54 protein-coding genes (2 of these 54 cut by a window edge) are annotated in these 57,671 nt (G+C 37.3%); 32 read left to right on the top strand and 22 right to left on the bottom strand.

Annotated features, from left to right (window positions below; genetic code table 11):
- The 3 genes in view from FEE95_RS15430 to FEE95_RS15420 are tightly spaced (at most 52 nt apart) and all read left to right on the top strand, a layout consistent with a single transcriptional unit that may run on beyond the window.
- A protein-coding gene (locus FEE95_RS15430) for a PorP/SprF family type IX secretion system membrane protein (protein WP_238474609.1) crosses the window boundary here: on the top strand, positions 1 to 372 show its final stretch. Its footprint begins 519 nt before the window's first position; the window shows 372 of its 891 coding nt (coding positions 520-891); its start codon lies off the left edge, out of view; the stop codon is at positions 370 to 372.
- A gap of 52 nt (positions 373 to 424) precedes the next feature.
- The gene (locus FEE95_RS22170; protein ID WP_171037062.1) at positions 425 to 6,478 is read left to right on the top strand and encodes a T9SS type B sorting domain-containing protein; all 6,054 of its coding nucleotides are present in this window, start codon (positions 425 to 427) and stop codon (positions 6,476 to 6,478) included.
- A gap of 27 nt (positions 6,479 to 6,505) precedes the next feature.
- A complete protein-coding gene (locus FEE95_RS15420) occupies positions 6,506 to 7,558 on the top strand; it encodes a TolB family protein (protein WP_138658895.1) in 1,053 nt (350 codons plus the stop codon).
- 86 nt (positions 7,559 to 7,644) lie between these two features.
- Here the strand turns inward: FEE95_RS15420 and FEE95_RS15415 are convergent, their stop codons facing one another.
- A complete protein-coding gene (locus FEE95_RS15415; RefSeq protein WP_138658894.1) occupies positions 7,645 to 8,142 on the bottom strand; it encodes a hypothetical protein in 498 nt (165 codons plus the stop codon).
- A gap of 234 nt (positions 8,143 to 8,376) precedes the next feature.
- Here FEE95_RS15415 and idi point away from each other — a divergent pair, with 234 nt between their 5' ends.
- The 4 genes from idi to FEE95_RS15395 all read left to right on the top strand — a co-directional run bounded on the left by idi (position 8,377) and on the right by FEE95_RS15395 (position 10,703).
- Positions 8,377 to 8,904 carry an isopentenyl-diphosphate Delta-isomerase gene (gene idi / locus FEE95_RS15410; RefSeq protein WP_138658893.1) on the top strand — a complete coding sequence of 176 codons (528 nt, stop codon included), beginning with the start codon at positions 8,377 to 8,379 and terminating at the stop codon, positions 8,902 to 8,904.
- A gap of 1 nt (position 8,905) precedes the next feature.
- Positions 8,906 to 9,319: a 6-pyruvoyl trahydropterin synthase family protein gene (locus tag FEE95_RS15405; protein WP_138658892.1), complete on the top strand. Its 414-nt coding sequence runs from the start codon at positions 8,906 to 8,908 to the stop codon at positions 9,317 to 9,319.
- Positions 9,320 to 9,400: 81 nt separating this feature from the next.
- A complete protein-coding gene (locus FEE95_RS15400) occupies positions 9,401 to 10,363 on the top strand; it encodes a type I phosphomannose isomerase catalytic subunit (protein WP_138658891.1) in 963 nt (320 codons plus the stop codon).
- A gap of 70 nt (positions 10,364 to 10,433) precedes the next feature.
- Entirely contained in the window at positions 10,434 to 10,703 is a 270-nt protein-coding gene (locus FEE95_RS15395) for a hypothetical protein (protein WP_138658890.1), read from the top strand.
- Between the two features lie 57 nt (positions 10,704 to 10,760).
- Here the strand turns inward: FEE95_RS15395 and FEE95_RS15390 are convergent, their stop codons facing one another.
- From FEE95_RS15390 to FEE95_RS15350, 9 genes are all read right to left on the bottom strand, one after another.
- Positions 10,761 to 11,465: a DUF4369 domain-containing protein gene (locus tag FEE95_RS15390; RefSeq protein WP_138658889.1), complete on the bottom strand. Its 705-nt coding sequence runs from the start codon at positions 11,463 to 11,465 to the stop codon at positions 10,761 to 10,763.
- Between the two features lie 60 nt (positions 11,466 to 11,525).
- Positions 11,526 to 12,848 (bottom strand): DUF819 family protein, encoded by a 1,323-nt coding sequence (locus tag FEE95_RS15385; RefSeq protein WP_138658888.1) that lies wholly within the window; start codon positions 12,846 to 12,848, stop codon positions 11,526 to 11,528.
- A gap of 34 nt (positions 12,849 to 12,882) precedes the next feature.
- The gene (locus FEE95_RS15380; RefSeq protein WP_138658887.1) at positions 12,883 to 13,680 is read right to left on the bottom strand and encodes an HAD family hydrolase; all 798 of its coding nucleotides are present in this window, start codon (positions 13,678 to 13,680) and stop codon (positions 12,883 to 12,885) included.
- 24 nt (positions 13,681 to 13,704) lie between these two features.
- A complete protein-coding gene (locus FEE95_RS15375; RefSeq protein WP_138658886.1) occupies positions 13,705 to 15,906 on the bottom strand; it encodes a DUF5916 domain-containing protein in 2,202 nt (733 codons plus the stop codon).
- A gap of 101 nt (positions 15,907 to 16,007) precedes the next feature.
- Entirely contained in the window at positions 16,008 to 18,209 is a 2,202-nt protein-coding gene (locus tag FEE95_RS15370; RefSeq protein ID WP_138658885.1) for a DUF5916 domain-containing protein, read from the bottom strand.
- Positions 18,210 to 18,309: 100 nt separating this feature from the next.
- A complete protein-coding gene (locus FEE95_RS15365) occupies positions 18,310 to 20,505 on the bottom strand; it encodes a DUF5916 domain-containing protein (protein ID WP_138658884.1) in 2,196 nt (731 codons plus the stop codon).
- Between the two features lie 67 nt (positions 20,506 to 20,572).
- Positions 20,573 to 20,737, bottom strand: a complete 165-nt coding sequence (locus FEE95_RS15360) for a type II toxin-antitoxin system antitoxin (protein ID WP_138658883.1) — start codon at positions 20,735 to 20,737, stop codon at positions 20,573 to 20,575.
- A 22-nt stretch (positions 20,738 to 20,759) separates the two neighbouring features.
- Positions 20,760 to 21,620 carry an SPFH domain-containing protein gene (locus tag FEE95_RS15355; RefSeq protein WP_138658882.1) on the bottom strand — a complete coding sequence of 287 codons (861 nt, stop codon included), beginning with the start codon at positions 21,618 to 21,620 and terminating at the stop codon, positions 20,760 to 20,762.
- Between the two features lie 99 nt (positions 21,621 to 21,719).
- On the bottom strand, positions 21,720 to 23,963 hold the full coding sequence (locus FEE95_RS15350) for a transglycosylase domain-containing protein (RefSeq protein ID WP_238474594.1): 2,244 nt from the start codon (positions 23,961 to 23,963) through the stop codon (positions 21,720 to 21,722).
- A 106-nt stretch (positions 23,964 to 24,069) separates the two neighbouring features.
- Here FEE95_RS15350 and FEE95_RS15345 point away from each other — a divergent pair, with 106 nt between their 5' ends.
- Positions 24,070 to 24,846: a S1/P1 nuclease gene (locus FEE95_RS15345; protein WP_138658881.1), complete on the top strand. Its 777-nt coding sequence runs from the start codon at positions 24,070 to 24,072 to the stop codon at positions 24,844 to 24,846.
- A 246-nt stretch (positions 24,847 to 25,092) separates the two neighbouring features.
- Here FEE95_RS15345 and FEE95_RS15340 read toward each other — a convergent pair whose 3' ends face one another.
- Positions 25,093 to 25,980 (bottom strand): AraC family transcriptional regulator, encoded by an 888-nt coding sequence (locus tag FEE95_RS15340; protein ID WP_138658880.1) that lies wholly within the window; start codon positions 25,978 to 25,980, stop codon positions 25,093 to 25,095.
- Positions 25,981 to 26,179: 199 nt separating this feature from the next.
- On the opposite strand from FEE95_RS15340, the gene FEE95_RS15335 reads away from it, so the two are divergent.
- Positions 26,180 to 26,764 carry a T9SS type A sorting domain-containing protein gene (locus tag FEE95_RS15335; protein ID WP_138658879.1) on the top strand — a complete coding sequence of 195 codons (585 nt, stop codon included), beginning with the start codon at positions 26,180 to 26,182 and terminating at the stop codon, positions 26,762 to 26,764.
- Between the two features lie 59 nt (positions 26,765 to 26,823).
- On the opposite strand, the gene FEE95_RS15330 is transcribed toward FEE95_RS15335, so the two are convergent.
- The 4 genes from FEE95_RS15330 to FEE95_RS15315 form a co-directional block, all read right to left on the bottom strand.
- Positions 26,824 to 27,099 (bottom strand): DoxX family protein, encoded by a 276-nt coding sequence (locus FEE95_RS15330; RefSeq protein ID WP_317129258.1) that lies wholly within the window; start codon positions 27,097 to 27,099, stop codon positions 26,824 to 26,826.
- A gap of 80 nt (positions 27,100 to 27,179) precedes the next feature.
- A complete protein-coding gene (locus tag FEE95_RS15325) occupies positions 27,180 to 27,818 on the bottom strand; it encodes an MOSC domain-containing protein (RefSeq protein ID WP_138658877.1) in 639 nt (212 codons plus the stop codon).
- A gap of 572 nt (positions 27,819 to 28,390) precedes the next feature.
- On the bottom strand, positions 28,391 to 29,227 hold the full coding sequence (locus FEE95_RS15320; RefSeq protein ID WP_171037060.1) for a helix-turn-helix domain-containing protein: 837 nt from the start codon (positions 29,225 to 29,227) through the stop codon (positions 28,391 to 28,393).
- A 421-nt stretch (positions 29,228 to 29,648) separates the two neighbouring features.
- Positions 29,649 to 29,999 (bottom strand): DUF6249 domain-containing protein, encoded by a 351-nt coding sequence (locus FEE95_RS15315; protein ID WP_138658875.1) that lies wholly within the window; start codon positions 29,997 to 29,999, stop codon positions 29,649 to 29,651.
- A gap of 135 nt (positions 30,000 to 30,134) precedes the next feature.
- Here FEE95_RS15315 and FEE95_RS15310 point away from each other — a divergent pair, with 135 nt between their 5' ends.
- Positions 30,135 to 30,719 carry an RNA polymerase sigma factor gene (locus FEE95_RS15310; protein WP_138658874.1) on the top strand — a complete coding sequence of 195 codons (585 nt, stop codon included), beginning with the start codon at positions 30,135 to 30,137 and terminating at the stop codon, positions 30,717 to 30,719.
- Positions 30,706 to 31,119, top strand: a complete 414-nt coding sequence (locus FEE95_RS15305; protein WP_138658873.1) for a hypothetical protein — start codon at positions 30,706 to 30,708, stop codon at positions 31,117 to 31,119. The genes FEE95_RS15310 and FEE95_RS15305 overlap by 14 nt, the downstream gene beginning before the upstream one ends.
- Here FEE95_RS15305 and FEE95_RS15300 read toward each other — a convergent pair.
- Positions 31,116 to 31,943 carry a hypothetical protein gene (locus FEE95_RS15300; protein ID WP_138658872.1) on the bottom strand — a complete coding sequence of 276 codons (828 nt, stop codon included), beginning with the start codon at positions 31,941 to 31,943 and terminating at the stop codon, positions 31,116 to 31,118. The genes FEE95_RS15305 and FEE95_RS15300 overlap by 4 nt on opposite strands.
- A gap of 115 nt (positions 31,944 to 32,058) precedes the next feature.
- On the opposite strand from FEE95_RS15300, the gene FEE95_RS15295 reads away from it, so the two are divergent.
- On the top strand, positions 32,059 to 33,657 hold the full coding sequence (locus tag FEE95_RS15295; RefSeq protein WP_138658871.1) for a solute:sodium symporter family transporter: 1,599 nt from the start codon (positions 32,059 to 32,061) through the stop codon (positions 33,655 to 33,657).
- A 2-nt stretch (positions 33,658 to 33,659) separates the two neighbouring features.
- Positions 33,660 to 34,472, top strand: coding sequence for an inositol oxygenase family protein (locus FEE95_RS15290; RefSeq protein ID WP_138658870.1), 813 nt, complete (start codon positions 33,660 to 33,662; stop codon positions 34,470 to 34,472).
- A gap of 31 nt (positions 34,473 to 34,503) precedes the next feature.
- Here the strand turns inward: FEE95_RS15290 and FEE95_RS15285 are convergent, their stop codons facing one another.
- Positions 34,504 to 34,908 (bottom strand): hypothetical protein, encoded by a 405-nt coding sequence (locus tag FEE95_RS15285; RefSeq protein WP_138658869.1) that lies wholly within the window; start codon positions 34,906 to 34,908, stop codon positions 34,504 to 34,506.
- Positions 34,909 to 35,196: 288 nt separating this feature from the next.
- Positions 35,197 to 37,083, bottom strand: coding sequence for a molecular chaperone HtpG (htpG, locus tag FEE95_RS15280; protein ID WP_138658868.1), 1,887 nt, complete (start codon positions 37,081 to 37,083; stop codon positions 35,197 to 35,199).
- 442 nt (positions 37,084 to 37,525) lie between these two features.
- On the opposite strand from htpG, the gene FEE95_RS15275 reads away from it, so the two are divergent.
- The 4 genes from FEE95_RS15275 (at position 37,526) to FEE95_RS15260 (ending at position 41,225) form a co-directional block, all read left to right on the top strand.
- Positions 37,526 to 38,185: a TetR family transcriptional regulator C-terminal domain-containing protein gene (locus FEE95_RS15275; RefSeq protein ID WP_138658867.1), complete on the top strand. Its 660-nt coding sequence runs from the start codon at positions 37,526 to 37,528 to the stop codon at positions 38,183 to 38,185.
- 18 nt (positions 38,186 to 38,203) lie between these two features.
- Positions 38,204 to 39,514 (top strand): ABC1 kinase family protein, encoded by a 1,311-nt coding sequence (locus tag FEE95_RS15270; RefSeq protein ID WP_138658866.1) that lies wholly within the window; start codon positions 38,204 to 38,206, stop codon positions 39,512 to 39,514.
- A gap of 126 nt (positions 39,515 to 39,640) precedes the next feature.
- On the top strand, positions 39,641 to 40,651 hold the full coding sequence (locus FEE95_RS15265) for a 3-oxoacyl-ACP synthase III family protein (RefSeq protein WP_138658865.1): 1,011 nt from the start codon (positions 39,641 to 39,643) through the stop codon (positions 40,649 to 40,651).
- A 214-nt stretch (positions 40,652 to 40,865) separates the two neighbouring features.
- Positions 40,866 to 41,225, top strand: a complete 360-nt coding sequence (locus FEE95_RS15260; RefSeq protein ID WP_138658864.1) for a CoA-binding protein — start codon at positions 40,866 to 40,868, stop codon at positions 41,223 to 41,225.
- Positions 41,226 to 41,321: 96 nt separating this feature from the next.
- On the opposite strand, the gene FEE95_RS15255 is transcribed toward FEE95_RS15260, so the two are convergent.
- A complete protein-coding gene (locus FEE95_RS15255) occupies positions 41,322 to 42,794 on the bottom strand; it encodes a sodium:solute symporter (RefSeq protein ID WP_138658863.1) in 1,473 nt (490 codons plus the stop codon).
- A gap of 58 nt (positions 42,795 to 42,852) precedes the next feature.
- On the opposite strand from FEE95_RS15255, the gene recR reads away from it, so the two are divergent.
- The 3 genes from recR to FEE95_RS15240 all read left to right on the top strand — a co-directional run bounded on the left by recR (position 42,853) and on the right by FEE95_RS15240 (position 45,659).
- Positions 42,853 to 43,473, top strand: coding sequence for a recombination mediator RecR (gene recR, locus FEE95_RS15250; RefSeq protein ID WP_138658862.1), 621 nt, complete (start codon positions 42,853 to 42,855; stop codon positions 43,471 to 43,473).
- A gap of 94 nt (positions 43,474 to 43,567) precedes the next feature.
- Positions 43,568 to 44,926: a dihydrolipoamide acetyltransferase family protein gene (locus tag FEE95_RS15245; RefSeq protein WP_138658861.1), complete on the top strand. Its 1,359-nt coding sequence runs from the start codon at positions 43,568 to 43,570 to the stop codon at positions 44,924 to 44,926.
- A 13-nt stretch (positions 44,927 to 44,939) separates the two neighbouring features.
- Positions 44,940 to 45,659, top strand: a complete 720-nt coding sequence (locus tag FEE95_RS15240) for a class I SAM-dependent methyltransferase (RefSeq protein WP_138658860.1) — start codon at positions 44,940 to 44,942, stop codon at positions 45,657 to 45,659.
- Here the strand turns inward: FEE95_RS15240 and FEE95_RS15235 are convergent.
- A complete protein-coding gene (locus FEE95_RS15235; RefSeq protein WP_138658859.1) occupies positions 45,637 to 46,482 on the bottom strand; it encodes a tetratricopeptide repeat protein in 846 nt (281 codons plus the stop codon). The genes FEE95_RS15240 and FEE95_RS15235 overlap by 23 nt on opposite strands.
- 88 nt (positions 46,483 to 46,570) lie before the next feature.
- Between FEE95_RS15235 and FEE95_RS15230 the strand changes: the two genes are divergently transcribed.
- The 12 genes from FEE95_RS15230 to FEE95_RS15175 all read left to right on the top strand — a co-directional run bounded on the left by FEE95_RS15230 (position 46,571) and on the right by FEE95_RS15175 (position 55,666).
- The gene (locus FEE95_RS15230) at positions 46,571 to 47,347 is read left to right on the top strand and encodes a 3'-5' exonuclease (RefSeq protein WP_138658858.1); all 777 of its coding nucleotides are present in this window, start codon (positions 46,571 to 46,573) and stop codon (positions 47,345 to 47,347) included.
- Positions 47,348 to 48,262, top strand: coding sequence for a carboxypeptidase-like regulatory domain-containing protein (locus FEE95_RS15225; protein ID WP_138658857.1), 915 nt, complete (start codon positions 47,348 to 47,350; stop codon positions 48,260 to 48,262).
- Position 48,263: 1 nt separating this feature from the next.
- A complete protein-coding gene (locus FEE95_RS15220; protein WP_138658856.1) occupies positions 48,264 to 48,875 on the top strand; it encodes a fumarylacetoacetate hydrolase family protein in 612 nt (203 codons plus the stop codon).
- On the top strand, positions 48,875 to 49,213 hold the full coding sequence (locus FEE95_RS15215; RefSeq protein ID WP_138658855.1) for an Hpt domain-containing protein: 339 nt from the start codon (positions 48,875 to 48,877) through the stop codon (positions 49,211 to 49,213). Before FEE95_RS15220 ends, FEE95_RS15215 begins: the two co-directional genes overlap by 1 nt.
- Positions 49,214 to 49,230: 17 nt before the next feature.
- Positions 49,231 to 50,481: a competence/damage-inducible protein A gene (locus FEE95_RS15210; RefSeq protein WP_138658854.1), complete on the top strand. Its 1,251-nt coding sequence runs from the start codon at positions 49,231 to 49,233 to the stop codon at positions 50,479 to 50,481.
- Between the two features lie 66 nt (positions 50,482 to 50,547).
- Complete coding sequence (rpmB, locus tag FEE95_RS15205) at positions 50,548 to 50,784, top strand: 50S ribosomal protein L28 (protein WP_138658853.1); 237 nt, start codon at positions 50,548 to 50,550, stop codon at positions 50,782 to 50,784.
- A gap of 20 nt (positions 50,785 to 50,804) precedes the next feature.
- Positions 50,805 to 50,987: a 50S ribosomal protein L33 gene (gene rpmG / locus FEE95_RS15200; RefSeq protein WP_099574372.1), complete on the top strand. Its 183-nt coding sequence runs from the start codon at positions 50,805 to 50,807 to the stop codon at positions 50,985 to 50,987.
- A 39-nt stretch (positions 50,988 to 51,026) separates the two neighbouring features.
- Positions 51,027 to 51,179, top strand: coding sequence for a DUF4295 domain-containing protein (locus FEE95_RS15195; protein WP_138658852.1), 153 nt, complete (start codon positions 51,027 to 51,029; stop codon positions 51,177 to 51,179).
- 279 nt (positions 51,180 to 51,458) lie between these two features.
- Positions 51,459 to 52,415 carry a signal recognition particle-docking protein FtsY gene (ftsY, locus tag FEE95_RS15190; RefSeq protein WP_138658851.1) on the top strand — a complete coding sequence of 319 codons (957 nt, stop codon included), beginning with the start codon at positions 51,459 to 51,461 and terminating at the stop codon, positions 52,413 to 52,415.
- Between the two features lie 54 nt (positions 52,416 to 52,469).
- The gene (locus tag FEE95_RS15185; RefSeq protein ID WP_138658850.1) at positions 52,470 to 53,345 is read left to right on the top strand and encodes a DUF2911 domain-containing protein; all 876 of its coding nucleotides are present in this window, start codon (positions 52,470 to 52,472) and stop codon (positions 53,343 to 53,345) included.
- A 13-nt stretch (positions 53,346 to 53,358) separates the two neighbouring features.
- The gene (locus FEE95_RS15180) at positions 53,359 to 55,038 is read left to right on the top strand and encodes an amidase family protein (RefSeq protein WP_138658849.1); all 1,680 of its coding nucleotides are present in this window, start codon (positions 53,359 to 53,361) and stop codon (positions 55,036 to 55,038) included.
- A gap of 79 nt (positions 55,039 to 55,117) precedes the next feature.
- Positions 55,118 to 55,666 carry a hypothetical protein gene (locus tag FEE95_RS15175; RefSeq protein WP_138658848.1) on the top strand — a complete coding sequence of 183 codons (549 nt, stop codon included), beginning with the start codon at positions 55,118 to 55,120 and terminating at the stop codon, positions 55,664 to 55,666.
- Here the strand turns inward: FEE95_RS15175 and FEE95_RS15170 are convergent.
- Together FEE95_RS15170 and FEE95_RS15165 are read right to left on the bottom strand one after the other, a co-directional pair.
- On the bottom strand, positions 55,663 to 56,766 hold the full coding sequence (locus FEE95_RS15170) for a serine hydrolase domain-containing protein (RefSeq protein WP_138658847.1): 1,104 nt from the start codon (positions 56,764 to 56,766) through the stop codon (positions 55,663 to 55,665). The genes FEE95_RS15175 and FEE95_RS15170 overlap by 4 nt on opposite strands.
- Before the next feature lie 12 nt (positions 56,767 to 56,778).
- A protein-coding gene (locus tag FEE95_RS15165; RefSeq protein ID WP_138658846.1) for a serine hydrolase domain-containing protein crosses the window boundary here: on the bottom strand, positions 56,779 to 57,671 show its 3' portion. 232 nt of this gene lie beyond the right edge of the window; the window shows 893 of its 1,125 coding nt (coding positions 233-1,125); the start codon falls outside the window, past its right edge; its stop codon occupies positions 56,779 to 56,781.

The following is a 57,671-nucleotide window of genomic DNA, read 5'->3' as shown; positions in this document are numbered from 1 at the left end:
TCCTTATCGACAGCCAAAGAGCAAATGAACTTTTATTTTATAACCGGATATGTTTGGGATTTAAACACTTCATTGAAATTTAAACCAACAGTATTGGCCAAGGTGGTTCAAGGCGCCCCTTTACAAGTAGATCTTTCCGCTAATTTCATGCTAAGTGATAAATTCATATTAGGAGCTGCGTATCGCTGGGATGCAGCGGTAAGTGGGATGCTAGGTTTTAATATCTCAGAAGGATTCCTGATTGGTTTGGCATATGATAGAGAAGTTACTGAATTAGGTAGTGCGGCCTTTAATGATGGTTCGTTTGAGGTCATATTGCGTTATGATTTTATCAAGACAAAAGGGCAGTTGAAATCGCCAAGATTTTTCTAAATAACAAGATAAACATGTTTGTATGAAATAAAATCAATAATCAACCAATTCCATGCCCCTCAAAAACACTGACCATCTTTTTCTAAATATATTATGGCGCTCAAAAACCTTGATTTTTGTGATTGCTATATTTTCATTTATTCAGAAATCACATAGTCAGGCGAATTCTATCAGAACAGGAGTTACCTTTAACTGGGCCGATAATCAAAGTTCACTCAGCGATCCTGCAAATTTACAGTCAATAAATATTGGAGGAGTAGATTATACAACTTTTGTTGTTCCTTCATCATATGAGATGACCAATCTTGGACCTGGTGGTCATAATCAAAATAATATATGGACAAACGGTACCCAAACCACCAGTGGAAGTGATGATCCCAATTGGGCTTCCGATGCTCTAGACGCTTATCAATCATTGAACCTTAATCATTATTTTCAATCCAATAGTGCTGGGGATAATTTTTGCAATGACTATACGGCCGTTGCTACTACAAATGCACAGATTCAAACAATCCGATATCTACCTGGTATTCCTTCAAATCCGGATGGGGTTATTGCCATTACAGAGCGTGGCGGTAATAACTGTATGTATATTGAATTGCACGGTATTCCTGCAGGAGGTGGGCCGGAACAATTATTGGGTCGCACATTTGTTAGAAACGAATTCAATTTGACTGGTGTAGGGCCTCAGGTGGCACCTTCCGCAAATAGCGATTATTGGAGTAGTGGGAGAAACAATGAAAATAACCAAGTAATCGGTATTGCTCTATATCATCTTTCTGACATGGCGCCAGTTGGTTCTTTGATCACTTCGATTCGTTATCTAGGTGCAACAACCGACCATGGTGATGGCAAGTTCTTTTTGATGCAAACCTATGCAGAGGATGATACCCTTGAAATCAAATTAGATCGTGAAGGCAATGGTGATATCGGCGAAAATGACATGGTACCCGCGGGTAGTACATATACACTTACTACCACCACTTCAAATGGAAATTTGACTTTCAATCCGGATGGGACATTCAATTACGTGCCTAATCCCGGCTATACAGGAAATGATACCTTTGAATATGAAGTATGCCTTCCTCCACCTAATGCAAGCGTTTGTGATACCGGGATAGCTATTATAATTATTAAACTTGAAGCAATATTTGATAATTTGAATGTGGCCATTAATACTACCGATAATGTCGTTAACGTTCTTGACAACGATAATTTCGGAAGTTCAGGTCTGCAAGCAAATGGGGCGATAACAAACTTTACATTACCTGTTAATGGTACAATAGCCCTAAATGATAATGGTACGCCTGTTGACTCCAACGATGATTTTTTCACCTATACGCCGAACAATGGCTTTCTTGGTACGGATACATTTAGTTATGAAATTACCGATGCCGGTGGAGGTACAGATGTGGCCTATGTATATCTTACCGTATCAGATGATATAGATAGCGACGGTGTAGACGATAGAACAGATGAAGATGATGACAATGATGGGATATTGGACACGGCTGAAGGAATGGAGTGCATTAATGACGATTATTTTGCTTGGGAATTTAACACTCCCGTTGGAACTAGGACTAATGATTTTGTTCAGAACCCAGCAATTTCGAATTGGCTTATTTCTAACACTACCGATGTTACGACGGGTGCCGGTTTAACGGGTGGTTCTCCAAATTCAGAGCTACAATTATCCAATATGGACGCCTTGAACTATAGCGAAGCAATAGCTCAAGAAGAATATGTTGAGGTTAGTTTTACAACTGCCGTTGGATTAATCAATCCTTTAATGGAAAGGGTGGGTATGAATTGGTATCAAAATGGAGGTGGTACGATAATAGGAAACTCCTACGATGTTGCCCTGGCTATCTCGAAGGATAATTTTACAACCTCGGTCTTGCTTTACTCTGATATTAGAATTCATTATCCGACAAATGGAGTATCGGAATTTTTTGACTTATTTCCCTCCGGTGTAACCTATAATCTTGAAGAGAATACGAACTATACCATGCGAGTCTATGCTTACAATCAACAAAACGATGGCAATGTTGCCTACTCCGTCTTTGATGATTTTACCATTAGGGTTTCATCTTGTCAGAACCGTAATAGCGATAGCGACATAAATCCTGATCATCAGGACTTAGATAGTGACGGCGACGGTATTCCGGATAATGTTGAAGCGCAGACCACAATTGGTTATATCGCTCCGAATGCTGATGATGCTGCGACTTATTTATTAAACAATGGTGTAAACTCAGCTTATTTGGGTGGAATTGTACCTATAAATACTGACACTTCAGATAACCCGGATTATCTCGATTTAGATTCTGATAATGAAGGAGGCAATGATACCAACGAGGCTGGTATTACTCTGTCGAGCAATGATATTGACAATGACGGTCTTGATGATTCTACAGATGAGGATTTAGGGGGATTTATTGACCCAGCCGGGACTATTGACAATCCATTGACAACACCAGTGAGATTACCCGATTTAGATATGGATGCAGGCATTGGTGGAGATGTTGATTATAGAGATGCTGTCGATGATAGCACGGATACAGATAACGATACTATTCCAGATCGGGTGGATATGGATGACGATAATGACGGTATACCTGATATTGAGGAGTGTCTTGGTGAGAATCCTAGAATGTTAAAATATACAATGGCCAGTGGACAAACAATTACAAATGCAGATTATGGATTGAGTGTAACTTCTACAGGACATCCGATAGTAGGTGCCAATGAGTTCCATATTGCTATGGAAGAGGACGCTCCAGGTCATGAATTTACTTTTGCAGAACCTGTTGGACGTCTTTCTTTAACTTTAGGAAATGTGCATTCAACCAACGAAATTGGAGATTTTCAACTCACCCTGGCTGACGGAACCATAGTTTCAAATGCAGATTTCATCGTAACACAGGACGCATTCGAGGATGTATATGATTTTCAAGCTAGGGAAGACAGCGGTGATCCTAATTACGCCATTGATTTGGTGAAAAGAGTAGGTGCACCGTATCCTGCTGGAATACGATATGTCCGAAACGGACCTGGTACTGGGCAATCTTGGGGTATTCTTGTTTTCGAAGGTTACGAATTAAACCCAATTGTAAGCTTTTCATTTACCCAACTTACGGGTCCAGATCTTGGTATGAGCGGGGCTATAGCTGCACTACGACCAGTCGATTGCGATACGGATGGCGATGGGGTTTTCAACTACCTTGATTTAGATAGCGATAATGATGGAATTCTCGATGCGGTCGAAATAGGCCACGGGGCATCACATACAAATGGTATTGTTAGTGGAACCGTTGGAGTTGATGGAATCCCAAATATAGTTCAATCCACGCCTGATGATAGAGCATATAACTACTCTTTTTCTGAAAGTGCTGATGATACCGATACAATATATGATTTTCTTGATTTAGATTCCGATGGTGACGGTATGCCCGATAATGTCGAAGCACAGACAACTATTGGATATGTCAATCCAAATCCTGATGATGCAGCGACTTATTTAACGAATAATGGTGTGAATTCCGCCTATTTGAGTGGTGTGGTTCCTACCAATACAGATGGCACCGATAATCCGGATTATTTGGATACTGACTCTGATAATGAAGGTGGGGATGACGTGGCAGAGGCACAAATTACACTACTGAATTCTGATGGGGATAGCGATGGTTTGGATGATGCGACAGACGCGACGGCAGATTATTCAGATGTAGGAGGAATCATCGACAATCCACTTGTTACGCCAATTATACTTCCAGATGAAGATGGTGACGCTTCTTCTGGTGGTGATGTCGACTTTAGAGACGCTGATGATAATCGACCTGATAATGATAATGATGGTTTGCCAGATGTATTGGATTTTGATGATGACAACGATGGTATCCTCGATACGGACGAAGGTTGTGGAAACTTGATACTAAATGGGTCTTTCGAACGAGATGATTTTACGGATGTAGCTGTCTATGTCAATGCGGGCGCCAACGGAGCTTACATTGGTGCAGATTTAAATACTGACCAAATATCATCTTGGGTTTATACCCAAAATATGGATGCATGGGTAGAAGGTGGAACTTGGGCTCCAGCTTACCATGGTAGACAATATATGGACATTATCGGGGCGGCCACTAGGTCCGGTGGTATCATGAATGAATTCAGTCAAATTATCAATACGGTTCCAGGTAATACCTATACCATTTCACTATACTGGGGAGAAGACTGGGGGCACGCCACAGGTTCGACTGTAAACTTGCAGATTGCTGTTCTTGACGATGCAAACAACACTATACTAAATGACAATCAGAATACAATGGCGCAAGGAGCTATAGGAGGTGTTCGTGGTCCGAATACTTGGTTATACTACGAAAACACCTTTGTAGCGAACAGTGCACAGTCAACAGTACGTTTTACTTCAAATGCTCCTGGCCCAAATTTTTATTCCGGTGCGAATATTGATTTCGTAAGTGTCACGGTAGCTAATCCGTCTAGTTGTTTGGACACCGACAATGATGGCATCATAGATTCCTTCGACCTCGATAGTGATAATGATGGTATTTTAGATGTTGTGGAGGCTGGCCATGGTCAAGCACATACCAACGGAATACTAAATGGAACTACAGGAGCTGATGGTATACCAGATGTGGTCCAAAATGACCCCGACGGCGAAACAATAAATTATACACTTTCTGAAAGTGTCGACGATGTTGATACTATTTATGATTTCTTGGATCTCGATAGTGATGGAGATGGAATTCCAGATAACGTGGAAGCCCAAACAACAATAGGATATATTGCTCCAAATGGAACTGTTGATGTCAATGGTGTAGATGCTGCATATCCTATCGGACTTTTACCAACAAATACTGATGGTGCTGACTTACCTGATTATTTAGATATAGATTCAGATAATGAAGGAGCGGATGATAGAACGGAAGCCGCTATCTCTTTATCAGGGATTGATGCCGATTCAGATGGTCTAGATGATACTGTTGATTCAACAGCAGATTATTCGGATGTAGGTGGAACTATTGATAATCCCTTGAATGCACCAGTTATTCTGCCGGATGCCGATTCAGATGCTAATAACGGAGGTGACGTTGATTTTAGAGATGCCATTGATGACGCCATTATTGATTTGGATAGTGACAACGATGGAATTCTAGATTCTTTCGAGGATTTAAATGCCGATGGCGATAACGATCCGTCTACGAACCCTACCAATTCCGATAATGATATTTATCCGGATTACTTAGATATTGATAGTGATAATGATGGTATTCCTGATAATGTAGAAGCGCAAACTACTACTGGATATATTCCACCAAGCCTACAAGACACTAATGCCAATGGAGTGGATGACGCCTATGAGAATGGTGTTGATATCGGATTAATTCCATTGAATACCGATGGCGTCGACCTTCCAGATTATTTGGATACTGACTCAGACAATGATAATGTTCCAGATAGTACTGAAGCAAGTGACCAAAATCGTGATGGTATTCCAGACGTAGTTTTTATTGGTTCAGATAAAGATGATGATGGTCTAGACGATAGTTTTGAAGGAATTGAACAGATTGATATTGATGTCAATGACGAAATTGATGACCCTATAAATGATCTACCTAATACCGACGGTGATAACGAACCAGATTATAGAGATATTGATGATGACGAGGATGAAATAAATACTATAGACGAAGATATCAACGAAGACGGAGATTACGCTAATGATGATACTGATAATGATGGCACCCCAGATTATTTAGATCCAGATGCACCGCCAATTTTTGAAGACGTTGAGGTATTTAATGTGGTTACGCCCAATGGAGATGGTGCACATGACTATTTAATTATAACAGGTTTAGATGTGCGACTCAATAACACTCTTGAAATTTATAATAGATGGGGAGTATTGATTTATTCAACAACGTCCTATAATACAAACGGAAACACTTTTGACGGGAGGTCGCAAGCTAGGGCAACTTATAGTTCAGGTGAAAAATTACCAGTAGGCACGTATTTTTATATTTTGAATTATGAAGATTTAGACGGAACGAATAAATCATTGTCCGGACATATTTATTTGAATTAATAAACGTTCTAAAGTTATACCAATAGCATGAAAAAACAAGATAAAATACAGTTTGCAAAAAATACTTTCCTTTTGCAGGCGCTCTGTATTTTGACTTTGGTACTTATAGTCTTTTTATTTGGTTCATGCGATAAGGATGAAAATTCTGAAAGCCCAATAAGTGAAAATCCAATCCCTGAGGAGCAATTAACTTCAGGGTTCCTTTTTTCTTCGGATAAGAATGGTCATAATGAGTTATTCAAGCATCAAGACGACCAAGAGACTCTTCTATTAAGTGATCCAAATTATGATTATTGGTGGCCTAAAGTATCTCCAGATAAATCAAAATTTTTAGTATATCGTTCACCAACAAATACTGAGAAAAATCACGATGATTACCAAGAAGCTGAGTTACTTTTAGTAGATGCTGACGGTAAAAATGAGCGTGTGTTAATAGAAAAGGGCAAGCATAGCTGGACTGGACAAGGCGTCGCAAGATGGAACAAAGATGGTTCTAAAATACTAATGATATCCGAGCAGATTGTTCCAGAAGGAAAGCAATGGCGAATGGTGACAACAGATGCTCAGGGGAATAATCCGAAGAACTTATCAGATTGGTGGATAATCGACCCCAATTTTTCTATTGACAATTCGCAAGTCATTTTTATGGCGTTTCCAAATAACATACTATCCTTCGATTTGTCAGAATTGGAATTACATAGTGCTGATTATGATGCTACAAATGAAAGTATTTCTAACATCACAAGGTTAACCACTAACTTTACAAGGGATCACGATCCATCTTTTTCACCAAACGGAAAGCAAATCGTTTTTTCCGCAGGAAACGTAGCCTATACAAATGTTGACATTACGGTTTATGATGTTGAGAGTAATGAAGAAACCAAATTAGTAGACGATACGGGGTCAAATGGGGGAAGTATGTGTTGGTCTTTAGACGGAAAGGAAATCCTTTTTCATAGCCTCAACCTTACACAACATCCATTTCAAATTAAAAAGGTAAATATAAATTCTGATGAGGTCACTACACTATTAGCTTCAACACCACAAGATTTCGGATATTTTCATCCAGAAGTTTATTAAAATATAATACGCGCTTAACCGCGTTATGTTATGGCACAAAAAAACCCAATGATAACATTGGGTTTTTTATTTCAAATGAATCATACTTATTGTTTAAGAGGACCATTGTAAGTTCCTAAAATTTTATTGTTCGCTAAGAGTTTTAATGAAGCCCATTTTTCATCTTTTAATTTTTTTAACAGAAAAGAATATGTATCCCTTTCATATTCAAAAACTAATGAAATCTGAATATTTTCTAAGTCATCTATTTCATAGTTATAATTAGAAACTTGGGCATCATAAGAAGGGATTCTATTTTGTTTGTCAACGTTTTTGGCATTTGGGATAAAGACATTGAACAAGGTCATCCGCATATCAGAAAATGTAAACATTCCTCCATCATCTCCGGATTTGAGTGTTGAGGTTATTTTGTACGGAAAAAAGCCCCATGAAGAGTCCTTGACTGATTCAACTAATTTTTGATGCAGCTCAGCTTGTTTGGCAGCTTTACGCTTTTCGCGCAATTCTTTTTTAGAAAGTTTTCCTTGACCTAATGCAACACCTGAGATTAAAAAAGAGATTAAAAATATGGAGAGTCTTTTCATAACATCCTTTTGACTTAAAAATACAGATTTTTTTACCGATTTAAAAGACACTTTTCTAAATCAATTTTCTTTCAAGGCTTGTTTTATGATAGAATAAAATTTGATAAGAGAATTCGTATTTACATTATCCTGACCGATGCTACCATAAGCATATTTTATTCCTTAGACCCTTTTTAACTACCCTAAAGGTGTTATTTTTGTTAAAAATGCTATTGGTCTTTAAAAGAGAATAATTTGAAAGAAGAGAAGGTAATTCTAGTTAATGAAAATGATGAGCAGATAGGTCTTATGCCTAAAATGGAAGCCCACGAAAAGGCGGTTTTACATAGAGCATTTTCAGTTTTTGTGATGAATGATAAAGGGGAAACGATGCTGCAACAACGTGCAGGGCATAAATACCATTCTCCATTACTTTGGACAAACACTTGTTGCAGCCATCAACGTGAAGGAGAAAACAATATTGTTGCTGGAAAAAGAAGATTGCAAGAAGAGATGGGTTTTGTGACGGAACTTACGGAATTATGCTCTTTTATCTACAAAGCGCCTTTTGATAATGGGCTTACCGAACATGAATTAGACCATGTCATGATTGGTGACTACAATAAAGCACCAGTTATAAATACCGATGAAGTTGCCGATTGGAAATGGATGAAACCTATCGACATTAAAGAGGATATTGCGAAGAACCCCGGTGAATATACGGCCTGGTTTAAAATAATTTTTGAGAAGTTTTATGAACACTTGACGAAAAACCTTTCCTGAAATGAAAGTAAAAGTAAGTAGAAGAGCTCATTTCAACGCAGCCCATCGGTTGTATCGCCCAGACTGGAGTTTTGAAAAAAACGATGAAATTTTCGGTAAATGTAATAATCCGAACTTTCATGGGCATAACTACGAACTTATCGTTAGTGTCTATGGAGAAATAGATTCAGAAACGGGATTTGTTATTGACGTGAAGATTCTGAAAGATTTGATTAAATCAGAAGTTGAAAACGCCTTTGACCATAAAAATTTAAATGTTGAGGTTCCTGAATTCAAAGATTTAAATCCTACTGCTGAAAATATCGCTGTTGTAATCTGGAATAAACTACGTCCACATATCGATTTAGAAAAAGAACTTGAAGTTACTTTATACGAAACACCTCGAAATTTCGTTACTTTTTCAGGTATGAATTAGGATTATTCCTACATCTCGAAGCTCGAGGGGGATTGCCATTTATATCTTGAAATTAATTTCACCAAATAAATCAATTAAGATATGTACCCATTTAAGTTTAAACCGATATTAAAAGAACGTCTTTGGGGAGGCACCAAACTAAAGGATAAACTGGGCAAGCCTATCGAAAATGATATTACTGGTGAAAGTTGGGAGCTTTCGACTGTAAAAGGCGATGTTTCGGTTGTTGCCAATGGAGAGTTGTCAGGCACTTCTTTACAGGAGTTGATTAATAGAAATCCGGAATCAGTGCTGGGAAAAAGCGTAGTGGAACGTTTTGGTACGGATTTTCCAATTCTTATCAAGTTTATTGATGCGAAGAAAGATCTTTCGATTCAATTACATCCTAATGATGAATTGGCGAAGAAGCGTCACGATTCTTTCGGAAAAACAGAAATGTGGTACATTATGGATGCGGATGACGAAGCTAGTCTCATCGTAGGATTTAATAAAGATGTTACCAAAGAGGAGTATGCCCAAAGTCTTGAAAATGACTCACTTTTAGATTTATTAAACTACGAATCGGTTAAGGAGGGCGATACCTTTTTTATTAATACCGGAAAGATTCACGCCATCGGAGCAGGGGTCCTTTTAGCTGAGATACAACAGACGTCAGATGTAACCTATCGTGTTTTTGACTTCAACCGAAGAGATAAAAACGGAAATCTTAGAGAGCTGCATACGGAACAGGCATTAGATGCCATTGATTATGAAAAGAAGGATGATTTTAAAGTAGGTTACCCTAAAGAAATGAACACCGTAAATAAGATGGTGGATTGCCCATATTTTAAAACCAATTTTATAGAACTTTCTGAAGAGCTTGAGTTGAATATAACAGAAAGGGATTCTTTTACCATATTCATGTGCGTTGGCGGTTCTGTGGAAGTTCAAAATGACCATGGTTCGGCAAGAATTCAAAAAGGAGAAACCGTTCTTGTGTCAGCAAATTCTAGTAGAATTCATCTAAAAACTAGCGAAGTGAAACTTCTTGAAGTCACCATCTAAATCGTACTTTTTTTCATTCCCTTGAAGAAGAGAATCCAAATAACCCTATTTTTGTAAAAAAATACTACAAATGGCGAATATTAGAGATTTAAAGAAAGATATCAATTATGTATTGGGTGATATTATAGAAGCTGTATACATTGTTGATGCGGCCAATAATAAACCGGATTCAAAAGAAGGTGCAAAGATTATCGATAGTGCTATCGAAACTTTTGACGATTTGATTGCAAAAGTGAATCTAAGAAGTGTTGAAAATAGGTCGGCTCATTTGAAAGGGGTTCGTCAGGAGCTGGAGAAAAAAGGGAAAGACCTAATCGATAAATTGAACAAGCTCAGTTAGTCTTGATAATTTAAGAATAAAAAAATCCGTCATGAATTTCATGACGGATTTTTTTATTTAATTTTTTACTGATTCGATGTGCGCTTGAAGCAAACGCCCGTATTTTGAAGCTGCAACCTCTGGACTAAGCGAATTATTGATGGAATCCAAATACTTCACATTGGCGTTCGCTATTTCGCTAATCGCAATATATGGCGCTATATAAGAATCTTTGTTGTTAATGGCGTAATTTATGGCGAAAAGATAGCCACGTTGTGTGTTTCGGTCACTTTGACGTTGAAGAGAATCTAGTTGTAACGAATCTAATGGGGTTTCTGAATTATATCCTTGCTGTAATAGTTCAAGATTTCTTTTGTTCACCGTGGTCATGTGTTTTCTATATTCCTCAAGTTTGGCATGAGTGTGAGAACCAGTTATTTCCGCATTGGTATCAAAGGTGTTCCAAGAAGTGTTTATGGTTATATTGCCCGGTTCACCAAAAAAAGTAATACGGTCGTTAATATCATTGTTATCTTTTTTGTTCAAATACAGATAGAATATTTCTGGACTCTCCAGTTCTGTTCGAAAATTAAAACTTCCATTTCCTTTAACTTCCAACGAATCGATTGTAACCAAGGTGGAATCTGGTACATGCTGTAAGTACAAAGTACCCTTTTTAAGTCCTTTCACCGACCCAGAAACAGTCATGGTGTTTTCCGTTATTCCATCTCCACAAGCTAATATTAAAAAGGGTAAAGCGATTGTATAAAGTATCTTCTTCATGTATTTATTTTGGTGCGGCAAATATCTGTAAATTATTTGAAAAGTAATTAGCTTTATTTGTTATGGAGATAGATTCGATGCTACTTCCATCAAATAAGCACAGAACAAAGCTCCGCCCGTTCCAACAACATAACCGAAAACAGCTAGAAGAACTCCTACTGAAGTTAGTGAAGAATGAAACTCGGCAGCAACTACCGGTGCCGAAGCGGCTCCTCCTACATTGGCTTGACTTCCGACTGCTAAAAAGAAATATGGTGCTTTGATAAGTTTAGCAACTAAGATGAGTAATCCTGCATGAATTACTATCCAAATAAAGCCTAACAGAATTAGCCCAGGTGTTTCAAAAGTGCGGGTAAGATCCATTTTAATACCAATAGTAGCTACCAAAATATATATAAACATTCCGCCTATTTTACTTGCTCCTGCTCCTTCATAATTTTTTGCTTTTGTAAATGAAGATGCAACACCAAAAAGGGTAGCGATAACAACCATCCAAAAGAAACTAGACCCTAAAAAAGAAAGGAAATTTGATTTATCTGCTACAGCTGCTATATTTTGCTGTAAGAAAGAACTCAAGTGATTTCCAGAAAAATGAGCAATGCCAACTGCTGTAAAGGCCAGTCCCAACATAACCATATAATCTTTTGTAGTAGGTATTCGTGATATTCTTTCCGTAAATTCAGTGACTTTAGTTTTCAAAATTTCAATAGCAGAAGTGTCTGCCTTCAGCCAAGCATCGATTTTCTTCGTTTTGCCAGCTCCAAAAAGAATGATTGCCATCCAAACATTGGCGACAACAATATCTACTAAAACCATTTTTGTGTAGGCATCACCATTGTATTTAAATACTTCTAGCATCGCAGCTTGATTGGCACTTCCTCCTATCCAGCTCCCAGCTATAGTTGATAACCCCCTCCATATGGCATCAAAATCATTTCCGGCAACAGTTTCAGGCGAAAGAATAGATACAAGTAAAATTGCAATAGGTCCTCCAATTATAATTCCAACGGTTCCAGTAAAGAACATTATAAGGGCCTTAGATCCAAGATTTGCAATTGCTTTCAGATCAATGCTCAATGTCATTAGAACAAGGGCCGCTGGAAGTAAATAGCGACTAGCCATATAGTATAAACGTGAACTGTGTTTTGTAGCATTCCCGAACTCGTCAATAGTATGCCATTCTTCTGCAATTATTCCAAATGAGGCCAATAGACTTGGTAAAAGATAGCACATTAAAACCCCTGGAACTATGGAATAAAATTTCTTCCAAAATCCTGTTTTGATAGATGAGGTGTAAAAAACAAAGCCTAAACTGAGGGCTAATAATCCGAAGACAATAGTATCATCGGTCACAAAAGGTTCTGGTAATAATTTTTCGGTCATTTAGAAGTAGATTGATTCTTCCAAATATAAACATTTATAAATGTTGCTTGATGAAGTGGGCAACTCCGTGTTCTGTATTTTTTAAAGTAATGTGATTGGCTTTTGCTTTGACTTCATTACGAGCATTTTCAACTGCTACACCGCATCCGGAATGTTCAAGCATTTGGATATCATTGTAGTTGTCACCAAAGGAGATAACATCGTCAAGCGTTTCATCTGAAGTTAGTAACAATTGAATTGCTGATAGTTTAGAAACTGATTTTGGCGCTAATTCAATAAGCGTCTCATTTGAACGGTAGATGTTCATCCGATTACTGAAACCATCAATCAGTATAGGAAATATGGTATCCGAAGAATTTTTGGTACCCATCAGCATTATTTTGTGGGCGCTAATATTTCTACTATTCCAATCTTCAAGAGTCTTAATGATATTTCTAAATTGTGGTTTAGTCCGTGTATATGTGATTTCTTTTTCGACCCTTTCGGACATTTCCTCTACGTACCATTCCCTATTGTGGTAGAGTCCCAATTTGATATGAAGTTCTTCGGAAAGACGATGTACTTCTTCAACCGCATTAAAATCGATAGTTTCTGTAAAAATTTCATTCTCACCGTCTAATACTAGCGCACCATTATAGCAAATAATAGGTTGGTTTTCAATACCTAATCTTTCTTGAAGATAAGTCATTGCTTGGGGCATACGTGCCGAAACCAATATTATGCGCATTTGTTCCTTAACGCGTACAATTTCCGCGATTGTAAATTCTGATACATCGCTCTTGGATGAGAGCATGGTTCCGTCCAAATCCGAACATAGCACTTTAAAGTTCATTGTAGCTGTTTTGTGTGTGGATAGTTAGATATTTAACCAATACGTGAGCTTCAAATTAATAGACCTGTTCTTAGGTTCAAAACTGTTTACAAAGTAGTTGTCGTTATAAACAATGAACAAGTCGGAAAGAGGAGCAAAACGCCATTGCAATCGCGAATTGAAACCTAGATTATCTCGTTGGTTGCTGTATTGAATTAATGTAGACCAAAAAATTGACTTGCTAAAGGTAATATCGATTTTAGGACTTATCAACCAAATATCCGCACTTGGATACGGGTCTGGCAGGTGAATTTGGTCATAATTAAAAAGTACGGAAATAAAGGCTTTTGGTTGAAATCTTAAGGTCATTCCACCTTCTACTGAAAAACGATTTCCATTAAAAAAACGACCTACGCTAGACTGTACATCATAAGAGAAAAGTTTTCTTTGATCGGATTGATAACCCGCTTCAATACTATTGTAATGATAATTTTGGTCGGCAGGAAGCTCGATGGCGCCCTCTGTGCGTGTTGGGTCGAAAGAGTCGAACAAGAAGGTAAAACTATTGGTGTATTCGATTCTAGCTTGTGATTGATTGTTGAAATTAACTTCATACCTTGATTGAAGGTCATAATCGGTATTTTGAAAGTCTCTACTTGGGCTCCAACGTATATTTGTGAAATACTGAAAAGAATGGTTCTGGACAATTCCCTTTTTTGGCCAAAAAACACGTTCGGCACTGATTAATGTCTTAAAAAGATCGGTTCTTCGTATAAAACCCAAATCTGAACGAAAATCTTCATCTATAAAACTAGCCTTCGCAAATACATTGAATTTTCTGGTATTGTATCGAATAAGGGCGCTTGAAGCTAAATTCCCCTTGTTGTCGTCAGGTTGAAATGATTTATGGGTGATAAATGATCCGTTCCAGGTGTTGTTTTTCGAGGCTAGATTATAGTCTATTCCCAAAACTCGATTGTATTCATCCACGCGCTCTACAAAATCATAGTCCTCAAAAGACTGTTTGTTGATAAAGAAGATCCCAATATTCGACCTTGAGAAAACACGTTGTTGCAATGCCAGCATTGTATTATTGTTAGACGGAATTCTATTTTCCAAGTCCTCAGCTGTTTGAATATTCAAAACCCCCACCCGAAGGTCTTTCGTTAGTTTTCCACTTAAGCGTACTCCACCAAGAATGCGGTTTTCAATGCGACTGCCTGCTGTGTCTTGGGCAATACCAATGCGTCTTGAAAAAAACGGACTAAAATCAAAACCGTTTCCAAAACTTGCGAAAAGATCATTATTATCGATAAAAAATTGGCGTTTTTCGGGTAAGTTTACCTCAAAACGAGTCAAGTTTGTAACCTGGTCGTCTACCTCAACTTGTGAAAAATCAGGGTTTACGGTAACATCTAAATTAAGGGTATTTCCTATCGATATTTTCGAATCTCCGCCAAACTTGAACGTGTTCACACTTTCTTCATTTTCAAAATTCTTTTGAGAAAGACCGTTGATGTAAGGAATTAATGCAAAGGGAGTTCTTGACTTTCCCAGGGGTTTTTCAAATACCATTTCGCCCATAAAGGCCAAATTGTAAATCAGTTGGTTTTGTGGAATTCTTGTCCAAGTACTTCGCTCGTTGGCTTGTGTTTCAATTCGGTAACTATTGAAACGCCATTTTGTGGCCCCTTCTTCAAACTTCAAAGAAGTTAGCGGTATGACCATTTCAGCAGTGAAGTAATCATCGTACCTTTTAGCGTCTCCTTTCCATTTTACATCCCAAGAAAGATTGAAATCATCTCTACTAGTTCCTCCGTTGGCAATTAAGGCTTCCCGTCGTACTCCGTATGGATTTATTCCGAATAAAAAAGCATTTGTACCATCATTAAAGGTGTCGAATACAAGGGAAAAACTATCACTTCCACTGCCCCGAAAGTCCCGTTTTAAAGATTGTGTAGCGTAGTTATCTCCCCCAGAGTATGCCTTAATTCCGATATAAAGGTTTTTATCGTCATATAGCATTCTGATTTGAGACTGTTTTCTAGCTTGAATAGAATCCATTGGAAAATATTCCCAGAAGTCATCCGCATTTTCGGCCATTTCCCAAATCGCTTCTTCAAGCTTTCCATCGGGCGTAATGGCTTCTTTTATAAATTTTACGGTAAAAGATTTTTTTTCAGTTTGAGAGAAGGCTGAAAAAACCGAAAGTACGATAAATACAACGGCCAAAAAGGCTCTTGTCATTGTTCCTGAATTAGCTAGGACACAAATTTAACCCTTTAGAGCGTTAAGAAAACCTTAAATCTTTGTGGCAAGACTTGGAAAAAGCTGAGGTTTTAATTCCTTTAAATATTCAACCAATAGGTAAGTTTCAAATTAATGGATCTGTTCTTAGGTTCAAAACTGTTTACAAAGTAGTTGTCGTTATATACAATGAACAAGTCGGAAAGTGGCGCAAAACGCCATTGGAGTCTAGAATTGACACCTAAATTGTCCCTTTGATTGCTATATTGGACCAGGGTAGACCAAAAGACAGATTTACTAAAAGTAATATCGATTCTCGGACTCACTAACCAGATATTAGCACTGGGATAAGGGTCTGGTAATGAGATTTGATCGTAATTGAATAACAATGATAAAAATACCTTCGGTTGAAAACGTAAGGTCATACCACCCTCAACGGAGAAACGATTTCCATTGAAAAATCGACCCACTTCGGATCCCAGCCCATAGGCAAATATTTTTCTTTGATCAGATTCATAGCCCGCCTCGACACTATTGTAATGATATCCCTTATCGCCAGGAATTGGAATACCTCCATCGGTACCTGTGGGATCAAAGTCATCAAATAAAAATGTAAAGCGGTTGGTTGCATTTATACTGAATTCAGAAGTATTATTAAATTTAGCTTCCCATGAGCCTCTGTAAGTATAATCGGTAGTTTTAAAATCATCTTCTAGGCTCCAGGTATATACCGGAAAAAACTGAAATGAGTGGGTTTGAATTTTACCTTTCGTTGGCCAGAAAGCGCGTTCTACGTTTACGAAACTTCGTGCGATACCCGTTCTTCTCACGAAACCTAGGTCAGAGGAAAACTCATCATCGATGAAAATACCTTTTCCGGAAAAGTTCCAATACCTTGAATTGTAAGCAAACCGTACACCACTGGATAAATTACCCTTGTTGTCATCAGGTTGAAATGATTTATGCAGGTAAAACTTCCCAGTCCATGTATTGTCTTGCGAGGCCAAGTTATAATCAACACCTAAAAGTCTGTTATATTCATCTTCTCTTTCAACAAAATCATAATCTTCAAAGGATTGCTTGTTAATGAAGAACATACCAATATTTGACCTTGAGAATACCTTTTGTTGCAAGGCAAACATGGTATTGTTATTTGATGGAATTTCATTTTCTAAATCTTCATCGGTTTGAATATTCAATAAGCCCACGCGAAGATTGTTAGTTAATTTGCCACTTAAACGTACGCCACCAATAATTCTGTTTTCTATCGAATTTCCGGCAGTATCTCTCGCAATACCGATTCTTCTTGAGAAGAAAGGGTTGGCATCACGTTGATCACCAAAGCTTGAAAAAAGGTCACTATTGTCAATGAAAAACTGCCTTCGCTCGGGTAGTGAAATTTCAAAACGGGTTAAATTTGTAATCTGATTATCTACTTCTACCTGGGAGAAATCAGGATTAAAAGTAAGATCCAAATTCAAACCAGTACCAATAGCGACTTTGGCATCTCCTCCAAATTTAATGTTGTTTAGACCCTCATCGGTTTCGAAATTTTTTTGAGAAATCGCATTGACATAAGGAATTATAGCCAAGGGAGTTTTTGATTTTCCCAAAGGTTTTTCGAAAATCATGTCGCCCATGAATGCAGTACCCCATACTTGTTGGTTTTGGGGAATCCTAATCCATGTACTAGTCTCATTCGATTGCGTATCAAAGCGATAACTGTTAAAACGCCATTTTTGAGTTCCCTCTTTGAACTTAAAGGAACTCAACGGTATGACCATTTCAGAGGTATAGTAATCGTCATATATCTTTGAGTCACCTTTCCACTTGACATCCCAAGAGGTCGTAAAACCAATTCGTCGTGAGCTTCCTTCTGAAATCAAAGCTTCCCGAAGAACCCCGTACGGGTTTGTACCAAATAAAAAGGCATTTTGGCCATCACTGAAAGTGTCGAAAATTACACTAATGTTATCGTTTCCGCCAGCTAAGAAATCTCGCTTTAGCGATTGTATGGCATAATCTTTTCCCGCGGTATAATTGATTATTCCGACATATAGATTCTTATCATCATAGAACATTTTGATATCCGTTTGCTTACGTGCTTGAATAGAATCTAAGGGGAAGTATTCCCAAAACTCATTGGCACTTTCTGCTTTTTCCCAAATGGCTTCGTCAAGAACGCCATCGGGAACTATGTCGGAGTTTGTAATGTATTTTACAGTAAGGCTTTTATTGCCATTTTGTCCAAAGGAAAATAGAACAAAAAATAGCATGGGGAGAACCGGTAACGTTCTTATCATTAAGTCTTGAATTAGCTGGAATTGCAAATTTACTCCTTTAGAGCGTTAAGAAAACCCTAAACTTTTATGTGAAAATCCTAAAATGTTAGATGCTTATCGCTTAGATATTCAACCAATAGGTAAACTTCAAATTTATAGAACGATAGCGCGGCGAAAATTGATTTACAAAATAATTGTCGTTGTAGACGATAAACAAGTCGGAAAGTGGTGCAAAACGCCATTGTAATCTAGAGTTGATACCTAAATTGTTCTCTTGGTTACTATATTGAATCAGTGTCGACCAGAAGAGTGATTTACTGAATGTAAGTTCTACCTTGGGGCTTACCAACCATATATCGGCACTTGGATAAGGCTCAGGCAATGCTATTTTGTTATAGTTAAGCGCCAGGGTTATTTGTGCTTTGGGCAATATTCTAAGAAAAAGCTGTGCATCTACTGAAAATATATTTCCATTGAAAAATCTACCCAAAGTCGATTCCCCCATAAAGGAAAGTACGTTGACCCTATTGGACGTATAACTTAGGTTTACACTATTGAAATGGTACCCTGCATTTCCTGGTAGTGGAACTCCATCGGTTCGTGTAGGGTCAAATTCATTAATTAGAAACGTAAATCTATTCGTAAACCCTAAACTTAGTTGAGATTGATCTTGAAAGCCCAATTTGCCCGTTAACCTAACATCTTGATCTGTTTTCTGGTAATCGAGGCTGGGCCTCCAAACGGTTATTGGAAAAAGTTCAAAACTGTAATTGTTTACAATCTTGCTCTTTGGCCAAAATACTTTTTCAAAGGAGGCAACACCTTTTATTATATCAGTTCTACGGATAAATCCTAGATCTGAGGTAAAATCCTCATCAATGTAAACTACATCGGCAAATGTGTTGAAATACCTTGATATCCGTCCTAAATTCGCTCCAACGGAATAGTTTCCTTTATTGTCATCAGGTTGAAAGGATTTGTGTGTGTAAAATTTACCAATCCACTTATTATTTTTAGACGCCAAATTATAATCCAGACCCAAAACCCTATTGAATTCATTTTCGCGATCGACAAAATCATAATCTTTGAATGATTGTCTATTGATAAAGAACATATTGATATTGGAACGCGAGAACACCTTTTTTTGAAGGGCCAACATGGTATTGTTGTTAGAAGCAATTTCATTGTCAACATCTTCATCTGTTTGAATGCTGAAAAAACCTAATCGCCAGTCTTTGTTGAGTTTTCCACTTAAGCGTAGTCCACCGATAATTCTATTTTCAATGGTGTTCCCAGCGGTGTCTCGAGCTATTCCAATACGTCTTGAGAAGAACGGATTTGCATCCCTACTGCCACCAAAACTTCCAAAAAGGTCACTATTATCTATAAAGAATTGTCTTTTCTCAGGCAGGGAAACCTCGAACCTAGTGAGGTTAGTTATGATATTATCGACCTCGACATTCGAAAAATCTGGGTTTACAGTGATATCCAAGTTCATTCCATTTCCGATAGACACTTTTGCATCCCCACCGACTTTAATATTGCTACCACTATTATCCAATACATAATCTTTTTCTGCAATAGTGTTTACGTACGGAATAAGGGCCAGTGGGGTTCTTGATTTGCCCAAGGGCTTTTCAAAATGCATATCACCCATGAATGCCAGACTCACCAGAAACTGCCCTTGAGGGACACGTACCCAGGTACTGCGCTCATTCGTTTGAAGGTCAAAGCGATAACTTTGAAAACGCCATTTAGTTTCACCTTCCTTGAATTTGAAAGAAGTAAGTGGAATGGCCATTTCGGAGGTATAGTAATCCCCATATATTTTGGAATCACCTTTCCACTTGACATCCCAAGAATCATTAAAACCTCTTAAATCAGAACCACCACCAGATATAAGTACTTCTCTTCGAACACCATATGGATTGATACCAAATAGGAATGCGTTCGTGCCATCATTAAAGGTGTCAAATACCAAACTCATGCTATCACCTGTACTTGCCCTAAAATCCCTTTTTAGGGAAGGGGTAACCCATTTATCTCCAATTGATTTGACCGTCAGCCCAATGTATAGATGAGTTTCACTATATACCATTTTAATTTGCGTCGGATGTTCTGCCAGAACCGAATCTGTTGGAAAATATTGTTGGAAGTCATGAGCACTTTCGGCTGTTTCCCAAAATGATTCATCTAGAACACCATCGATAGTGGGCGTTTCACTAATGAATTTTACCGTAAAAGATTTTTCACTGGTCTGGCTGGATAAAGGAATGGTAAACAGTAGAAGTACAAAGGCGTAAAATGCTCTTGTCATTGATTTTGAATTAGCAGGAGCAAATTTACAAGTTTAAATTTGAAGTTAATGACTAAAATGCGCTCTTCTATTCTCCCTTTTTTTTGGGTTCTCGCTTTTGTTCTCTTAAGGCTTTCATAAGCATCCACTCAATTTGACCATTGGTGCTGCGAAATTCATCCGCAGCCCATTTCTCGATTGCCTTAAGCATCTCCTCGTTTAAGCGTAACGCAAACGCTTTCTTTTTTGCCATTTACTTATTTCTAAAATAAATACTAGTGATTCAAAGTGCCAGTATTTACGATTGGTGAGGCGTCTTTGTCAGAGCAAAGTACCACCATAAGATTGCTTACCATCGCAGCTTTTCTTTCTTCGTCTAGCTCGATGATATCTTTTTTGCCTAATTTTTCTAAGGCCATTTCTACCATACTTACAGCACCTTCAACGATTTTATGTCGAGCCGCTACAATTGCCGTTGCCTGTTGACGTTTCAACATGGCATTTGCTATTTCTTGGGCATAAGCTAAGTAACCAATCCTTGCTTCTAGAACTTCGATACCAGCCATTGATAAGCGTTCTTGCAATTCCTTTTCAAGTGCCTCACTTACCTCATTTACACTTGAACGTAATGTGATGTCTTCGTCAAGGCCCTCATCAGCAAAGTTATCGTATGGATACATACTTGCCAATTTTCTAACCGCGGCATCTGTTTGAACTCGCACAAAATTCTGGTAATCGTCCACATCGAAAGCAGCCTTGTAGGTATCGGTAACCCTCCAAACCAAGATAGTGCTAATCATCACCGGGTTGCCAAGCTTGTCATTAACCTTTAGGCGTTCACTGTCAAAGTTACTAGCTCTCAAAGATATTGTTCTTTTAGAGTATAATGGGTTGACCCAAAAGAGTCCGTTATTCTTTACCGTACCCATGTATTTTCCAAAAAGTAATAAAACTTTTGAACTATTCGGATTGACCAAAATTAAACCTGGTATCAAGATAAGGGCAATAGGAATAAGAAATAACCAAAGGAAGTAATCAGTTTGTAAGAACATAGTAACACTCCCGACAAGAATCAAGAGTATTATTAATAGGAAGAGATACCCATTTAAGGCAGTTATGTTTTTTTCGTTCTTCATGATAGAATAATTTAATGATATTAAAATGATATCATAAAGATATAATAATAAATGATATTTCCTAGTTTCTGTTCAAGTTTTTGGATTTTGAATTAAAGTTTATCCATTTCTGAACTTTTTGGATTTTTTCTTCTTCGGATTGGTAAACAAGCGTTTAAAAAACCCATCTCTTTTTACAGGTTCACAGTTCAATTGGTCCAACACGAAAGGATTTGGCTTTTCAAATCGTGCTTTTGTAATGGCGTTGAATTCTTTGTGCTTATTCAACTGTTGGTACCAACTTGCGAATATGGGCAAGGCTGCATTTGCGCCTTGTCCAAGACTTGTGCTTTTGAATCCGATTTCGTGATTGTCTAGTCCTACCCAAGTGATGTGTACTAACTTTGGAGTTAAAGCCACAAACCAAGCGTCTTTGTTGTTTTGCGTAGTGCCCGTTTTTCCTGCGATATCATTGTTCAATTTATAGGTAGAACGGATGCGTTTTGCTGTTCCGGTATTGATGGTGGATTTCATCATTTCGAGCATAATTTGTTGAGTTTGCTTTGAAAATGCTCTTTTTTTTGCTCTTTTCGGTTCAAATTGAACCAAAATAGAATCATTTTGGTTTGTGATGGTTTCTATCAAATAGGGTAAAACGGCCTTTCCGTTATTTACATAACTCGCATAAGCCCCCGCTAATTCATTAAGGTAGATTTCCCCAGTTCCTAAAGCAACAGAAGGTTGATTAGGAAGTTTCGAAAACACACCCATTTTCTTTGCCTGATTTAGTACATTTTCAATGCCGGTAGCTTCGAGAACTTTTACCGCTACTGTATTGACTGATTTGCTCAGTGATTCTTCCATAGAATAATTCAAGTAGGCCTCATCTTTATTTCCTGAGTTGCTAGGAGACCATCCTTTAAGATTTTCGTATGCTACTTCGCTTGCTGAAAAATAGGCGCAAGGTGGAATTCCAGTTTCCAAAGCAGCGGTATAGACAATGGGTTTAAAAGTGGAACCAACTTGTCTTTGCGCTTGGGCCACGTGGTCGAATTTGTAGCGTTTGAAATCAATACCACCGATCCAAGTATGGACCGCTCCCGTCTTCGGATTTATGCCCATAGAACCTGTATTCAAGAACTTCATATAATGTTGAACGCTATCAATTGTACTTGCATTCACTGTTTTATCCCCTGACCAATCGGTTAGGACCATATTTCGTTTTTGACTTAAAGAATCCCATACTTCGGAAGTTGACAATTCATTTTTGAGTAGTTTTTGATAATGAGGTGTTCCCCGAACCACCTTTTCGACAAGCTTTTTGTTTTGAATCCATGGGGCTCTTTTTCCATAACTATCTTCAAAACTTTTTTGAAGTTTACTCATGTGCTTTTTCATAGCCCCCTCGGCCATAACTTGCATTTTGTAATTTAGAGTTGTGTATATTTTGAGTCCAGAAGTGTAAATGTTGTATTCGTTTCCTTTTTCATTTTCAGACTTTGCCCATTTGATAAGCTTCTTCCGTACTTCCTCTCTAAAATAAGGTGCGATACCATCAGTATAGTCGAATTTTCGATAATCTAATTTTAAAGGGATGGCGGTCAAACTATCCTTTTCGGCTTCCGATAGAAAATCGTTTTTCACCATTGATTGTAGCACTAAATTCCTTCGGGCTAAGCTCTTTTCAGGATAAACACGAGGGTTGTAGCCGTAGGTTGCTTTCAACATTCCGACCAGAACAGCGGCCTCTTCAATTCTTAGTTGGCTGGTTTTCTTATTAAAGAATTTTAGGGATGCACTTTCGATTCCGAAGGTATTATCCCCAAATGAAACAGTATTCAAATAATGCGTCAAGATTTCATCTTTTGAAAAAATGCTCTCTAAACGAGATGCTATAATCATCTCTTTAACTTTGTTAACGGTAATATTTGTTTTCTTCCTTTCCCTGCGGGGATATAAATTTTTGGCTAACTGTTGGGTAAGTGTACTTCCGCCACCTGAGGATTGATCTTGCATCAAAATAGTTTTAAATCCAACTCGCAATAAGCTGGGGTAGTCTATTCCGGAATGCTCATAATAGCGTTCATCTTCAATAGAAACCAAGGCATCTAGTAGATGCTGTGGAAATTCTGAATATGCAATGGGCTGCCTATCATAGAGATAGTACTTTCCGATAAGCACACTATCTGCAGTATACACTTCTGATGCCTGTTGGTATTCGAAACCGGCAAGCTCGCTTTTACTTGGTAGTTTCCCCCAGACACCCAAATAAACGCTAAAAACAAAAAGTGTCGCTGCAATAAGCAGGGTACCAATCCCAATAAGTACATATTTTAAATACTTGGATTTTATCTTTTTAAACATCAATTGATTCATTTATCGATGCAATATCAGATTTTAAATATAAAATGACATACGAGTTAACAATAGATTAAAGTTCATTAGCTACATTTGAAAAAAATGACATTCTATGAAAAGCAGTTTGCTTCTAATTCTTTTTTTATCGGTTCAATTCACATTCGGCAATGACATGCTTTGGTCAAAAACCGGACATAGAACTACTGGAGAGGTGGCACAGCAGCACTTGTCGAGAAAGGCTAGAAAGGCGATTGACAAATTGCTGGACGGACAAAGCTTAGCTCTTGTTTCAACCTTTGGTGACGATATCAAGGCGGACCGCAAGTATAAGAAATTTAGTGCTTGGCATTATGTCAATTTTCCAGCTGATAAAAAGTACGGGGATGTAGAACCGAGCGAATACGGGGATTTAATAACAGGAATTGAAAAATGTATCGAAATTGTAAAGGATAAGAATAGCTCTAAAGCTGATAAAGTATTTTATCTAAAATTCTTGGTACATCTCGTAGGTGATTTACATCAGCCAATGCACGTTGGACGTATAGAAGACAAAGGAGGAAACGATATTCAGGTGCAATGGTTCAATAGAGGAAGCAATCTTCACAAAGTGTGGGATTTAAATATGATCGAAGATTATGGCATGAGCTATTCAGAGCTTACTGAATCTTTACCCCGGCTTACTAAAACCCAGAAGAAATTTATTCAAGAGGGTACGATTTATGATTGGGTAGAAGAATCTCAAGATATAGCTAATGAATTATATGACTCCGTTGAAGTGGGCGAGAAGTTGTTTTATCGCTATAGTTATGTTTGGTGGGGGACCGTTGAGAAGCAGTTGCAAAAAGGAGGATTACGTTTGGCTAAAATCTTAAACGAAATCTACGAATAGCATTTTACCTAATAAATACTTATTTCGACGAGCGACTATACCTTGGCACAACATTTGAAGTTATGTTAGAGAAGTTAGGCGCGAGGAAATTAGCATAGTCACCCAAATGTTAAAGATAGTAACTAGCTCTAGAAAAGGGTATTAAAAAAGCTATTCTGATAAGAACAGCTTTTTTATTTCATGATATTCTGTTTTCCTTTGATTTATCGTTTTACCTTGGTACTCGTTCTGCACAAAATAAACGTTTTAGGTTATTACCTGTTTAAGCTCGTTTCTATATTTTGATGGACTCTGTCCTGTAAATTTTTTAAATGACTTGTTGAAATATGAAAAATTGTTAAATCCTGATTCAAAACATACGTCTGTAATGCTTAAAGGTTGTTCTGCCAACAACTTTGACGCATGAACCAATCGATATTCATTAACGAATTGGGTGAATGTTTTATTGGTAATGTTTTTGAAGTACCTACAAAACGAAGGTACGGTCATACTTACCAAATCTGCAATCTCTACTAGTTTTATTTCTTCCTTAAAGTTAGTTTTTACAAAGTTGAAAACGATATTTATTCTATCATTATCCTGGATATCGGCTGGCATTGAAAAACCTTCAGCATTCAAAATTCGGAATTCGTCTGTGGTACTTAAGCCATATAATACATCCAGTAGGGATAACAGACGCTCAAAATTGTTTTTGGTATCTAAATTCTCCAGTTTATGACCTAAAATAGCCTTGGTCTCTCCGTAGAAGACCACACCTGATTTTGCAATCTCGAAAAGATTTTGAATTTTTTCCATTTCTGGAATGGTGAAGAAATGATCCCCTAAAAAGTCTTTCTTCATTTGAACGACAGTTTCGCTTCTATTACCTGTTAGTTCATCGGTAAATCCACAATGAGGAAGATTACTTCCGATAAGAATCAGTGTTCCATTGGTATAATAGGAGAGATTACTACCAATTTGACGTTTACCAGAACCGCCATTAACGAAAACCAATTCGATTTCTGGGTGATAGTGCCAAGTTGTGAAACGGTTTTTCTGGTTTTTGTCAAACTTCATATAGGTAAATGAATTACCAAATGTTGGTTCAACTGATTTAAGCGTTGGCTTTTGTATGACAACTTTATTGCTATTCATATGTCAAAATTACTAGCTCTGCGATAAGGCGATTAGTCCAAAATTACCCATAATATGTTCTATATTACCATTATAATAATATTTAATATATGCATATGACAATATAGAACATAAATTGGAAAATTCAGCTGTAGTTGAGATCATATCCTGGCCGTAGTTTTGTGGTGTTGATTAATAGTAACCCTAAAATTTAATAATTATGAAAAAGGTAGTAAGATCAATCGCAGTAGTAGCTTTAATGTTTGCAGCGGCAACAGGCTTGGCTAAAGAACCAAAACTTAGTTTGGCTCCTAATTCGGAGAAAAGTTTAAATTTTGAAATGGATACAACGTCTGAACAAACGATTGTTAGTATTATTGATACTAACGGAGAGATCATATATACGGAAAAAATAGCAACTGGAAACATCTATTCAAAGAAGTTCAATTTGCAAAACCTTCCTGAAGGTAATTATTTCTTGGAAGTAGAGAGTTCTATGAAGGAAACAATTTTTGGATTTACCGTTAATGATTCTAAAATCATGATTCGAGAAAAGAAAGAAAATGTGAAACCCATTTTTAGACAAAAAGACGGACGAGTTTTCCTAAACCTATTGAATCTTCAAAAAGATGCGGTTAAAATAGCCGTAATGGATAGTGAAGGCCGTTCTATATTTCAAGAAACTATAACTGATGAAATGTTAATCGAAAAAACATTCAACTTCAAAAATGCTTTTGAAGATAGTTATACCATTTTAGTTAAAAGTAAAGATGACATTTATTTTGAATATGTCACTGTAGAGTAAAGTTGATTAAGTTAGTTTATATTTTGAGCCCTCAAAGCGTGTTACTTTGAGGGCTTTTTTTAGTATCGCAAATACCAATACGCCCAAAACATCAGCGCAAATTGTAGTGGTATTCTAGCTATTAGTACCCATTTAGCTATTCCCATCGAAGCTTTCTTATTAAAAAGCATATGAAAATGGGCCGGTAAAAAGAAGGTCAACATAACCATGATCGCATAAATGGCGAAATTTTTGGTCGCTGGAAAGCAAAGTGCAATACCAATGACAATTTCCGCAATACCACTAATAGCGACTAAGGCCTTATGTCCGGGTAGGTACCCTGGTAAAATACGCATGTACATTTTGGGTCTAACAAAATGCATAATACCGGCGATGACATAAATCACAACCATTAAGTATAAGTGCCAAGGATAATTCAATGTTCAAGAAATTTTTTGTATCGTTCTTTTTTATACTGGGGAACAGAAGGATTATCCATAAATAGCGCAAGCAGTTCTTGGGGCTTTTCTCTCATAAACATTAATTCGTAGAATTGCTGCGTAGTAAGCGTATTCTCTGATTGTTCTATTAATTCTAAACTATCACCTGTTTTGACTTCACCCTCTTTTAGGATGCGCACATATGTACCTGGTTTATTATGATTTATGAATTGTCTTAAGATATCTTGTGTTCCAAAGCGAACACCTAATTTATAACAAGGTTCTCGAGGTTGCGATACTTGAACTAAGGTGCCTCCTAATTTATAAATGTCCCCCACTCGTATCTTAGATTCATCCAGTCCTTCAATCGTTAGATTTTCACCGAACATACCCCAGTCCCAATCTAACTCAGGATATAATTCTTTCCAGTATGGATAATTATCTGAAGCAAATAAATAGCAAGCCTTATTGATTCCGGCATGATTAACTCTATTGATTACGGTATCATTTAAAACGTCATTTTTTCCCAGAAATATAGAGTTTGTTGTTGGGTATTTAAATATTCCTGTTTGTTCTTCTTTTCCATTCCAGATGAAAGTAGTAGAAGTGCCGATATTGGTTGAAATTACTTGCATTTTCTAAAGATAAAAAAACCACCACAAATTAATGCAGTGGTTTTGGTAATAACCTTCCAGTTCATGGAAAGTTATCGGGGGGGGATTTCAACGTTTTTGATTTTGGCCTAAGCTGAAATTGGCGACAATTATATGAGGTTAAGCTTAATATGTTTCAATTAATTCATGATTTCAAAGTTGGTACAAACTCATTCAACTACTTTCTGTTCTTTCGATTTTCATAAAGCACATATCCTGTGAATAACAATAAGATGGGTAGTATTAAAAGGTCATATCGAACAATCTGAGACAAAAGGGACTCGGTCATTTCTTGTAATTGGAATTCCCATAAAATAAAAATGGACCAAATCCCTGTCAACACAATCCAAAAAAATCTATCACCAACTTTCATTTTCTTTTTTTTCGGCTTGCAAATATCTCAATAATAGCATAGACTATCCTAAAAAAACAAAGATAGAGAAGTCCTGATTTCGGAATTTAGAACCAATTTTAAGATTTGTGGTCGATGAATTTCCTTATTCAGGAATCAGTACTTTTTTAAAGTAGAAATACCGTCGAAATATGAGTAATAATCAGGCAGCGTTCTTTTCTTTGAATTTAGTGGGAGTAGTGCCGGTAACCTTCTTAAATGCGGCATAAAAAGCACTCTTACTGTGAAAACCAACTTCGTAGCCAATGCCTTCGATACTCAAGGTGCTATCTCCTTCTCGAAGTAAATTAATAGCTTTTTCAATCCGAAATTGATTTATATAACTATTAAAATTTTGATGTTGTATTTTGTTAATAGCTGTAGAAATTTGCTTAGTATGTATTTGCAAATCTTTGGCAACATCTACGATTGTCAATTCACTTTGAACATAACTTTCAGAGCTTTTCATATGTTCATCTATTTTATTGAAAAGTGCTGCAAGATTTTCATCATGAGGTTTTAAGGTTTTTTGTTTTACTTCTTTCTTTTGAATACTATAATATCCGTTTTCAGAAAGAATGGATAACACGTTACGTTGAATTAGTCCGAAGAAAAATATCCAGTACATGGTGACATAATCAATCATCAGAACAAATATTTTTGAATATATATTTTCGGGGAGCAAATAGTAAAAGGGAAAGTAGATGAGATAGGCCACAAAACTAAAAATCAAAAAATGGCGTACCCATTTCAATTCTCTTAATTGCGTTCTTGAGAAATGATCTCTCACCAACACTTGGTGTTTATTTACAAGAACTAAATTCCATATACCAATACAGAACGAGTAAACAATACCGGTAATTAGATATGCCTTAAACCAAAGACTTTGATCAATTGCCAATTTGGTTTCATAGGGTTGAGCAAATATTACGATGTTAATTACAAAAGCAATCACACCAGGATAAAGAACCCAGTATGGTATTTTTTGATCAGCAAGCATGGAAACCCGATATGAATAAATAAAAAATAAAGGATAGATTAACCAATAAAAATTAAATGGTAATCGGAATAAATTGGGATAATACTCATAAAAATTTATCTGTTGTAATGTGGGGTGGAGCCTCATTAGTGTAAAAAGTATAATAAGTAATCCAAGGAAGAAAGTACTTCTGTATTTTCTTCTATTCAAAAAGATGAGCAAAAGGCCTAAAAGTATCCCTTGTAAACAGCCAAGTAAGTGCAATACAGAAAATATATTGTAGTCTAGTTCCATTTTTCCTGAAAAATCAATATAAGCTACAAATTTAACAGGGAAATCAGCCTATTTGTAAGTTAAATTTCTTAAAAATGAAAGTAGAATAAAAACAGAAAAGTCGCTGTAGACAACGACTTTTGATTTGAATTAGTTTGGAAAATATATGCTATTCTTTTTTGTCCATTTTTTTGGTTAAGAAAAAGCCAGACAAGAGCCCAATACCTGCCATGAAGAAAATTGTACCTGGATATGCCACATCTGGGTCAACTCTCATCTCTTCTAGAACGGCCCCAAGAAATATGGCAATCCCTACGCTGATAAGCAACAAGGCCAAATTAAGGAGAAGGATTTTGCCTGTAGATGTACCTCTGTCCTTTTTTTCTGAAAAAAATATACTTGCCTCAGCTCCCTTTTCAATAAGAGCCATACGCTCTTTATTTCTAGTCGTAAAATAGAGGTATACTATCGCGAAAATGAATAAAAAAAAGCTAATGGGGATTAAAATTGCTTCTGCCATGTGATTGTTTTTTAATTGATTAATAAACTCATTTGGTCAGTAAGACGACAACTTTTTAATTGAGGTTACAAGATTTTTTAATTTTATGAAATTTCCTGTAACCAGAATGGTAATTTATACGTCATATGAAGCAGAATGAGCCAAAAAGAAGACCAACATTATATTGATGCCGTTATCAATGGAGATACTAGAGCATTTTCTGTTTTGGTGGAACGATATAAACATATGGTCTTTACCGTGGCGGTTAAGGTTTTGAAAAATCAGGAGGAAGCAGAAGAAGTAGCCCAAGATGTTTTTGTTAAAGCATATACGGCATTAAGCACCTTTAAGGGTGATTCAAAGTTTTCGACCTGGATATATAAAATAGCTTATTATCGAAGCTTGGATTATTTAAAGAAACAAAAGCGCGGGATGCGGACGAGTTCAATTGATTCGGGAACAGAGTATCATTTGTCCAGTATGCAAAATGCATTGGATAATCTTGAAATCAATGAGCGGAAACTGGCAATTAAAGATGCCATTGATGAGCTGCCAAAAGATGATGCGGTGGTAATAACACTTCACTATTTTGAAGAGCTATCATTAAAGGAGATAGCAGATATTATGAACTTGGAGGCGAATACCGTAAAAGTTCGTTTGTTTAGAAGCAGAAAGCGCTTGGCCGAATTGCTAAAAAGTAAATTAGAACCAGAAATACTTGGTAGTTATGGAAGAAAATAAGGACCTAGACGATTTTATCAAAAAAATAGTAAAAGAAGCAGGTTTAGAAAAACCCTCGGTTGATTTTACAAATTCAGTTCTGTCAAAGATTGAGGTTGCGCAGCAAAAAGACAACATTTTTGTTGCAAAACCTTTGTTTTCCAAAACAACATGGCTTTTAACGGTAATTGCAGTGACAGCTCTTTTTGGGTATGTGATTTTTGGTAGCTCAAATGCTGAAAGTACTTGGGTGGCAGCCGCTAAATTAAATAGGTTGACATCCTTCAACTTATCGCTAAATATACCGGAATTGGGCTATTCAACGGCATTAATATATGGCTCTATAACAATTGCCTTTTTTGTATGGATTCAGGTTCTCCTTTTAAAGCAACGTCAAAGTAAAAGACTTGTAGCTAGTTAGCGGTTCTTTTGGTAGAATGGTGTGCGTTTTAAAAAGTAACTCAATGTTAGAATGTAATCAGTACGACCGGCTGTCATAAAAGGGCGACGTTTTTCATCCATGACCTTATTTCCATTTTTATCATAAATTTTGAAATATACCATGGTTTCGAACTCGTCGCGAGAAGTGCTGTATTCACTACTGTAACCTTTTACCCTTTTCTTTTTATCAACGCGCACGGTACTAGACCCTGTGGAATTTGATACCGTTGAACGGTAAGAAACTACAATTTTTGAATTTACTAATGTACCCACCCCAACGATTTTAGATATTTCATCCATATCGTAATTTTTAATTTGGGATGCCTCGGTTATTCCAGCTTTGCGCAAACGTTTCCAGGTTATTTCAGGATCTTGATAGGTGATTGTGTTTCGCTCTGGCTTGCGTTGCAAAGTACGATAGTAATACTCCTGAGCTTCTATTCCCTCTTCTGAGCTTGGTTGTCCCTCGAATATAAACTCAAAAGGCAAAACGGCCCCTTGATTTACCTTCATTGGCGGGTATTCGTAATTCGCATTTTTTGTTCCAGCTGGGCTTGTCAAAGCACCTGAAAATTTTTGCTCACGCCCACTTTTAAAGACTATTTTAATTACATCATCTTTTTCGACAACGTTTTCAAGGTCCTCTCCTAAATAAAAATAAGTGATTGTATTTGGTTCTACTTTTTTCACATTTACGGCAATGGTTTCACCATTGGTTAAGTATAGTTGATCGGTAGCATTTTGAGCGTTTAACGATAAAAACATGCCCATTAAAATCCACATTATTATTTTAGGATATTTCATAATAGAGTTTGTTTGTTGTTAAGACTAAAGTAACCAATGCCTGTTTTTAATGAAATACCTGATTTCCAGTATTTTTATTTAATAAACTCAAGTGAAATATGTTTATTTTAGGGGGATGGCCTTACTAACCTTTCTTTTATTTACCGGATTTGTTGCATTTTATGCGACCTGGAAGCTACGTAGAGATAAGCTAAATACGAAGGATGGATATTTTCTCGGAGGCAGGTCCCTGACGGGAATTATTATTGCGGGGTCGATGCTTTTGACCAATATTTCAACGGAACATTTAGTGGGGATGAATGGCTCATCCTATAGAAATGGCGCTATTATTATTGCTTGGGAAGTCACTTCTGCTTTGGCTTTGGTGATAGCCGCCTTATATTTTGTTCCCCGATATCTAAAAATGGGATTGACCACTATTCCTGAATTTTTGGAAAAACGATTTGATGGACTTACAAGAACGATGGTCGCGCTTCTATTGATTATCTCTTTTGTCGCTACTTTACTTCCTATAGTTTTGTATACAGGAGCTTTGAATATCGAAGCAATTTTCGAAATCTCCAACTTGTTGAATATTTCTCAAAGAGAAGGTATATGGGTCACAATCCTTGTAGTTGGAATAATCGGCGCTGTTTATGCAATTTTTGGAGGACTTAAAATGGTTGCTTATACAGATACTATTAATGGCTTTGGATTACTTGTGGCAGGTTTGCTTGTGCCCATTCTGGCATTATTAAGTATTGGTGATGGAAACCCCTTGGATGGTCTAGCAACAGTGTTTGAGAATAGTCCTGAGAAATTTAATGTGGTTAGTAGGGAATCTGGAATAGGGGAAGGGGCAAGGTCCTCCATCCTACCTTTTGAGGTTTTATTTACAGGATTGATGGTCAACCAAATTTATTTCTGGACGATGCACCAATCTATTATTCAGAGAGTTTTAGGAGCAGTCAATTTAAAGGAAGCCCAGAAAGGATTGCTTTTTACCGGTTTATTAAAGATTTTGGTTCCTTTAGTGATTGTACTTCCAGGACTTATCGGCTTCTATTATTTTGGCGAAAGTCTATATGATAACCCTGATACAGTATATCCTCTTTTGGTTAAGAAAGTTTTACCACTTTGGTTAACAGGCTTCTTTGTTGCGGTGATGATGGGAGCCATTCTTAGTACATTTAATAGTGCTTTGAATAGCGCGGCTACGGTATTTAGCTTGGGTATTTATAAAAGATATATTTCTAAGGATGCAGGTGAAAAGAAGTTGGTCAAAATCGGAAAATGGACATCCGCACTACTTGCTATTTTTGCAATAGGTATTGCCCCATTTGTTGCAAATGCGCCGGACGGGTTGTATCAATTACTACAGCAGCTAAATGGTATCTTTTTTATACCCATAGCCAGTGTCATTATTGCAGGTTTTCTTTTTCCAAAAGTTTCGGCATCTGGGGCAAAAGTCGGTTTGGTTTTCGGACTCTTTTTCTATGTCATTATGTACTATGTGTTCAAGGTGAATTTACACTTTGTCCATATTTGGGGTATCGAGTTTGTGTTAAATATTTTAATCATGCGTTTGGCTTCGTTTTTACTTGCTAAAGACAAGCCATTTGAAATGCAAAACGCTGGAATACTGAATCTTACCCCCTGGAGGTATGCAAAACCCTTCAGCCTATTTTTGGTGATAGTTACAGTAATTTTGTACCTTGTTTTAGGAAATGTTTAGTTATGGAAGAGAAAACCTTTAGAAATTATGATGCTCCTGATGTATCAGTTGCTGTGAAGGAGCATTATCGAAAAATGCGAAAAAATCAGACTTTAGATTATGTAAGGAACATGCATGAAAAATACCTGAAGTTTGATAAACCTATGGACTTATGGGAGGCTATGCGTCATCTAAACAGTCTTATCGATGTTAGTGACCCTGATTTAGATCTTCCAAACGTACAGCATTTGATTCAAAGTGCAGAAGCCATTCGTGCAGAAGGCAGACCCGATTGGATGCAACTAACAGGACTCATTCATGACCTCGGAAAAGTTATGTTTCTTTGGGGTAGTGACGAAGATGGCACTAGTCAAGCAGAGCAGTGGGGTATGGTAGGTGATGTTTTTGTTGTGGGTTGTGCGCTACCAGAATCTTGTGTTTATCCAGAGTTTAATGCCTTGAATCCAGATATGCAAAATAGAACTTATAGCACTTCAATAGGAATTTATGAAAAGGGCTGTGGTATAGATAATGTAGATTTAGCATGGGGCCACGATGAGTATTTGTACCAAGTTTTAAACAACCACGCAGATAACAAACTTCCTGAAGAGGCGATGGTAATGATTCGCTATCATTCTTTTTACCCCTGGCATTCCGGTGGAGCCTATACCGAATTGCTGAATGAGAAAGATGAGGAATATCTCAAAATAATCCAAGATTTCAATACATATGACCTCTACACTAAAAGTCAAAAAGTATATAATTTGGAGGAGGTTTTGGATTATTATCAACCCATAGCTGAAAAGTATTTAGGTGCTGGTCCAATTTATTGGTGATGTTTTTTTAAAATAGTAATCGTTTTTAAAACTAAAATTTATTTTTAGCTTTAGGCTTTACCTCTACTATTTCTTCTACAATGGCAATTTTTAACGAATCTTCCCCGACGTTTTCAAAATCGGTAATCATTTCTATTTCCGAACATTCCTTATAGAAGTGTTTTCCTTTTTGAAGTCTTATTAAAATAATTTGACCATTGACATTTCTTGACAAAGCAAGCCCATCAGATAAACTTACACAACTGTAATTATTCCGGTGAATTCTAAATGGCAGACGTTCAAATGGTTGTAACTCAATTTGCCAAAGGTTGAGTTCGGCACTTTCATAAAGCACCTCGCCAATTGTCTCGCTAAATTTACCTTTTTTTATTTCTTTTAATTTAGATGCATCCCAAGCATCGAAGTTACCTTTTGGATTTAGTTCAGTAATAGTCATGAGTTCCCCTTTGCGTTAGACAATAAATTCGGCACAAGCAGTTCGGAAAATTAAGAGGGGCTAAGAATATTTTACAGGAGCGTAAAATACGTCGTACAAAGGTGTGAAAGTTATTTGGAATAATGACGTTTTTTCTTATAAAATTTGAGCGTAAATATGTTAAATAATTAATTTGATAAATTGAATAATTTAATGCTTTTGGTATTGGAAAGCCTGACTATAATTGACTTAACAAAAAACCGTCTCATTTACTTGAGACGGTTTTTCATTTGAATCATCAACTTATGTTTATTTCACCATCTCATAACTACGCTTGATAAACTCCGTCAATTCCTCACCTTTTAACAAACCTTTCGAAAGGCGTGCCAAATCAAGTGACTGATTAATTAATCGTTCTTTCTTCTTAGTCGTTTTGGTATTTAGAATCTCGCCAACTAGCTCATGATTTGTGTTTACAATCAGATTATACATTTCTGGCATGTTGCCCATACCGAACATACCACCGCCCCCAGTTTGTTGCATTTCCTTCATTCGGCGCATGAATTCGGGTTCTGTAATAATAAATGGAGAAGCATCACTGTCCATAGCTTCCAATTGCACGGTATAGCTTTTGTTTTCAATGGTGCTTTCTAAATCTGCTTTGAGCTTTTCTTTTTCTTCGTCAGACAATTTAGATATCTGGGTATCCTCTTTTTTGATAAGATTGTCCAAATGGTCGGCGTCCACACGGGCAAAGGAAACCTTCTCTTTAGAAGTTTCTAATTTTTGCATTAAATGACCGACAATTGGAGAATCCATCAAAAGAACTTCATATCCTTTTCCTTTAGCCGCCTCGATATAACTGTGCTGTGCCTCTTTGTCAGATGCATAGAGGATCACCAATTTGTCATCTTTGTCAGTCTGGTTATCTTTAATTTTTTCTTGTAGCTCTTCAAAGGTATAGAAGCTTCCGTCTACCGCTGGATACAAAGCAAAATTGTCGGCTTTCTCAAAGAACTTATCTTCAGAAAGCATTCCGTATTCGATGACGATTTTAATATCATTCCATTTGGCTTCGAAGTCTTCACGGTTGTTTTTGAAAAGGGAATTCAACTTGTCAGCCACTTTTCGAGTGATGTAAGAAGAAATTTTCTTTACAGCTCCGTCCGCCTGTAAGTATGAACGAGATACGTTTAATGGAATGTCAGGTGAATCAATAACTCCGCGTAGCATGGTCAAAAATTCTGGAACAATTCCTTCGACATTATCCGTGACAAAAACCTGATTTTGATAAAGTTGAATACGATCTTTTTGCTGATTTAAATCTTGTGTTAACTTTGGAAAGTATAGAATTCCCGTTAGGTTAAAGGGATAATCTACGTTCAAATGAATATGAAACAAAGGCTCTTCAAACTGCATTGGATACAACTCACGATAGAACCCCTTGTAATCTTCGTCTTTTAAATCGGTCGGCTGTTTCGTCCAAGCCGGATTCGGATTGTTAACGATATTATCAACTTCCTGTGTGGGCGCGGCATCTTCCTCTTTAGCATCTTCTGGCTTAGGTAAAGTTTCGGTTCGCATTCCGAATTTAATTGGAATTGGCATGAACTTGTTGTACTTGTTCAGAAGTTCATTGATGCGGTTGTCTTCTAAAAATTCTGTCGAATCATCAGCAATGTGAAGAATAATTTCAGAACCTCGGTCTTCTTTCTTTCCCTTCTTTAAAGTGAAATTTGGAGAACCATCACATGACCAATGTGCAGCTGGTTCATCTTTGTAACTCTTTGTTATAATTTCGACTTTGTCGGCAACCATAAAGGCAGAGTAGAATCCTAAACCGAAGTGCCCGATTATTCCAGTGTCTTTGGCACCATCTTCGTATTTGTTCAAGAACTCCTCAGCTCCTGAGAAAGCAACTTGATTAATATAGTTCTTTACTTCCTCCTCAGTCATGCCAATACCTTGATCGATAATATGAAGTTTCTTTCCTTCTTTATCGACTTTGATTTCAATCATTGGGTTGCCATATTCTACTTTGGCCTCTCCAATTGAGGTAAGGTGTTTTAGCTTGAGTGTTGCGTCGGTTGCATTTGATATTAATTCACGTAAAAAGATTTCGTGATCACTGTAAAGAAATTTCTTGATCAGCGGAAAAATGTTTTCTACTGATACGTTTATCTTGCCTTTAGCCATAGAAAATTAAATTTATTTTCACCCCCGCGAAGGCGGGAATCTTTATGAGTATTGTTAGCATAATATCCCTTCAAAATAGGAATCCCTGCTTTTATTTTCGTTTCTCTGTATCATTAGTCAAAAAAAATACCATAATAGATTATAATGACAAACTGACACGCTAAAATTTGTAAAGATCTTGTTGTGAAAGATTTAACAAAACTATTGTTTAATAAATTTGCAAAAAAATTAAACAGTAGTTATCTTTACAAGGTCATTGATGAGAAAATTGCTGTGAAAAAGATTATTTTTTGATTGATGATTATTTATTGGTTAGGTTGTTTGAAAAACGTGCTTTCTTCTCGGGAGCACGTTTTTATACATTTGGGCAACAAGATTAGCTTTTGCTTAACGCAAAATAAGACAGTCAATACGTAAATTTGATATAGTAAATAATATAAAAATGGCAACAAAAACGAAAACTAAGAAAATTACAGATGACATGATTATTTCCATGTATATGGATTATGTTCTGGAGCATGAAGTAGTGCCGAAATCAGTTTATAAATTTTGTAAGATCAACGATATAGACGAGGCAGTTTTTTACGAGAATTTTGGTTCTGTAGAAGGCATTCAAAAATCAATTTGGTCCAAGTTCTATACAAATACCAAGAGCTTAATTGAGAAGAATAAGGAATATGATTCTTTTTCTAATAAAGACAAAATGTTGACTTTCTTTTACTCTTTCTTTGAGCTATTGACACTTAACAGAAGTTATGTTCTTTTCGCTCTGCCAAGTGATAGAACAGTGCTAAAAAATATGGAACAATTAAAGGAATTAAGAAGGCATGTTAAAGCATTTTCTGCTGAGCTCATAGAAGATGGTAATTCAACAAAATCCTTAAAAATTACAAAGCACAATCCAAGATTATTTTCTGAAGGTGCTTGGCTGCAGTTCCTATTCATATTAAAGTTTTGGATGGATGACGGTTCCGCGGGATTTGAAAAAACCGATGTTGCTATTGAAAAGTCCATCAACACAATTTTCGATGTTTTTGACAACACGCCATTGGATAATATCATCGACTTTGGAAAATTTCTTTTCAAGGAAAAGTTTGTTTAATTCTCAAACCTGGAGTGCATGAAGACATTAGATAAAATTCCCACGGGAAAGATTGAGAGAGCAAGTAAGCTTATGAAAACCGGTGTCAAAATCGGAGGGAATTATGTCAAGTACTATGGCAAAAAATTAGTTAACCCAGAGTTGACTAAGGAGCAATTAAACGAGGATAATGCTGAGGATATTTATGACGGTCTAAAAACACTTAAGGGTAGTGCCCTAAAAGTCGCTCAAATGCTTAGCATGGAGAAGAACATGCTTCCTAGAGCATATGTAGATAAATTTTCACTTTCCCAGTTTTCCGTTCCTCCACTTTCTGCACCATTGGTGCGAAAAACTTTTAAAAAATACCTTGGAAAATATCCCGAGGAAATATATGATACTTTCGAAAATGATTCTATCAATGCTGCCAGTATAGGTCAGGTGCATAAGGCAACCAAAGACGGGAAGGAATTGGCAGTGAAAATCCAATATCCTGGTGTGGCTGAAAGTATAAGTAGCGACTTGGCCCTGGTGAAACCGATTGCCTTAAAAATGTTTAACATTAATGGAAAAGACTCAGACAAATATTTTAAAGAAGTTGAAAATAAATTATTTGAAGAGACTGACTATTTGCTAGAATTAGCACAAAGCAAGGAAATTACAGAATCTTGTTCTTTAATAGAAGGACTTAAATTTCCTAAATATTATGAAAATCTGTCTAGTGAACGAATAATAACAATGGATTGGATGAATGGTGTTCATCTAAGCGAATTTGCCAAAACCGATTTTCCTCAAGAATTGGGTGATAAATTAGGTCAAACCTTATGGGATTTCTATATGTATCAAATTCACATTTTGCGGAAAGTGCACGCGGATCCGCACCCGGGCAACTTTTTGGTGGGTGAAGAAGGAAACTTAATCGCTATAGATTTTGGCTGTATCAAAGAAGTTCCTGATGAATTTTATGTTCCGTATTTCGAATTATCGAAAAAAGAAATTCTTCAAAACGATACTAGCTTCATCAAGAAGATGTACGAGTTGGAAATTTTAACTCAGACGGATACACTTAAAGAAATTGTCTTCTTTAAATCTATTTTTAAGGAAATGCTAACTCTTTTCACGGCTCCTTTGAACGAAGAAGAGTTCGATTTCGGTGCAGATGAGTTCTGGAATAGTATTGCCGAACTCAGCGATCGGTTTTCAAAAGACACCGAAATTCGAAAAATGAATGGGAATAGAGGTTCAAAGCACTTTCTATATATGAACAGAACATTTTTCGGACTTTTCAACTTACTTCATGATCTGAAGGCGAACGTTAAAGTGAACAATTTTAAAAGGTATTTGGACTAGAGACTTTTTAACTCTCTCAAAATTTTAATTTCGATTGTTTATCTTAGAATGGTTGATTCAAAGTTTGCCAATCACTACCTTGCATGGTATTGAATTTGACCAAACTAAATATAAATTCAGAATATAATGTACAATTCAAAAATAGCGGGGCTGGGCTACTACGTTCCTGAAAACGTAGTCACGAATGATGATCTATCAAAGGTGATGGAAACCAGCGACGCTTGGATTCAAGAGCGCACAGGAATCAAGGAGCGTAGACATGTTACCAAAGATGATGGAAATTCGACCACCTCAATGGGTGTCAAAGCTGCAAAAATAGCCATTGATAGAGCTGGCATTGATAAAAACGATATTGACTTTATAGTTTTTGCCACATTGAGTCCTGATTATTATTTCCCAGGTCCAGGGGTTTTGGTGCAACGAGATTTAGGTATTAAAACTGTTGGTGCCCTTGATGTGCGTAATCAATGTTCAGGTTTTGTTTACGCCGTTTCCGTTGCTGATCAGTATATCAAGAGTGGCATGTACAAAAACATCTTAGTGATAGGCTCAGAAATTCATTCCAAGGGATTGGATATGACCACGCGGGGAAGAGGGGTTTCGGTAATTTTTGGAGATGGTGCAGGAGCTGCGGTCTTGACTAGTGAAGAAGACAATTCAAAAGGAATTTTATCTACACATTTACACTCCGAAGGAGAACATGCAGAAGAACTTTCTTTGATTGCCCCAGGAATGGGTAGTCGTTGGGTAAATGAAATTATTGCTGATAACAATCCAGATGATGAATCATATTTGCCACATATGAATGGCCAATTCGTTTTTAAGAATGCAGTAGTACGTTTTAGTGAGGTAATTATGGAAGGTTTAGCGGCGAATAATCTTCCTCCTACAGATATTGATATGTTGATTCCCCATCAAGCCAATCTTCGTATTTCACAATTTATTCAAAAGAAGTTCGGACTTTCTAATGACCAGGTGTTCAATAATATTATGAACTACGGAAATACTACCGCTGCTTCAATACCCATTGCCTTAACGGAAGCCTGGGAACAGGAAAAGATTAAAGATGGTGATTTGGTAGTCTTAGCTGCGTTCGGGAGCGGATTCACTTGGGGAAGCGTTATCATGCGCTGGTAATCGATATTAGTTTTAGACAAAACAAAACCCCGACCATTGGCCGGGGTTTCTGTCATCGAGTCAACTATACTAAACACTAACCATTAACTATAAACATATAGTATCATCAACAACTAAAATTTTATAATAAATCATTATAAGTCTTCATTCTAAAGACGTTTGAAGTTTAAATTAATTACAGTCTTTTTAAAACTTTAACACTACTTAGCAACAAATGAAAAAAACACTTGTTTTCGGTGCATCCCTAAAATCGAATCGTTATAGTAATCTGGCCTTGAATAGGCTTCTGGACCATAACATAGAAACTGAAGCTTTTGGTTTAAAAGCTGGCAAAATAAGGGGAGCACAAATTAAGACAAACTTAAACGATTTTCAAAACATACACACTATAACGTTATATATCGGAGCGGCACGTCAGCCTGAATATTACGGGGATTTTCTTAAAATCAAGCCGAAACGAGTGATATTCAATCCGGGAACTGAAAATCCCGAATTGTATAAAATACTCGAAGACAATAAGATAGAGGTTGAAGTGGCTTGTACTTTGGTCTTGTTATCTACAAACCAATACTGATTTAAAAAGAGCTCTACTTGCGAATTTTCTTATACAACTTTAACATATTAAAAAAACTTTTATCGGTCGTTTTAGACCTTTTGTCGATGGTGTAGCCTATGCTATATGGGGCTTTTTTTGACGGATTAACCACAATCCGAAAAAGGTTAAAAGTCCGTTTAAAGGTAAAAGTTCATAGCCGAAAACGTAGCCTCCTATATTCTCAGCGGGAATTTTTCCTAACCAAAGAACTATACTAACGGAAAGAAGGGCAACTATCCAAACATATTTGTCTTTGAGTTGATGTTTGGTGAAAATGCCGAAAGTAAATAAGCCCAAAAGGGGTCCATAGGTGTAAGAAGCAACCGTAAGCAAACCATCAATTACATTGCTATTAAGTACGTATTTGAAGATAATTACAACAATGATTAGCATGACACTCATACCGACATGGGTAGTTTTTCGCAGTCTTTTTCTATTCGCTTCGGGCTTCTTTTCAATACCTAAAAAGTCTACACAGAAAGAGGTGGTCAATGAGGTCAGAGCGCTATCAGCACTGCTATAAGCAGCGGCAATTAGTCCCAACATAAATGTTATGGCCACCGTCATACCTAGACCACTATTCAAGGCGATTTCTGGGAATAGTAAATCCGATTTTGGTTCACCATCCATAAGTGGCATAGCAATATCGTAGCGGTCAGCATATATATAGAGAAGAGCTCCTAACAGCATAAACACAAAAGTTACAATGACCAATACCACACTAAAGCTGACCATGTTTTTTTGAGCATCTTTCAAAGATTTGCAAGTGAGGTTCTTCTGCATCATGTCTTGGTCAAGTCCTGTCATACAAATGGTAACGAACATTCCGCCAAAGAACGATTTTAAAAGATGTTGTTTTTCGAAGAAATTATCTGCGAAAATGACCCGATTGTATTGTTGGAATTCCTCTGAAGCTAGAAAATCGGAAAAAGTCCAATCTAGTTTTCCAAGGATAAAGTAAATGGACAATCCCACTGAAATAAGCATGAATAGGGTTTGCAGCGTATCTGTCCAGACAATTGTTTTGATTCCTCCTCGAAAAGTATAAACCCAGATTAATAGAATTGATAGGACAACGGTCAATTCGAAAGGAACACCCCACGCATCAAAAACGAATTGTTGCAAGACTATGGCCACCAAGAAGAGTCGAAATGCGGCCCCTAGAACACGTGATATAAAAAAGGATACCGCGCCCACTTTGTAACTCATCCATCCAAAACGTTCATCTAAGTACTCATAAATTGAAGTTACATTTTGCTTGTAGTAGATGGGAAGTAAAACGTAAGCGGTGACTAAATACCCTAAAAAGTATCCGAGGACTACCTGCATATAGCTAAACTCCGAAGCTTCGACCCATCCTGGTACGGAGATAAAGGTGACCCCTGATAGTGATGCTCCCACCATTCCGAACGCTACCAAATACCAAGGAGAAGATTTTCCAGCTTTAAAAAAATCGATATTGGAATCGTTTTTTCCTGTAAAATAAGAGATTAAAAGAAGTACAAGAAAGTAACCGCCAATCAGCAGCAGAATATGGGTAGGCGTCATACAGAATTCATTTAAAAGCAAATTACGAAAAGTAAAAATAGTGTGTAACTTTGTACTTATGGATTTTTCATCGAAACTACTTGAAAACGCGGTTTATGAAATGTCACAATTACCGGGAATCGGTAAGCGCACGGCACTTCGTTTGGTTTTGCATTTGTTAAAGCAACCCACTGAACAAACCCAGCGATTATCCGGTGCATTGGAAACGCTACGAAGTACAGTGAAATTCTGTACGAGTTGCCATAACATATCTGACGTTGAATTATGTGAGATTTGTGCCAATCCAAAGCGTGATGAAAGTTTAGTTTGTGTAGTTGAGGATATTAGAGATGTCATGGCCATTGAGAATACTGGACAATTCAAAGGATTATACCATGTTTTAGGTGGAAAAATTTCTCCAATGGAAGGTGTTGGCCCGCAAGATTTGACGATTCAATCTTTAGTGAATAAAGCCAAGGAAGGAAAAATAAAGGAGCTCATTTTTGCGTTAAGTTCTACAATGGAGGGCGATACCACCAATTTCTATATTTACAAGCAATTAGACGGACTCGAGATTAGTACTTCGACAATTGCGAGGGGAATTGCGGTGGGAGACGAGTTAGAATATGCAGATGAGATCACCTTGGGGAGAAGTATCGTAAACAGAATTCCATTTGAAGGCTCTTTAAAAGCAAATTAAAGAGTTGTTAAAAAATGAAATAAGTTTAAAGATTAGGCGATTATTTTAATATTTTTGCAAAAAATAAGCACAATACAGCAGTCTAAATATCAATATGTCAAAATTTGAACTAAAATTGCCACGAATGGGAGAAAGTGTTGCCGAGGCAACACTGACCACCTGGTTGAAAGAAATAGGAGATACCATCGAAATGGATGAGCCTATTTTTGAGATTGCCACCGATAAGGTGGATTCAGAAGTGCCAAGTGAGGTAGAAGGAGTTTTGATTGAAAAGTTATTTGACATCGATGATGTGATTAAAGTAGGCCAAACTGTGGCTATTATTGAAACAGAAGGTGATGCGGTTGCACCAAGTATAACAGTAGCTGAAGAAGTGCCGGCTGGAACTTTGGCAGCTGTTGAGGAAACGGTACAGGTCGCAAAGGAAACGGCTACCGCACCGATTCAAGACTATAGTTCAACCGAGCGTTTTTATTCTCCTCTGGTAAAGAATATTGCAAAACAAGAAGGTATTTCAGTCGAAAAGCTTGATACGATTCAAGGTACGGGTAAAGAAGGTAGGGTGACCAAAAATGATATTTTGGCCTTCGTTGCCAATGGAAAAGAGGCGGTTGTCACACCAGTTGCTAATATTGCCGTAACACCAGCAAAACCCGAAAGTAAACAAGAACCTATCAAAGTAGTCGAGGAAATCGCTAAACCTCCTACTGCTGCGCATCAAGTAACTAGAGTGCAGACCACTGGCGGTGATGAGGTCATCGAAATGACCAGAATGGGGAAATTGATTGCCAAGCACATGACAGAGAGTGTTTCTACTTCCGCTCATGTTCAAAGCTTTATCGAAGTGGATGTTACCAATGTGGTAAATTGGCGCAATAAGATGAAAGATTCTTTCGAGAAAAGTGAGGGAGAGAAGTTGACTTTTACGCCAATCTTCATGGAAGCGATTGCAAAGGCATTGAAGAAATATCCCATGATGAATATCTCCGTTGAAGGTGATACCGTTATCAAGAAAAAGAACATTAATATCGGTATGGCAGCAGCTTTACCTGATGGTAACCTTATCGTACCCGTTATTAAAAATGCAGACCAATTGAACCTTGTTGGCATGGCAAAAGTGGTCAACGACTTAGCGTCTCGATCAAGAGAAAATAAATTAAAACCTGACGAAATACAAGATGGTACGTATACTGTGACCAATGTGGGAACGTTTGGTAGTGTTTTCGGCACTCCGATTATCAATCAACCGCAAGTAGGAATATTGGCGTTGGGTGCTATTCGAAAAATCCCTGCGGTAATTGAAACTAGCGAAGGCGATTTTATTGGCATACGTAGTAAAATGTATATCTCGCATAGTTATGACCATCGCGTTGTAAACGGTGCTTTGGGTAGTATGTTTGCGAAAGCTGTTGCTGATTACCTCGAAGCTTGGGATGTGAACCGAGAGGTTTAACCTTTTGTTGTCTATGGCTTCGGAATATGATGACATTACGGCTTTTCACTATGCATCGTATAGGCCTCCACTACACCGTAATATTCTAACAAGCTGTTTGAATCGTAAATCATTCACTTCCGGACTTGATATTGGATGTGGTACTGGTCAATCTACAATTGCTCTTGCCGATTTTTGTAGTACTGTAGTAGGTATTGATCCTAGTACGGATATGATTTCAAATGGAATAACCTACCCAAACGTAAGTTACAGTTTATTTAATAAAAGTCAGATTTATTTTGATGCCAATTCCTTCGATATCATAACTTTAGCGGGTTCTCTTTGGTATGCGAAATCGCAGAAATTGCTTGATGAAATTGTTAGGGTAGGTGCAAACAATTCAAGCGTTCTAGTGTATGATTTTCAAGTTCTTTTGAATGATATTTTGACTAAACTCGGGTTTCAAGCGAAAGAAGATTCAAATGGCTATAATCATCAAGAAAATTTCGCAGGCTTGAAAACAAGAATGATAGATAAACTTAGCGAGGGTTGTGAGAGAATTCGATTTCAGATGACCGCTCAGGAATTGGCGCATATGGTATTGTCAGTAAAGGAGCAGTACCAGTTCTTTGAGGGTCTATATGGATTTCAAGAAGTGTATAACACTACAGTAGAAAAAATAAATGCTATTTCAAATTCAAAAAGCTATGCTATTGAAGCAGATACTTTTTTTATTTCATATCGCTTAAAGTAGTCGCGTTTTGTTTTTTAATGGCCTCATCAATCTTCTTTTTCAACTGACTTGCATCTAAATTCTTGGGGTCTAATTTGCCCGCCCTATCCACATTGCTTTTTGCAACCTCCAAACTTCCCATTTGAAAATAGACATCGGCCAAAACTGCAAAAGTCTTTGGCAAGGTACTGTCCTTTACAACCTGTAGTAATCGATTCGCTTGCTTCATGGCTATATCGTATTCTTCCAATTCTGCGTGCATACTGGCTGAAAACCCTAGTAGAAATGGATTGTCCTTTTGCGAAATAGTAGTTAATGCGTTAAGAGAGTCCAAAGCTTGTTTCGGTCCATATAGTGAATTCAGAACTTCAATATACTCTGCTTTGAGATATATTTCTGCAGGATATTTATGAACTACGCTACCCAGATTTTTTTCAGCAATACTTAAAGCTTTCTGTAAGGAACTTTTAGTTTCGGAAGAACCTTGATCTTTGAGATTGGTGTGCTTTACCAACGAACTGTATACTTCGAGAATGAGACGTTCATCTCCAGTTACAGTATTCCTTTTCTCTTGAATTTCTTCGTATAACTTCAATCGCTCTTCGAGATTTAAAGTCAATCGCGCTAAGACACTTTTCCCTATTAAAAAGTCTGGGTCGTATTCAAGACTTTTTCTATAGGAAACTTCGGCTTCACCATAACGACCTTCATCCATAATCTGTTCCCATCCCTTTTGATAGTGTCTCAAGGCTTCTGGACTGGTACTGTATTTCAATGTTGAAATCTTGTTGCTTTTACAAGAGATAAAAAATAAGAGAATTAGTATGGTCAGTTTGTTTTTCATGAATATTTTAGAATTATAAGAATTAATATACGCATAAAATAAAATCAAGCGTCCTTCTAATTATCTTTGTACCAAACAATTTATGAAGATGGAATTAAAGCTGAGCCGACCCATATGTTTTTTTGATTTAGAAACCACTGGGGTAAATGTTGCCAAAGATCGTATTGTAGAAATATCTATTTTGAAAATTTTTCCGAACGGTAATAAAGAAAGTAAAACCTGGTTGGTAAATCCTGAAATGCCCATTCCAGCTGAATCGGCGGCTATTCACGGTATAACCGATGCTAAAGTCGCCAATGAACCTACCTTTAAAGAATTATCGAAAGAAGTTTACACTATGATAAAGGATAGTGATTTAGGGGGATTTAATTCAGACAGATTTGATATTCCATTATTGGCAGAGGAAATGCTCAGAGCAGATGTGGATTTTGATATGAAGAATACGGTGGCCGTTGATGTGCAGACCATTTTTCATAAGATGGAAAAAAGAACACTTTCCGCTGCTTATAAGTTTTATTGTGATAAAGATTTGACCGATGCCCATAGTGCGGAAGCTGATACCATGGCTACGTATGAGGTGCTTCTTTCACAATTGGACCGTTATCCTGAATTAGAAAACAATATCAAAAAATTAGCGGAATTCTCATCGCACAAACGCACCGTGGACTTTGCAGGATTTATTGTTTGGGACGAAGATGACGAAGAGATGTTTTCCTTCGGAAAGCACAAAGGAAAGAAAGTGCATGATGTTCTAGAGAAGGAACCCGGTTATTTTAGCTGGATATTAAATGCAGATTTCCCCTTGTATACAAAGAAAGTACTAACTCAAATCAAGCTTAGTAAGTTGAACAATAAGTTAGCTTAGATGAGATACATGCTGTTCCCCCTTTTGTTACTCATAGCTTTTCATGTGCAAGCACAGGAAGTGCTTTTTGAAGGATATGTTTATGACGATAAGACGAAGGAACCTATTCCTTACGTGAATCTAAGTTTTTTAAATACTTTGAAAGGTTCGTCGACCGATGAGCAAGGTCATTTTTATTTGGATATCCCCACACATTTTCTTGAGAGACAAGTGCATATATCTTCCTTGGGTTATAATGATACTATAGTTGATGCCAAGCTATTGTATAAGTCGAAAAGGATTGATATGATTGAGGAATCGTTTGAATTGGATGAAGTAGTTGTTGTAGAAAATTTCGGTAATTCTGACGTTCTAAATCCGATAAGCAGTTATAGCTTAACCAGCGGTTTTTCTTCTTCGGCTACACCATGGGTATTGGGACTGTACTTTCCCAATATTGGCGCTCAAAAGAAATATGTGGATAAGGTAACCGTCTTTCTGAAGAAAAATGAAAACTTCAAGCGAGAATCCGCTAAGTTTAGAATCCGTATTTATGATGTGGATGCGGTAACGAAAAAACCAAATGGAGATTTACTCCGAAAGAGTATAGTTTTAGAACATAATGTTACAAGGGATTACGTTTCCATAGACCTAGCTGCATTCAACATAGAAGTGCCACAGGCGGGAATTTACGTGGGTTTGGAATGGCTTTTTGTACCCAGCAATTGGTACATGCAAAAAGAAGTTGATCCTTTGACCAATAAGAAAGTAGTAGAGGATCGTTTCGCTCCCACTTTCCGGGGCATCTATACCCAAAATCAGAATTACAAGGTGATGATTTATGGTATGGGAGAGTGGACTGATTTTAGGGTGCGCTCTAGAAACAATTCTCAGAATTTTATTCCTGCCATAAGTCTAAAGTTGAAAAAGGAGTAGTATGAAAATAATCTGTATAGGCCGAAATTATACGGACCACATTGAGGAACTTTCGAATGAACGCCCCGAAGAACCTGTGGTTTTTATAAAGCCAGATTCTGCAGTTCTTCCAAAAGAGCAAGACTTTTATATTCCCGAGTTCTCAAATGAGATACACTATGAAGTTGAGGTTTTGGTGAAAATCAAAAAAGTTGGCAAGCATATTGATAAAATGTTTGCGAACAAATATTATGACGAAATCGGATTAGGAATTGACTTTACAGCCCGCGATCTACAGTCCAAATTAAAAGGAAAAGGGCTCCCATGGGAGAAAGCAAAAGGCTTTGATGGCGCGGCTGTTGTAGGAAAATGGCTCAATGTGTCAAATTTTGAAGATTTAAATAATTTGAGTTTTTCATTGTATAAAAACCAAGAGGAAGTCCAGAAGGGCAATACCAGTCTAATGTTGTGGAAGATTGACGAATTGATTTCTTATGTTTCCAAATTTTTTACGCTTAAAAAAGGCGATATTATTTTTACGGGAACCCCCGCAGGGGTTGGTAAAATAGAGGTAAATGACTATCTTTCGGGAGTATTGGAAGGTCAAAAATTATTTACCGTTAAAATCAAATAATGATATACAGTTTAGACAAGATTAATGAAATGGCTGATGGGGATGATGATTTCATTAATTCTGTAATCTCCGTTTTTTTGGAGGAGGTACCTCAAGATTTGGAAGGATTAGAGCATGCATTGAATACGAGCAATTACGAGCAGGTATATCAATTGGCGCACAAAATAAAACCTAATGTTGACTTACTAGGAATGGAACAAACCCGTGCCGCTGCGCTCGAAATAGAGACCTTGGGTAAAAGTGCGGCAAACATGTCAGAGATTCAGTCGATTTTTCCAAGTTTGAAAAAAGACATTGAACAGGTCGTGTCCGAGCTTCGAAAAGACTTCAATCTATAATTTACTAGAACTTTAGAATGATAGCAGAAATCATTACGATTGGCGATGAAATTCTCATTGGCCAAATTATCGATACTAATTCTGCTTTCATAGCCAAGGAACTTAATAAAATTGGGGTATCTGTCTATCAGGTTACTTCTGTTCAAGATGAACGCCAACATATTTTGAGTGCACTTGCTGATGCCAAAAGTCGAGCTCAAGTGGTTATTGTTACCGGCGGTTTGGGTCCCACAAAAGACGATATAACCAAACATACTTTTTGTGAATACTTTGATGATAACCTTGTTAGGGATGAAAAGGTTTTAGCTCATATCGAAGCGCTTTTCGAAAAGTACATTACAACAACTAAAATCTCTGAAATCAATAGAGACCAGTCTCTAATACCATCCAAGTCCATTGCATTGCATAATGCCTATGGTACTGCGCCGGGAATGTGGATGCGAGAAGATAATACGGTTTTTGTATCCCTACCGGGAGTACCTTTTGAAATGAAGAATTTGATTACCAATGCCGTCATTCCAAAAATAGTGGAAGAGTTTGAGCGTCCCTATATTCTTCATAAAACTTTAGTCACTTATGGACTTGGGGAGAGCGCCATTGCGGAAAAAATAGAAGATTGGGAGAACAACCTGCCATCTTTTATAAAGTTGGCTTATTTGCCTAATTTGGGAAAGGTGCGCTTGCGGTTAACAGCAAAAGGACCTGATAAAGAGGTATTAGCCAAATCTGTGGATGAGGAGATGCAAAAACTTTCTCCGTTGATTGGTGACATTATTTATGGACTTGAAGATGAAGAAACGCTTGAAGAGGTGGTTGCAAAATTGATTACTTCAAAAGGCTTCACCTTGGCAACTGCTGAAAGCTTTACAGGGGGTAAAATCGCAGAGCATATTACTGCTATACCAGGCGCTTCGTCATATTTCAAAGGCAGCGTGGTAAGTTATGCCACAGAAGCAAAAATAGAAGTGCTCAAGGTTCCAAGGTCTTTGATTGAAGAACATTCAGTTGTAAGCGAAGAAGTTGCTAAGGTGATGGCTGAAAACGTTCAAAAATTGATGCAAACCGACTTTGCCATAGCCACAACTGGCAACGCTGGACCTACCAAAGGAGACTCAGATGCAGATGTCGGAACCGTCTATCTTGGCATAGCCACTCCAAAAGGGGTTTTTGCGCATAAATTTGTGATGGGTAATCATAGGGAAAGAATCGTGCAAAAGTCTGTGAATAAGGCTTTTGAGTTGCTTCAAAAAGAAATTTTAAAATTCTGATTTAGAATTTTGTTCGAACCGTAAAAAAGATATAAATTTGCATCCTGTTTAAAAAAAATCAGCGCGATGTCAAAAGTTTGTGAAATTACGGGGAAAAGAGCGATGTTCGGAAACAATGTTTCCTTCTCTGTCAATAAAACGAGAAGAAGATTTAATGTAAATCTATCTAAAAAGCGTTTTTATATTCCTGAAGAGGATCGTTGGGTAACTTTGAAAGTTTCTGCCAAGGCATTAAAGACAATCAATAAAAAGGGTATTTCGGCTGTTTTGAAAGAGGCGAAGGCACAAGGGATTTTGAAATAATCCGGAAAAATTAGATTACGATGGCAAAAAAAGGAAATAGAATTCAGGTAATTTTAGAGTGTACCGAGCATAAAGAATCTGGTCAGCCAGGTACTTCACGTTACATCACCACAAAGAATAAGAAGAACACTCCAGAAAGGATGGAAATTAAAAAGTTCAATCCTATCTTAAAGAGAATGACCGTTCATAAAGAGATAAAATAATTTCCACTTCAGTGGGAATGTCCAAAAATATATTTAGTCATGGCAAAGAAGACCGTAGCAAGTTTACAGACAAGTTCAAAAAGATTAACGAAGGCCATTAAAATGGTTAAGTCTCCAAAAAGTGGAGCATATACTTTCGTTGAATCTGTAATGGCACCTGAAAAGGTGAATGAGTGGATTGCTAAGAAATAACAAACTACCAAGAATAGTTGGAAAGCCTCTTTCGAAAGAAAGAGGCTTTTTTTTATCCGATAATCGAGACCAGCCTGCCAGAAGGGCAGGTTTAAAATGCTCCGACGCTTACGTTGAAATCAATGTTGATTTTCCTTTCAATGACTTGTGGGCTTACCCCGAGTTTATTTATTTTAAATTCATTTCAGGGTTCGCAAGTTCGAATAATGGTTTCAGATTAGTTCAACCTTTAAAATATCTCTAAGTTCTCTATCTTTGAAAAAAGCGGATTAAAACACTATGAGTTTATTTAAAAATATATTTTCCTCTAAGAAAAAGGAAACCTTAGATAAAGGATTGGAAAAAACAAAAACTAGTTTTTTCTCCAAAATGACCAAGGCTGTTGCGGGCAAATCAAAAGTTGATGATGATGTCTTGGATAATCTTGAGGAAGTATTGGTCTCCTCTGACGTTGGTGTAGATACGACATTGAAAATTATTACGCGTATAGAAGCCAGAGCCGCTAAGGACAAGTATGTAGGTACTGATGAATTAAATACGATTTTGCGTGAGGAAATTGCAGGACTACTCTCCGAAACACATGTTGGGGAAGGTGTGGAGTTTAGCATCCCAAAAGACAAGAAACCCTATGTGATTATGGTTGTCGGAGTCAATGGAGTAGGTAAAACCACCACCATTGGAAAATTGGCACATCAATTCAAACAACAAGGTTTAAAGGTTGTCTTAGGTGCAGGTGATACGTTTAGAGCTGCTGCAATTGATCAATTACAAGTTTGGGCAGATAGGGTTGACGTTCCCATTGTAAAGCAAAAGATGGGGAGTGATCCTGCTTCTGTTGCCTTTGACACGTTAAGTTCAGCAGTCAACCAAGATGCAGATGTTGTCATTATCGATACGGCAGGAAGGCTTCATAACAAAGTGAACTTGATGAATGAACTTTCCAAAATTAAACGTGTGATGCAAAAGGTGGTGGATGACACTCCACATGATGTACTTCTTGTACTTGATGGTTCTACAGGGCAAAATGCTTTTGAACAGGCGAAGCAGTTCACTAAAGCAACTGAGGTAACTTCATTGGCGGTAACAAAGTTGGACGGAACGGCAAAGGGTGGGGTTGTTATTGGCATTTCAGACCAATTTCAGATTCCTGTTAAATACATAGGAGTGGGGGAAGGTATCGAAGATCTACAGGTTTTCAACAAACATGAATTTGTCGATTCCTTTTTCAGTATATAGTACTTGCCACCAAGACTTGAACATGAATTCAAGTCCCTTTTTAAAATTATTCAAATGAAAAAGGTCATACTGCTTTTTTTTCTCTTTGTCGGACTCTATGGTTCTGCACAACTAAATCATCCCAAAGCAAGCCCGGCTGCGACAGTAACCCAAGAAGTAGGTTTTACGACTATTAAAGTAGATTATTCAAGACCGGCTGTACGAGGACGCAAAGTTTTTGGTAATCTCCCTGATGGTAAAAAGGGCTTAGTACCTTATGGTAGAATCTGGCGTGTAGGGGCTAATGAGTCAACTAAGATTACGGTTGATACAGATGTTTCTATTTTAGGGAATACCCTAATTGCTGGTACATATGCTCTTTATGCTTTTCCCGAAGAAAACGAATGGGAAGTTGTTTTTCATAAAAATACAACACATTGGGGTGATGGTCGAAATAACTATAATGCCGAAGAAGATGCTTTTCGCGTAAGGATAAAGCCAAATTCCAAGGCAGGTTTTCAAGAGAATTTATTAATATCCTTCGATAATATTTCCCATAACGTGGCCGATATGATATGGAGCTGGGAGAATACACAGGTTGTAATTCCCATAACGGTTAATACTAAGGGAATTATGGAAGAACAGATTGAGAAAGCATTGCAACCTGGCCCGTCAGCACAGACCTATTATGAAGCAGCAAGATATTATGTCGAGCAGGGTATTAAATATCCCGAGGCACTGACCTATCTAAACAAAGCGTTGGAATTAGGTGGTGACACCTACTATTTTCATAGAGTAAAGTCATTGGCTGAAGCGGCTTTAAAGGACTATAAATCTGCAATCAAATCTGCTCAAAAATCCTTGGAAATCGCTGATGGACTGGGCAAAGATGAATTTGTTCTCATGAATCAAAAAAACATTGATTTATGGAAGGGAAAATTAAAGGACTAAATATCTTGTAACCATGAAAAAGTTGATTTTAATTCCAATACTCCTTATAGCTTTCTCATGCAAAGAAGAACCCAAAGTTGAAAAAGAAGAAATCATACTATGGGAATCTTACAATGATTCTACCGAGGTTGCTGCTAACCTAAATCATGAGAAGGAAAGAATGCGTTACAAGCATATTCAATCCAAAATATTGGATAAGAATGAAGTGTTTCTTCCCTTATACGATGAGGTTTCCAAATTTTCTGAAGAGCAATATCAAGCTTTGAAATCTTCCATACTTGAACAAAATATTTTTGATATTCGTAAGCAAATCGAGGACGGAAAATTTAAATATGAGGACTTAGTTCTATTTTACCTATATCGCATTTATAAATACGAGTTGGATAACTCAACAACGTTGAATACGGTCATTGCTCTTAATAAGGATGTGGTCGATCAAGCAAGGGCTTTGGATAAAAAAGTTTCCGACGGTTTGGGGTCAACTTCAAGGCATCCAATTTACGGCATGCCCATTTTGCTAAAAGACAATATCAATACGTCAAGCATGAAAACCACAGCTGGTGCCATTGCCTTGATGGATAATGAGGTGGAAGATGCCTTTATTGTAAAGCAATTAAAGGGGAACGGAGCCTTGATTCTCGGGAAAGTGAATTTGAGTGAATGGGCCAATTTTTTATGTAATTGTCCAAATGGCCAAAGTGCCGTAGGGGGGCAAACTTTAAATCCATATGGCCGACGTATTTTTGATACGGGCGGTTCTAGTGCTGGTAGTGGTACTTCAATGGCGGCCAATTACGCTGTGGCGGCAGTAGGGACAGAAACTTCGGGTTCTATTCTTTCACCGAGCAGCCAAAATTCCGTTGTCGGTTTAAAACCTACCATCGGTTTGCTGAGTAGAACGGGAATCGTTCCTATTTCAAGTACATTGGATACGCCAGGGCCTATGACTCGCAATATTATTGACAATGCAATCCTTTTATCTGCTATGACGGGGAAGGATACTTTGGATTCGGAATCCATCGATGACCATTTTCCGGGAATTATTTCGGCAGGCTTGCATCCGACCCCATTTAAAGATATGCGTTTGGGAGCGATGAAGTCGTTGATAGAAAGTGATTCTATCTATAAAAACACGATTGAAAAACTGAAGAAATTGGGTGCCGAAATCATTGAATTTACACCTCTTGAAGTTGCAATGGATGGTTTTTTAAGTATTTTGAATATCGATATGAAGAATGACCTTCCGGAGTATTTAAAAACCCAGGTAAAGAATAAAAATTCCGTAAAAATTACATCGGTTGCTGATGCGGTTGCCTTTAATAGAGCGGATTCTTTAGTGAGAATTCCGTATGGCCAAGTGCGATTTGACGGAATACTAGCAGATACAACTTCTGCCGAGGAATTGGCAAAAATCAAATCCAGATTGGAAAAGAACGGTAGACACTTCTTCGATTCGGCCATGGATAAACATGATTTAGATGCTGTGTTATCTATCAATAATTACCATGCCGGGTTTGCCGCTGTCGCCAAATACCCCGCATTGACTGTTCCCATGGGATATAAGAAATCCGGTGAACCTGTGGGTTTGACTTTTATTGGAAAGCGGTTCAAAGAGGCTGACTTGCTTAGGTTAGGGGCCGCTTTTGAGAAAGCGACTCAAGCTAGAAAGATTCCTGATGGGTATAAACTTTAGACCTAATCTTTGTTCCTTAAATATTAGATTACTACAATAGGCATAATAATTGTTCGTTTGCAAGTACAAGGCAATTATTATGAGATACCTTCCTCTAATTTTTCTTTTAAGCTTTTGTTGTGATGGTTACGGCCAGGTACAGTTTTCCGAACGCTATGAGAAGTTTAAGGAACAATTAAAGCCTACGATTGTTTATGATTCTGTTGCCAGATACAAAAATGGAAATATTAAGTTCAAGACTGTTGTAGCAAGATTTCATACAGAAGACTATGTATTTTATCAATATATCGGCGATTACGAGGAATATTTCAGGGATGGATCTTTATCTGGTACATGGAAGTTTGATGACTATGGGGTTCCATTTGATACCAAAATTTATGATGGCACCGGAAGTTTGAGCTGTGAAATTAAATTATTGGAGTTCGACACTACAGCAAAATCAGCATTTGAGTTTTTAGATTCTGAGGAGTGTCTAAAGTTCAAGACTTTTGAAAAATATTATAGGTATTCCTTTCGATTATGTGATACCTATTTGTATAAAGAGGGGCATAAAATGAATGGGACAAAGATTGGTCTGTGGAAATTTTATGATGCTGATGGGAATCTAAAAAAAGAAAAAGAATATTAATTGATAACCGCATTGATTTTTCCCCATAGTTCATTGTCAAAACTGGAAGGTCCCAATTGTGCTTCGTTGGCGCTATCACCCATTCGTATGATAACAAGATTGCGACTAGGAACAACATAAATTTTTTGATCATTAGCTCCTAACGCTGAATACAAATCATCTGGAGCGTTGGGTATCAAAGAGCCAAGAACAACCTCCTGAGAAGAAGTACCCATATAATTATCTTTCCCATTGAGCCACCACAAATAGCCATACGATTTGTTTAAATCTTGAGAGGTATTTGTCATTTCATTGAAATAACTCTCACTTAAAATAGATTCTTCATTCCATGTTCCCTTGTTCATCATAAGTAGGCCAAAACGAGCCATGCTTCGGGTATCACTCTCAAACCGGTGGAGGTACAATTGCTTTTTCCAAGCTCCTTCCATACCAATTTTATCGGCTAACTTTAAATTTGCATAGTCTTCAAAGTCCATAGCAGTGGCATCTTCAACAATATCAAAAAGTAAAGAGAAAGCACCTTGATGATAGGCCCATCGCGTTCCGGCATCGGCTGAATAGTCCAAACAATTTGGGTTTGTACAAGTCCATACCAGAGGTTGGTCTAGCTTTTCGTCCAAGCCTGTACTCATACTCAAATGATGGGCAACAGTTATTAAATCTTCTTTCTCCTGTGATAATGAACTCCAGCTATCGCCTAAGTAATTTGATGTTTTGTCGTTTATATTTAACAGTGCCTCATCCTGCGTGATTCCTACAATAGCTGCCGTTAGACTCTTAGCAGCTGAATTCCAAAACAATACATCATTTTGTGAATGACCATTAAAATACTCTTCAATAACGATACGACCATTTTCTAAAACAATGAATCCTTTTGTATCTTTTGTTTCGAGGTAATCCAATAAATCTTGAATGTTGGTTTCATTCCAATTCAATTGTGCGGCAGTTACTCCCTCCCATTCATTAGAATTGATTGGAGGAAAATACAATCCTATTGGATCAGGATTGATTATTGAATTTATGGTTTCGGTGTTATCCTTTGAACAACTTAAAATTACCAAGAAAGAAATAAGAAGAAGTATATAACGTAAGGTTTTCATTCGACTGAATGTTTATTGAATTAGATTGGTAATTTTCTCCCAAAGTGCATTGTCAAAGCTTGACAGGGCGAAATTGCTATCATCTGCAGCATTTCCCATGCGTATTACAACTAACTTTTCGCTCGGGACAATATATATTTTTTGGTCATTTTTACCCAAAGCAGAATACATATCAGCTGGCGCATCGGCCACTAAAGATCCATCAAATTTCAGTTGCGTTTGAGGTAATCCGTAGGAATCTTTGCCATTTAACCACCACATATACCCGTATGATAAATTGATGTCCTGCGAGGTTTCCGTAGCTTCCTGAAGAAATGTTTTCGTCACGATTTGATTGTCTTCCCATTTCCCATTGGCAGCAACCAGTAAACCAAATCGAGCCATGCTTCGGGTATTACTCCAATAAACACTTAGACCTTCACCAGAGTCGATCCATGTGCCTGTCATGCCGATTTTATCTCTTAATGCCGTGTTGAAATAGTCCGACCAGTTACTGTCGCTTGCTGCGGCTACAACATCTTGTAGTTTTACATAGACATTATGATAAGCCCATCTTGTTCCCGCATCGGCGACATATTGCAGATTGCTCGGTGAAACATCATCTCCTAAACTGTCATCCAGTCCTGAACTCATTGATAAGAGGTGCTTATTGGTAATTATTGCTTCTTTATCAGCAGCGGCGCTCGTCCATCCTGTACCCAAGTAATCTGAGACCTTATCATCGATGTTGAGCAGACCTTGGTCTTGTGCAATACCTACTGTGGTTGAAGTCAGGGTTTTTCCAGCACTTGCCCAATACCAAGGGTTAGTAGCTGAATGGTTGTCAAAATATTCTTCTAGTACAATTTTACCTTCGTGCAGCACCATAAAGCTCTTGGTGTTATTTTCCTCGAGAAAATCCAATA

It is taken from the genome of Maribacter algarum (ex Zhang et al. 2020) (assembly GCF_005885635.1).
GTDB classification, from domain to species: Bacteria; Bacteroidota; Bacteroidia; order Flavobacteriales; family Flavobacteriaceae; genus Maribacter_C; species Maribacter_C algarum.
The sequence above is the reverse complement of the archived record's forward strand: the minus strand, read 5'-3'. Positions and strand labels throughout refer to the sequence as shown.

What these genes read in the sequence shown, in the direction of transcription:
- FEE95_RS22170 (WP_171037062.1), top strand. Translation starts at nt 425, where the DNA reads ATGCCCCTCAAAAACACTGACCATCTTTTTCTAAATATATTATGGCGC.
- FEE95_RS15420 (WP_138658895.1), top strand. Translation starts at nt 6,506, where the DNA reads ATGAAAAAACAAGATAAAATACAGTTTGCAAAAAATACTTTCCTTTTG.
- FEE95_RS15415 (WP_138658894.1), bottom strand. Translation starts at nt 8,142, where the DNA reads ATGAAAAGACTCTCCATATTTTTAATCTCTTTTTTAATCTCAGGTGTT.
- FEE95_RS15405 (WP_138658892.1), top strand. Translation starts at nt 8,906, where the DNA reads ATGAAAGTAAAAGTAAGTAGAAGAGCTCATTTCAACGCAGCCCATCGG.
- FEE95_RS15400 (WP_138658891.1), top strand. Translation starts at nt 9,401, where the DNA reads ATGTACCCATTTAAGTTTAAACCGATATTAAAAGAACGTCTTTGGGGA.
- FEE95_RS15395 (WP_138658890.1), top strand. Translation starts at nt 10,434, where the DNA reads ATGGCGAATATTAGAGATTTAAAGAAAGATATCAATTATGTATTGGGT.
- FEE95_RS15390 (WP_138658889.1), bottom strand. Translation starts at nt 11,465, where the DNA reads ATGAAGAAGATACTTTATACAATCGCTTTACCCTTTTTAATATTAGCT.
- FEE95_RS15385 (WP_138658888.1), bottom strand. Translation starts at nt 12,848, where the DNA reads ATGACCGAAAAATTATTACCAGAACCTTTTGTGACCGATGATACTATT.
- FEE95_RS15380 (WP_138658887.1), bottom strand. Translation starts at nt 13,680, where the DNA reads ATGAACTTTAAAGTGCTATGTTCGGATTTGGACGGAACCATGCTCTCA.
- FEE95_RS15375 (WP_138658886.1), bottom strand. Translation starts at nt 15,906, where the DNA reads ATGACAAGAGCCTTTTTGGCCGTTGTATTTATCGTACTTTCGGTTTTT.
- FEE95_RS15370 (WP_138658885.1), bottom strand. Translation starts at nt 18,209, where the DNA reads ATGATAAGAACGTTACCGGTTCTCCCCATGCTATTTTTTGTTCTATTT.
- FEE95_RS15365 (WP_138658884.1), bottom strand. Translation starts at nt 20,505, where the DNA reads ATGACAAGAGCATTTTACGCCTTTGTACTTCTACTGTTTACCATTCCT.
- FEE95_RS15360 (WP_138658883.1), bottom strand. Translation starts at nt 20,737, where the DNA reads ATGGCAAAAAAGAAAGCGTTTGCGTTACGCTTAAACGAGGAGATGCTT.
- FEE95_RS15355 (WP_138658882.1), bottom strand. Translation starts at nt 21,620, where the DNA reads ATGAAGAACGAAAAAAACATAACTGCCTTAAATGGGTATCTCTTCCTA.
- FEE95_RS15350 (WP_238474594.1), bottom strand. Translation starts at nt 23,963, where the DNA reads ATGTTTAAAAAGATAAAATCCAAGTATTTAAAATATGTACTTATTGGG.
- FEE95_RS15345 (WP_138658881.1), top strand. Translation starts at nt 24,070, where the DNA reads ATGAAAAGCAGTTTGCTTCTAATTCTTTTTTTATCGGTTCAATTCACA.
- FEE95_RS15340 (WP_138658880.1), bottom strand. Translation starts at nt 25,980, where the DNA reads ATGAATAGCAATAAAGTTGTCATACAAAAGCCAACGCTTAAATCAGTT.
- FEE95_RS15335 (WP_138658879.1), top strand. Translation starts at nt 26,180, where the DNA reads ATGAAAAAGGTAGTAAGATCAATCGCAGTAGTAGCTTTAATGTTTGCA.
- FEE95_RS15330 (WP_317129258.1), bottom strand. Translation starts at nt 27,099, where the DNA reads ATGCGTATTTTACCAGGGTACCTACCCGGACATAAGGCCTTAGTCGCT.
- FEE95_RS15325 (WP_138658877.1), bottom strand. Translation starts at nt 27,818, where the DNA reads ATGCAAGTAATTTCAACCAATATCGGCACTTCTACTACTTTCATCTGG.
- FEE95_RS15320 (WP_171037060.1), bottom strand. Translation starts at nt 29,227, where the DNA reads ATGCTTGCTGATCAAAAAATACCATACTGGGTTCTTTATCCTGGTGTG.
- FEE95_RS15315 (WP_138658875.1), bottom strand. Translation starts at nt 29,999, where the DNA reads ATGGCAGAAGCAATTTTAATCCCCATTAGCTTTTTTTTATTCATTTTC.
- FEE95_RS15310 (WP_138658874.1), top strand. Translation starts at nt 30,135, where the DNA reads ATGAGCCAAAAAGAAGACCAACATTATATTGATGCCGTTATCAATGGA.
- FEE95_RS15305 (WP_138658873.1), top strand. Translation starts at nt 30,706, where the DNA reads ATGGAAGAAAATAAGGACCTAGACGATTTTATCAAAAAAATAGTAAAA.
- FEE95_RS15300 (WP_138658872.1), bottom strand. Translation starts at nt 31,943, where the DNA reads ATGAAATATCCTAAAATAATAATGTGGATTTTAATGGGCATGTTTTTA.
- FEE95_RS15295 (WP_138658871.1), top strand. Translation starts at nt 32,059, where the DNA reads ATGGCCTTACTAACCTTTCTTTTATTTACCGGATTTGTTGCATTTTAT.
- FEE95_RS15290 (WP_138658870.1), top strand. Translation starts at nt 33,660, where the DNA reads ATGGAAGAGAAAACCTTTAGAAATTATGATGCTCCTGATGTATCAGTT.
- FEE95_RS15285 (WP_138658869.1), bottom strand. Translation starts at nt 34,908, where the DNA reads ATGACTATTACTGAACTAAATCCAAAAGGTAACTTCGATGCTTGGGAT.
- htpG (WP_138658868.1), bottom strand. Translation starts at nt 37,083, where the DNA reads ATGGCTAAAGGCAAGATAAACGTATCAGTAGAAAACATTTTTCCGCTG.
- FEE95_RS15275 (WP_138658867.1), top strand. Translation starts at nt 37,526, where the DNA reads ATGGCAACAAAAACGAAAACTAAGAAAATTACAGATGACATGATTATT.
- FEE95_RS15270 (WP_138658866.1), top strand. Translation starts at nt 38,204, where the DNA reads ATGAAGACATTAGATAAAATTCCCACGGGAAAGATTGAGAGAGCAAGT.
- FEE95_RS15265 (WP_138658865.1), top strand. Translation starts at nt 39,641, where the DNA reads ATGTACAATTCAAAAATAGCGGGGCTGGGCTACTACGTTCCTGAAAAC.
- FEE95_RS15260 (WP_138658864.1), top strand. Translation starts at nt 40,866, where the DNA reads ATGAAAAAAACACTTGTTTTCGGTGCATCCCTAAAATCGAATCGTTAT.
- FEE95_RS15255 (WP_138658863.1), bottom strand. Translation starts at nt 42,794, where the DNA reads ATGACGCCTACCCATATTCTGCTGCTGATTGGCGGTTACTTTCTTGTA.
- recR (WP_138658862.1), top strand. Translation starts at nt 42,853, where the DNA reads ATGGATTTTTCATCGAAACTACTTGAAAACGCGGTTTATGAAATGTCA.
- FEE95_RS15245 (WP_138658861.1), top strand. Translation starts at nt 43,568, where the DNA reads ATGTCAAAATTTGAACTAAAATTGCCACGAATGGGAGAAAGTGTTGCC.
- FEE95_RS15240 (WP_138658860.1), top strand. Translation starts at nt 44,940, where the DNA reads ATGGCTTCGGAATATGATGACATTACGGCTTTTCACTATGCATCGTAT.
- FEE95_RS15235 (WP_138658859.1), bottom strand. Translation starts at nt 46,482, where the DNA reads ATGAAAAACAAACTGACCATACTAATTCTCTTATTTTTTATCTCTTGT.
- FEE95_RS15230 (WP_138658858.1), top strand. Translation starts at nt 46,571, where the DNA reads ATGGAATTAAAGCTGAGCCGACCCATATGTTTTTTTGATTTAGAAACC.
- FEE95_RS15225 (WP_138658857.1), top strand. Translation starts at nt 47,348, where the DNA reads ATGAGATACATGCTGTTCCCCCTTTTGTTACTCATAGCTTTTCATGTG.
- FEE95_RS15220 (WP_138658856.1), top strand. Translation starts at nt 48,264, where the DNA reads ATGAAAATAATCTGTATAGGCCGAAATTATACGGACCACATTGAGGAA.
- FEE95_RS15215 (WP_138658855.1), top strand. Translation starts at nt 48,875, where the DNA reads ATGATATACAGTTTAGACAAGATTAATGAAATGGCTGATGGGGATGAT.
- FEE95_RS15210 (WP_138658854.1), top strand. Translation starts at nt 49,231, where the DNA reads ATGATAGCAGAAATCATTACGATTGGCGATGAAATTCTCATTGGCCAA.
- rpmB (WP_138658853.1), top strand. Translation starts at nt 50,548, where the DNA reads ATGTCAAAAGTTTGTGAAATTACGGGGAAAAGAGCGATGTTCGGAAAC.
- rpmG (WP_099574372.1), top strand. Translation starts at nt 50,805, where the DNA reads ATGGCAAAAAAAGGAAATAGAATTCAGGTAATTTTAGAGTGTACCGAG.
- FEE95_RS15195 (WP_138658852.1), top strand. Translation starts at nt 51,027, where the DNA reads ATGGCAAAGAAGACCGTAGCAAGTTTACAGACAAGTTCAAAAAGATTA.
- ftsY (WP_138658851.1), top strand. Translation starts at nt 51,459, where the DNA reads ATGAGTTTATTTAAAAATATATTTTCCTCTAAGAAAAAGGAAACCTTA.
- FEE95_RS15185 (WP_138658850.1), top strand. Translation starts at nt 52,470, where the DNA reads ATGAAAAAGGTCATACTGCTTTTTTTTCTCTTTGTCGGACTCTATGGT.
- FEE95_RS15180 (WP_138658849.1), top strand. Translation starts at nt 53,359, where the DNA reads ATGAAAAAGTTGATTTTAATTCCAATACTCCTTATAGCTTTCTCATGC.
- FEE95_RS15175 (WP_138658848.1), top strand. Translation starts at nt 55,118, where the DNA reads ATGAGATACCTTCCTCTAATTTTTCTTTTAAGCTTTTGTTGTGATGGT.
- FEE95_RS15170 (WP_138658847.1), bottom strand. Translation starts at nt 56,766, where the DNA reads ATGAAAACCTTACGTTATATACTTCTTCTTATTTCTTTCTTGGTAATT.